This is a genomic window from Acinetobacter rudis (assembly GCF_000829675.1).
Taxonomy (GTDB): Bacteria; Pseudomonadota; Gammaproteobacteria; order Pseudomonadales; family Moraxellaceae; genus Acinetobacter; species Acinetobacter rudis.
The window spans coordinates 1-57,671 of sequence record NZ_BBRX01000022.1 but is presented as its reverse complement, the minus strand read 5'-3'; the positions used below and the strand labels follow the sequence as shown (position 1 = coordinate 57,671).

54 protein-coding genes and 2 pseudogenes (1 of these 56 running past the window's edge) are annotated in these 57,671 nt (G+C 41.2%); 38 read left to right on the top strand and 18 right to left on the bottom strand.

From position 1 onward, the window contains the following. Positions 1-195, top strand: partial view of a fimbrial adhesin EcpD family protein gene (locus Aru01_RS05795; protein ID WP_016657467.1) — the 3' end only. It extends 1,449 nt beyond the left edge of the window; the window shows 195 of its 1,644 coding nt (coding positions 1,450-1,644); its start codon lies beyond the left edge, outside the window; the stop codon is at positions 193-195. A gap of 36 nt (positions 196-231) precedes the next feature. Continuing rightward, positions 232-945 (top strand): EcpB family pilus assembly chaperone, encoded by a 714-nt coding sequence (locus Aru01_RS05790; protein WP_016657466.1) that lies wholly within the window; start codon positions 232-234, stop codon positions 943-945. Positions 946-1,015: 70 nt separating this feature from the next. Here Aru01_RS05790 and Aru01_RS05785 read toward each other — a convergent pair whose 3' ends face one another. Continuing rightward, positions 1,016-1,750 carry a siderophore-interacting protein gene (locus Aru01_RS05785; RefSeq protein ID WP_016657465.1) on the bottom strand — a complete coding sequence of 245 codons (735 nt, stop codon included), beginning with the start codon at positions 1,748-1,750 and terminating at the stop codon, positions 1,016-1,018. Positions 1,751-1,837: 87 nt separating this feature from the next. Here Aru01_RS05785 and Aru01_RS05780 point away from each other — a divergent pair, with 87 nt between their 5' ends. After that, the gene (locus Aru01_RS05780) at positions 1,838-2,749 is read left to right on the top strand and encodes a LysR family transcriptional regulator (protein WP_016657464.1); all 912 of its coding nucleotides are present in this window, start codon (positions 1,838-1,840) and stop codon (positions 2,747-2,749) included. Between the two features lie 219 nt (positions 2,750-2,968). Here the strand turns inward: Aru01_RS05780 and Aru01_RS05775 are convergent, their stop codons facing one another. The 6 genes and pseudogenes from Aru01_RS05775 to Aru01_RS05755 all read right to left on the bottom strand — a co-directional run bounded on the left by Aru01_RS05775 (position 2,969) and on the right by Aru01_RS05755 (position 9,871). Next, entirely contained in the window at positions 2,969-4,669 is a 1,701-nt protein-coding gene (locus Aru01_RS05775; protein ID WP_016657463.1) for an ABC transporter ATP-binding protein, read from the bottom strand. A gap of 10 nt (positions 4,670-4,679) precedes the next feature. Continuing rightward, positions 4,680-5,447, bottom strand: a pseudogene (locus Aru01_RS05770) (ABC transporter permease); the annotation flags it as partial. 72 nt (positions 5,448-5,519) lie between these two features. Beyond that, positions 5,520-5,744: pseudogene (locus Aru01_RS18840) on the bottom strand (ABC transporter permease); the annotation flags it as partial. A 10-nt stretch (positions 5,745-5,754) separates the two neighbouring features. Next, a complete protein-coding gene (locus Aru01_RS05765; RefSeq protein WP_016657461.1) occupies positions 5,755-6,693 on the bottom strand; it encodes an ABC transporter permease in 939 nt (312 codons plus the stop codon). A gap of 66 nt (positions 6,694-6,759) precedes the next feature. Beyond that, positions 6,760-8,547 (bottom strand): ABC transporter substrate-binding protein, encoded by a 1,788-nt coding sequence (locus Aru01_RS05760; RefSeq protein WP_040331437.1) that lies wholly within the window; start codon positions 8,545-8,547, stop codon positions 6,760-6,762. Positions 8,548-8,983: 436 nt separating this feature from the next. Next, on the bottom strand, positions 8,984-9,871 hold the full coding sequence (locus tag Aru01_RS05755) for a LysR family transcriptional regulator (RefSeq protein WP_016657459.1): 888 nt from the start codon (positions 9,869-9,871) through the stop codon (positions 8,984-8,986). A 226-nt stretch (positions 9,872-10,097) separates the two neighbouring features. On the opposite strand from Aru01_RS05755, the gene Aru01_RS05750 reads away from it, so the two are divergent. The 7 genes from Aru01_RS05750 to Aru01_RS05720 all read left to right on the top strand — a co-directional run bounded on the left by Aru01_RS05750 (position 10,098) and on the right by Aru01_RS05720 (position 18,872). Further along, a complete protein-coding gene (locus tag Aru01_RS05750) occupies positions 10,098-11,627 on the top strand; it encodes a CoA-acylating methylmalonate-semialdehyde dehydrogenase (RefSeq protein ID WP_016657458.1) in 1,530 nt (509 codons plus the stop codon). Positions 11,628-11,638: 11 nt separating this feature from the next. Further along, positions 11,639-12,535 (top strand): 3-hydroxyisobutyrate dehydrogenase, encoded by an 897-nt coding sequence (gene mmsB / locus Aru01_RS05745; RefSeq protein ID WP_016657457.1) that lies wholly within the window; start codon positions 11,639-11,641, stop codon positions 12,533-12,535. Between the two features lie 106 nt (positions 12,536-12,641). Next, complete coding sequence (locus Aru01_RS05740) at positions 12,642-14,297, top strand: AMP-binding protein (protein ID WP_016657456.1); 1,656 nt, start codon at positions 12,642-12,644, stop codon at positions 14,295-14,297. 199 nt (positions 14,298-14,496) lie between these two features. Then, positions 14,497-15,624 (top strand): acyl-CoA dehydrogenase family protein, encoded by a 1,128-nt coding sequence (locus Aru01_RS05735; RefSeq protein WP_016657455.1) that lies wholly within the window; start codon positions 14,497-14,499, stop codon positions 15,622-15,624. Positions 15,625-15,685: 61 nt separating this feature from the next. Continuing rightward, a complete protein-coding gene (locus Aru01_RS05730; protein WP_016657454.1) occupies positions 15,686-16,456 on the top strand; it encodes an enoyl-CoA hydratase-related protein in 771 nt (256 codons plus the stop codon). Between the two features lie 13 nt (positions 16,457-16,469). Continuing rightward, positions 16,470-17,510 (top strand): enoyl-CoA hydratase/isomerase family protein, encoded by a 1,041-nt coding sequence (locus Aru01_RS05725; RefSeq protein WP_016657453.1) that lies wholly within the window; start codon positions 16,470-16,472, stop codon positions 17,508-17,510. Between the two features lie 441 nt (positions 17,511-17,951). Continuing rightward, positions 17,952-18,872 carry an AraC family transcriptional regulator gene (locus Aru01_RS05720; protein WP_162183600.1) on the top strand — a complete coding sequence of 307 codons (921 nt, stop codon included), beginning with the start codon at positions 17,952-17,954 and terminating at the stop codon, positions 18,870-18,872. Positions 18,873-18,959: 87 nt separating this feature from the next. Here Aru01_RS05720 and Aru01_RS05715 read toward each other — a convergent pair whose 3' ends face one another. After that, complete coding sequence (locus Aru01_RS05715) at positions 18,960-19,538, bottom strand: common pilus major fimbrillin subunit EcpA (protein ID WP_016657451.1); 579 nt, start codon at positions 19,536-19,538, stop codon at positions 18,960-18,962. Positions 19,539-19,929: 391 nt separating this feature from the next. On the opposite strand from Aru01_RS05715, the gene chrA reads away from it, so the two are divergent. After that, on the top strand, positions 19,930-21,141 hold the full coding sequence (chrA, locus tag Aru01_RS05710) for a chromate efflux transporter (protein ID WP_016657450.1): 1,212 nt from the start codon (positions 19,930-19,932) through the stop codon (positions 21,139-21,141). A gap of 84 nt (positions 21,142-21,225) precedes the next feature. On the opposite strand, the gene Aru01_RS05705 is transcribed toward chrA, so the two are convergent. Beyond that, a complete protein-coding gene (locus Aru01_RS05705; RefSeq protein WP_016657449.1) occupies positions 21,226-22,437 on the bottom strand; it encodes an MFS transporter in 1,212 nt (403 codons plus the stop codon). A 20-nt stretch (positions 22,438-22,457) separates the two neighbouring features. After that, on the bottom strand, positions 22,458-22,889 hold the full coding sequence (locus Aru01_RS05700; RefSeq protein WP_016657448.1) for a RidA family protein: 432 nt from the start codon (positions 22,887-22,889) through the stop codon (positions 22,458-22,460). Positions 22,890-22,956: 67 nt separating this feature from the next. Between Aru01_RS05700 and soxR the strand changes: the two genes are divergently transcribed. After that, complete coding sequence (gene soxR, locus Aru01_RS05695) at positions 22,957-23,460, top strand: redox-sensitive transcriptional activator SoxR (protein ID WP_016657447.1); 504 nt, start codon at positions 22,957-22,959, stop codon at positions 23,458-23,460. Here soxR and Aru01_RS05690 read toward each other — a convergent pair. Both Aru01_RS05690 and Aru01_RS05685 read right to left on the bottom strand, forming a co-directional pair. Beyond that, positions 23,440-24,318, bottom strand: a complete 879-nt coding sequence (locus Aru01_RS05690; protein ID WP_016657446.1) for a S66 peptidase family protein — start codon at positions 24,316-24,318, stop codon at positions 23,440-23,442. The two genes, soxR and Aru01_RS05690, sit on opposite strands and share 21 nt — an antisense overlap. A 12-nt stretch (positions 24,319-24,330) precedes the next feature. Further along, positions 24,331-25,257 (bottom strand): DMT family transporter, encoded by a 927-nt coding sequence (locus Aru01_RS05685; protein ID WP_040331436.1) that lies wholly within the window; start codon positions 25,255-25,257, stop codon positions 24,331-24,333. 855 nt (positions 25,258-26,112) lie between these two features. Between Aru01_RS05685 and Aru01_RS05680 the strand changes: the two genes are divergently transcribed. From Aru01_RS05680 to Aru01_RS05665, 4 genes are all read left to right on the top strand, one after another. Beyond that, positions 26,113-27,240: a Re/Si-specific NAD(P)(+) transhydrogenase subunit alpha gene (locus tag Aru01_RS05680; protein ID WP_016657444.1), complete on the top strand. Its 1,128-nt coding sequence runs from the start codon at positions 26,113-26,115 to the stop codon at positions 27,238-27,240. 11 nt (positions 27,241-27,251) lie between these two features. Further along, the gene (locus Aru01_RS05675) at positions 27,252-27,566 is read left to right on the top strand and encodes a proton-translocating transhydrogenase family protein (RefSeq protein WP_016657443.1); all 315 of its coding nucleotides are present in this window, start codon (positions 27,252-27,254) and stop codon (positions 27,564-27,566) included. Positions 27,567-27,578: 12 nt separating this feature from the next. Further along, positions 27,579-29,039 carry an NAD(P)(+) transhydrogenase (Re/Si-specific) subunit beta gene (locus tag Aru01_RS05670; RefSeq protein WP_016657442.1) on the top strand — a complete coding sequence of 487 codons (1,461 nt, stop codon included), beginning with the start codon at positions 27,579-27,581 and terminating at the stop codon, positions 29,037-29,039. 269 nt (positions 29,040-29,308) lie between these two features. Beyond that, positions 29,309-30,556, top strand: coding sequence for an ammonium transporter (locus Aru01_RS05665; protein ID WP_081407216.1), 1,248 nt, complete (start codon positions 29,309-29,311; stop codon positions 30,554-30,556). Positions 30,557-30,626: 70 nt separating this feature from the next. On the opposite strand, the gene rsfS is transcribed toward Aru01_RS05665, so the two are convergent. The 5 genes from rsfS to Aru01_RS05640 all read right to left on the bottom strand — a co-directional run bounded on the left by rsfS (position 30,627) and on the right by Aru01_RS05640 (position 36,671). Beyond that, positions 30,627-31,028: a ribosome silencing factor gene (gene rsfS, locus Aru01_RS05660; RefSeq protein WP_016657440.1), complete on the bottom strand. Its 402-nt coding sequence runs from the start codon at positions 31,026-31,028 to the stop codon at positions 30,627-30,629. A 125-nt stretch (positions 31,029-31,153) separates the two neighbouring features. Further along, a complete protein-coding gene (locus tag Aru01_RS05655; protein WP_016657439.1) occupies positions 31,154-31,930 on the bottom strand; it encodes a hydroxypyruvate isomerase family protein in 777 nt (258 codons plus the stop codon). A gap of 91 nt (positions 31,931-32,021) precedes the next feature. Then, entirely contained in the window at positions 32,022-32,900 is an 879-nt protein-coding gene (locus Aru01_RS05650; RefSeq protein WP_016657438.1) for an NAD(P)-dependent oxidoreductase, read from the bottom strand. A gap of 45 nt (positions 32,901-32,945) precedes the next feature. Next, complete coding sequence (locus tag Aru01_RS05645) at positions 32,946-33,734, bottom strand: crotonase/enoyl-CoA hydratase family protein (protein ID WP_016657437.1); 789 nt, start codon at positions 33,732-33,734, stop codon at positions 32,946-32,948. Between the two features lie 111 nt (positions 33,735-33,845). Next, positions 33,846-36,671, bottom strand: a complete 2,826-nt coding sequence (locus tag Aru01_RS05640; protein WP_016657436.1) for a GacS-like sensor histidine kinase — start codon at positions 36,669-36,671, stop codon at positions 33,846-33,848. 152 nt (positions 36,672-36,823) lie between these two features. Between Aru01_RS05640 and cysM the strand changes: the two genes are divergently transcribed. The 13 genes from cysM (at position 36,824) to yjgA (ending at position 49,255) form a co-directional block, all read left to right on the top strand. Then, the gene (gene cysM, locus Aru01_RS05635; RefSeq protein WP_016657435.1) at positions 36,824-37,747 is read left to right on the top strand and encodes a cysteine synthase CysM; all 924 of its coding nucleotides are present in this window, start codon (positions 36,824-36,826) and stop codon (positions 37,745-37,747) included. 57 nt (positions 37,748-37,804) lie between these two features. Beyond that, positions 37,805-38,626: a 3'-5' exonuclease gene (locus Aru01_RS05630; RefSeq protein ID WP_016657434.1), complete on the top strand. Its 822-nt coding sequence runs from the start codon at positions 37,805-37,807 to the stop codon at positions 38,624-38,626. 9 nt (positions 38,627-38,635) lie between these two features. Then, positions 38,636-40,033, top strand: coding sequence for a 23S rRNA (uracil(1939)-C(5))-methyltransferase RlmD (rlmD, locus tag Aru01_RS05625; RefSeq protein WP_016657433.1), 1,398 nt, complete (start codon positions 38,636-38,638; stop codon positions 40,031-40,033). Positions 40,034-40,071: 38 nt separating this feature from the next. Continuing rightward, positions 40,072-42,387 carry a RelA/SpoT family protein gene (locus tag Aru01_RS05620; protein ID WP_016657432.1) on the top strand — a complete coding sequence of 772 codons (2,316 nt, stop codon included), beginning with the start codon at positions 40,072-40,074 and terminating at the stop codon, positions 42,385-42,387. Positions 42,388-42,512: 125 nt separating this feature from the next. Further along, positions 42,513-43,280 carry a nucleoside triphosphate pyrophosphohydrolase gene (gene mazG, locus Aru01_RS05615; protein ID WP_040331435.1) on the top strand — a complete coding sequence of 256 codons (768 nt, stop codon included), beginning with the start codon at positions 42,513-42,515 and terminating at the stop codon, positions 43,278-43,280. A 29-nt stretch (positions 43,281-43,309) separates the two neighbouring features. Beyond that, positions 43,310-43,753, top strand: coding sequence for a ComEA family DNA-binding protein (locus Aru01_RS05610; RefSeq protein ID WP_016657430.1), 444 nt, complete (start codon positions 43,310-43,312; stop codon positions 43,751-43,753). A 147-nt stretch (positions 43,754-43,900) separates the two neighbouring features. Further along, positions 43,901-45,388 carry a polynucleotide adenylyltransferase PcnB gene (gene pcnB, locus Aru01_RS05605; protein WP_016657429.1) on the top strand — a complete coding sequence of 496 codons (1,488 nt, stop codon included), beginning with the start codon at positions 43,901-43,903 and terminating at the stop codon, positions 45,386-45,388. Next, a complete protein-coding gene (gene folK, locus Aru01_RS05600; protein WP_016657428.1) occupies positions 45,388-45,885 on the top strand; it encodes a 2-amino-4-hydroxy-6-hydroxymethyldihydropteridine diphosphokinase in 498 nt (165 codons plus the stop codon). Before pcnB ends, folK begins: the two co-directional genes overlap by 1 nt. Positions 45,886-45,917: 32 nt before the next feature. Next, entirely contained in the window at positions 45,918-46,727 is an 810-nt protein-coding gene (panB, locus tag Aru01_RS05595; RefSeq protein ID WP_016657427.1) for a 3-methyl-2-oxobutanoate hydroxymethyltransferase, read from the top strand. 2 nt (positions 46,728-46,729) lie between these two features. After that, on the top strand, positions 46,730-47,584 hold the full coding sequence (gene panC, locus Aru01_RS05590) for a pantoate--beta-alanine ligase (protein ID WP_016657426.1): 855 nt from the start codon (positions 46,730-46,732) through the stop codon (positions 47,582-47,584). A gap of 11 nt (positions 47,585-47,595) precedes the next feature. Further along, on the top strand, positions 47,596-48,447 hold the full coding sequence (gene rapZ, locus Aru01_RS05585; protein ID WP_016657425.1) for an RNase adapter RapZ: 852 nt from the start codon (positions 47,596-47,598) through the stop codon (positions 48,445-48,447). Continuing rightward, positions 48,444-48,713 (top strand): HPr family phosphocarrier protein, encoded by a 270-nt coding sequence (locus tag Aru01_RS05580; RefSeq protein WP_016657424.1) that lies wholly within the window; start codon positions 48,444-48,446, stop codon positions 48,711-48,713. The genes rapZ and Aru01_RS05580 overlap by 4 nt, the downstream gene beginning before the upstream one ends. A gap of 2 nt (positions 48,714-48,715) precedes the next feature. Further along, entirely contained in the window at positions 48,716-49,255 is a 540-nt protein-coding gene (yjgA, locus tag Aru01_RS05575; RefSeq protein WP_016657423.1) for a ribosome biogenesis factor YjgA, read from the top strand. A 63-nt stretch (positions 49,256-49,318) separates the two neighbouring features. On the opposite strand, the gene Aru01_RS05570 is transcribed toward yjgA, so the two are convergent. Next, positions 49,319-50,962 carry an acyl-CoA synthetase gene (locus Aru01_RS05570; RefSeq protein WP_016657422.1) on the bottom strand — a complete coding sequence of 548 codons (1,644 nt, stop codon included), beginning with the start codon at positions 50,960-50,962 and terminating at the stop codon, positions 49,319-49,321. Positions 50,963-51,241: 279 nt separating this feature from the next. Between Aru01_RS05570 and Aru01_RS05565 the strand changes: the two genes are divergently transcribed. The 9 genes from Aru01_RS05565 to Aru01_RS05525 form a co-directional block, all read left to right on the top strand. Then, complete coding sequence (locus Aru01_RS05565) at positions 51,242-51,892, top strand: hypothetical protein (RefSeq protein WP_016657421.1); 651 nt, start codon at positions 51,242-51,244, stop codon at positions 51,890-51,892. Positions 51,893-52,209: 317 nt separating this feature from the next. Then, a complete protein-coding gene (thrS, locus tag Aru01_RS05560) occupies positions 52,210-54,132 on the top strand; it encodes a threonine--tRNA ligase (RefSeq protein WP_016657420.1) in 1,923 nt (640 codons plus the stop codon). A 5-nt stretch (positions 54,133-54,137) separates the two neighbouring features. After that, complete coding sequence (gene infC, locus Aru01_RS05555) at positions 54,138-54,689, top strand: translation initiation factor IF-3 (RefSeq protein WP_042111204.1); 552 nt, start codon at positions 54,138-54,140, stop codon at positions 54,687-54,689. Between the two features lie 95 nt (positions 54,690-54,784). Then, positions 54,785-55,108 (top strand): DUF7709 family protein, encoded by a 324-nt coding sequence (locus tag Aru01_RS05550; RefSeq protein WP_016657418.1) that lies wholly within the window; start codon positions 54,785-54,787, stop codon positions 55,106-55,108. 117 nt (positions 55,109-55,225) lie between these two features. Continuing rightward, on the top strand, positions 55,226-55,843 hold the full coding sequence (locus Aru01_RS05545; RefSeq protein WP_016657417.1) for a glutathione S-transferase N-terminal domain-containing protein: 618 nt from the start codon (positions 55,226-55,228) through the stop codon (positions 55,841-55,843). 20 nt (positions 55,844-55,863) lie between these two features. Further along, positions 55,864-56,289, top strand: a complete 426-nt coding sequence (locus Aru01_RS05540; RefSeq protein WP_016657416.1) for a YqaA family protein — start codon at positions 55,864-55,866, stop codon at positions 56,287-56,289. Positions 56,290-56,470: 181 nt separating this feature from the next. Further along, entirely contained in the window at positions 56,471-56,665 is a 195-nt protein-coding gene (gene rpmI / locus Aru01_RS05535) for a 50S ribosomal protein L35 (protein ID WP_001096359.1), read from the top strand. Between the two features lie 11 nt (positions 56,666-56,676). Then, on the top strand, positions 56,677-57,036 hold the full coding sequence (gene rplT / locus Aru01_RS05530) for a 50S ribosomal protein L20 (protein ID WP_016657415.1): 360 nt from the start codon (positions 56,677-56,679) through the stop codon (positions 57,034-57,036). Positions 57,037-57,154: 118 nt separating this feature from the next. Then, the coding region (locus tag Aru01_RS05525) for a P-loop NTPase family protein (protein WP_042111201.1) at positions 57,155-57,671 on the top strand (517 nt) is incomplete at its 3' end.

Genomic DNA, 57,671 nt, shown 5'->3' with positions numbered 1-57,671 from the left:
AATGCAATGTGGTCGGTCGTGCCTTGGGATAGCTTTGGTTCAGGCTATTTTTACTCGACCAACTTAAAGTTACTTTTCCCTATGGATGACTCTATTTCTAATTTGTCAACTGATGGCTTGGATTGGATGGGTAAAGTCCGTGCAGAAGGTGAGATTCGAGTGAGAGCAAAATGGATTGGTGTAACTTTTCCATAGTGCTAAGCATATAGGTTAATTCAGGCTGAGCGTGATATGAGTAAACAATTTTTAAATAAGATTTGTTTGATGCTGATGCTATTTGGCACGGCAAATATGGCCTCAGCTGTTTATTTTTCTTCTTATATTTATGAGATGGGATCGGATGAAAGCTTTATCTCTAAACCTGTAAAGAACGATACCAGCGTATTAAATCTCTATACAGTACAGTCTTTTAAAATAGATCAGCCAGGGGATAAAGGGGAAAATATAATTTATGCGAAAGATCGGGAAATTATATATACGCCAGTTAAACTGCAAATTGCCGCAAATAGTACCGACTTCTTTAAGCTGTTATATATCGGTCCAAAAGATGATCAAGAGCGTTATTATCGGGTGGTCTTCACTGAAATACCTTTAGCTGCATTTGCTGAACAAGAACATGGCAAAGCAACCTCCTTTATGCCTACCGTTTCGATGAGTACCATTATGGTGGTACGTCCACGTAAACAAAAACTACAGTACGTTATCGATGAAAAACAAGGCATTATTAAAAATACAGGCAATACATTTTTCCGTGTCATTATTCATCAGCGTTGTAAGCTCAATGATGAGAGTTCAACACAGTTTTATATGTTGCCAGGTGAAGAATATAAAAATGATGTCGTCAAACAAAAAAATCAAAAATTCATTGTGGCCAATAAGCGATATATTGCTGTAGGTGATCAATGTCCAGAGCAAGTCTTGGATGAGGAGGAAGGTCCCGCATAAGGAAAACCCGCATTAGAATAAATGCGTTATGCTGATTTTCCTTAAGGGATTGGCTGAAAAGTCGGATGGATTAATCACGATAATCGATTTCTCCAAGTTTCCAATAGCCCTTGCTGCTGACTTTGTTGGCAGCTAATTGCTTTTGAGTGAGCCAATATTGTTTCCAGCTCTGTGTCCAGCGGGCTTCACCTGCGATCCAAACTTGACCATTGCCTTTTAAGGTATCTATATCTTTGATAAGCACATTACGGTCAGCCAAGAGATCTGGTCGCACGGCTAAAGTGCGCCAACGCGTACGTAGTTTGCACTGATTGTGAATCTCTTGTTGATCTTCTAATGAGTCAACAATGAACAAACCTGCAACTTGAATATGTGCGGGCAAAGATTCAATAATGCGAATTGCAGCAGGGAGTGCCGTTAAATCAGCGCCAATCCAGAGCCAATCGGTATCTTCTGCTAATTGAAAACCACCATTGCGAGGCCCAGCTATTTGTACAGCATCACCTGCTTGGCAGTATTTGGCCCATGCCGATACAGAGTGAGTATCTTCTGATTGATCATGCCCATGCATAACAAAATCAAGGGTAATGGTTGAGCGATCTAAATCGATTTCACGAATCGTATATGCACGACCTTTAATCCCTTCTGGAAAAACTTTGACCCACGCAGCTGGAGTATGTACTTCTGGAGTGGCAAGCCAAGCATTTATTTCTGGCCCACCCAGTACTAGACGACGCATGTGCGGCGTAATTAATGTGGCAGAAAGTACATGACAATGTACAGCCGTATGAGTTTTCTTCAGCATATTCATTCTCGGTGATCAAAATTTGTTTTCATTATCAATTAAATATAGTATTGCATAAATATACATAGTGCTAATAAATAGTTGCGTATGATGCAATCCTTGGATTTAAACTTACTGGTAGCACTAGATGCATTACTCACAGAGGGTAGTGTAACAGGTGCTGCGCAGCGGCTCGATATCAGTGTACCAGCCATGAGTCGGACGCTGAATCGTCTGCGTATTATGTTAGATGATCCACTATTTGTCCGTGCAGGTCGAGGTTTAGTGACAACACCGCGTGCGGAACAATTGCGTGAACCCGTTCGATTATTATTACAACAAGCACAGCAGTTATTGCATAAACCACAATCACTTGATTTAACAACATTACGCCGTGTTTTTACTATTCGAGCGGATGATGGCACTGTGGCTTTATTGGCTACGGCACTGCTTCAAAAAATGTCGCAACTGGCACCTAAAGTCACTTTACGTTTTATTGCACAAGGGCAGCAAGATGTCGATGCACTTCGCGAAGGTCGTGTTGATTTAGATATTGGGGTAATCGATGATTTGGGTCCTGAGATTGTACGCCAAACCTTATTTCGGGATCATTATATTGTTGTTTTGGGACATAACCATCCTTTGGCACAACAAGCAGAACTCGCTGCGGCAACATTTGCCGCAGCACGCCATGTGAGTGTTTCAAGACGAGGTTTATTGAGTGGGCCAGTCGATGTTGCTTTGGCGAAACAGGGTTTGTCTAGACATGTTGCAGCAGTCACACATACTTTTGCTGAAGCTGTATTGATTGTACGAGAAACCGATTTGATCGCTACAGTGCCTGCTTTACTGACTCAGCCAATGCATCAGGGTCTATGTTGTAGGGCATTACCGTTTAAAACAGCTCCGATAAGTATTTCACATGCTTGGCATCCACGTTATCAGGCTGATCCTGAACATCAATTTTTAAGGCAATTGGTATATGAACATTGTCAGGAGTTGATGTTGAGTGAGAAATAAGCGTACCGTCGGTTGCGGATTTTTGTCATGATCCCAAAGAAGACTTTCCAATTTTTATGAATAGCGTTCAGCCATATTTAATCAATGCCAAGAATAAACAGCGCCTTAAACCAGCACTCAAAAACCTAAAACATTTAAACTGGTTGTAAGTAGTGCGGTGAAAAAGCCATGCCCCATTTTGCCCTTAAACAACAAGATGGGGGAACAAGTTAAATGGAGTTAATGATGTAAAGTGCTTGGAATCGCGCTGAGCAGTTGTTGGGTATAGGGATGCTTTGGATGTTGATAGAGCTGATCTGCATTGGCAACTTCTACGATTTGTCCATGTTGCATCACCATGACTTGGTCTGAGATATATTTAATTACCGCGAGATCATGCGAGATAAAGATATAACTTAAGCCAAACTCATCTTGAAGTTCTTGCAATAAATTAAGTACTTGAGCCTGTACAGAAACATCAAGTGCTGATACAGACTCATCACAAATAATAATCTCAGGTTGTAGTGCTAAACAACGTGCAATAGCAATTCTTTGTCGTTGCCCACCTGAAAACTCGTGTGGGTATAAATCATAAGCTGAGGCAGCTAAGCCTACACGTTCCAGCAGATTTATCGCACGAGATTTATGCTGTTCTCGTTGTCCTATGGCATGTATACGCATCGGCTCTGTGATGATTTCGCCAATACTCAAGCGTGGGTTGAGCGAGGCATAAGGGTTTTGGAAAATGATTTGAATACGGGTTTGATAGGCTGCAAATTGTTTTGCATTCAGGGTTAATATATCTTGGCCATCAATGAGTACTTCTCCACCATCGGCAGGTTGTAGCCGCATCAGTAACATACCAATCGTGGTTTTGCCTGAACCAGATTCTCCCACTAAACCTAAGGTTTTACCCTTGGCCAGTTTAAAGGAGGCATCTTGAACAGCAATGTTTTCTTCTTTGTGCCATAGTCCTGTTCTGCTATAAAAACTTTTTTTTAGATGTTTGGCTTCAAGGATAATTGCTTCTTGACCAGTGAGACCTCTTTGGCGTTGTTTGGATGAAAAAATGCAATTATTTTGTTGGATTGCTTGACCATTGTGGTCAATAAAATCACTGATGACAGGTAAACGCATTGGGCGGCAATCTATCCTAGGACGACAATATAACAAGGCCTGAGTATAGTGATCTTGAGGATCATGTAGAATTTGTCTAAGTTGACCTTGCTCACGAATTTTTCCATGACGCATGACGATGACACGGTCAGCAACCTCTGCAACCAATGCTAAATCATGCGTGATAAAGATCATCGACATTTTACGGCGTTCACAGAGTTGTGTTAACAAAGAGATGATCTGTTTTTGAATAGTGACATCTAATGCAGTTGTTGGTTCATCTGCGATCAAAAGCTTAGGCTCACAGGCCAGTGCAATAGCAATCATGACGCGTTGTTGTTGACCACCAGATAACTCTGAGGGATAGGCATAATATCGATGTTCAGCTGAGCTAATTCCCACTTCTTGCAAAAGCTCAATCACACGTGCTTTTAACTTTGCAGCTGAAAGTTTGTGTTGTAAACGAAGAGCCTCTGCAATCTGGCTCCCCACGGTAAAAACTGGATTGAGTGATGACATCGGCTCTTGGAAAATCATCGCTAAGTCATGTCCGCAATGTTGTCTACGGGCATGCAAGGAGAGGGTTAATAGATTTTCCCCCTCAAACTCAAGTTTACTTTTAGTGCTGACTTGGCTGTTGGGGGTCGGGAGTAAACCCATGATTGCAAGGGCGCTGACAGATTTTCCGCTACCAGATTCACCCACGATTGCTACAGTTTGTTGGGCTGCAATATCAAAGGAAAGATCTTGAACAACATTGACCCAAACTTGTTGTTGATTTTTAAAGCGAACCGTTAGGTTTTTCACAGACAATAAGGTCTCCATGCTGAAACTCCTAAGTATTGATTTTGGGGTCGAGCGCATCTCGTAGCGCATCAGTAAAGGTCGAAAATGCGGTGACTAAAATCGTCATCGCAAGGGTAGCAGCCAGCAGTTGCCACCATTTACCCAGCAAAAATTCACCTTGCGCATCATTGAGCATGCTGCCCCAAGATGCAGTTCCAACAGGCACACCAAACCCTAAAAAACTTAAGATGACTTCTGATTTGATAAAACCCACCAATAAGATTGAGGCTTGTACTAAGGTGACATGACTAACATTGGGGAAAATATGTTTAATGAGGCGATCAAAATGACTGACCCCAATGGCCTGAGCAGCAAGGACGTATTCACGATTTTTGTGTTTTATATATTCGGCGCGAATCAAGCGATAAGTTCCAGTCCATCCTGTGAGTCCTAAGATTAAGATGATGGATAGAATTCCCTTTTGTTGTAATACCGCAGCGACAGCAAGGATGAGTAACATATAGGGAATAGAGGTAAATATATTGTACAACCAGTTAAATAGATCATCGATCCAGCCACCAAAATAACCAGAAATTGCGCCTATGGAAGTACCTAAACCTACAGCAAGTAACGAGGCCAATATACCAACCAATATAGAGGTTTCACCCGCTTTAATGGTTTTGGCAATAATATCTTGTCCCCATCGATCAGCACCGAAAGCTAATGTCTGCGCTAAGTCAGTTTGAGCATGCGGGTCATGTTGAAGCTCTATTTGTATGGCATACATATCACGCGCCAAAGGATCGGTAATACCATAATCTTGTGTGGGTGTTGTACTTGCCAGATCTGTACTTTGTACAGGAGCACTCTGCTGCATTACAGATGATGTAGCTTGTATGAAACTTGGTGTGGCATAACTGATTGCGACTTCTTTGTTCCAATCCTTCACGATGACACCTGTGAGAGATAAAACCAGAAGAATAAAATACACAGCAACAATGCCTAAAGAGAACATGGCTGAGCGATTACGTTTGAGTCGTCTCCAAGCCAAATGCCATAAACCAACTGACTGATCCATCGGAGGAGCTTGAGTATTTGAGGATATATTTTGCATGATTTTCCCCTTATTTTAATTCTAGACGTGGATCAAGAGCCTTATAAATGATATCGGCCAACAGGTTGAAGATCATGGTCAGGGCGGCAATATAGACGGTGACAGCTTTAATTACGGGGAAGTCACTACGTTCTACCGATAAAATGACTTCCCGACCAATTCCTGGGATACCAAAAAAACGCTCAATGAGAAAAGCACCAATCAGTAGTGCAGGTAGATTCGACATAATATCGGTTACGATTGGAATAGCTGCATTACGTAATACATGTACAAAAAGCACCCGAGTTTCACTGACACCTTTAGCTCGCGCAGTACGAACATAGTCTTGATGGATTTCATCTAAAATAAAGCTGCGATAGAGTCGAACGGTGGGTGCAACACTGACGGCGAGCATAATGATAATTGGGAGTAGCGCATAGGATATTAAGTTGATCCAAGCGTGATCACTCCAACCTTGTACGGGAAACCAGTCGAGTTTATAGGCAAGAAAATATTGAAATACGATAATGTAAACCAAAATGCTGATTGACATTGCGAAAGTACAGAACATCATTAATGCACGATCAATCCAGCGCCCATGAAATAGCCCAATCACTAAGGCTAAACTTACTGCAATAATAGTTTGTAAAATAATGAGTGGAATTAATAAGGTGAGGCTAGGACCTAAACGTGAGATTACGATATGACCAACACTTTCACCTGTACTCCAACTATTACCGAAGTTAAAACTGAGAACCTGTTTAATAAAAATCCAAAGCTGTACATAGATCGGTTGATCAATACCGAGTTGTTGGCGTATCGCCTGAATTTGTTCTGGGCGTGATATTTTTCCTGACAAGATATAAGCGGGATCGCCACCCACCCAGTTGAAGATAAGAAAGACCAAGATGATGACACCCAGTAGGGTCGGGATCATTTGCCATAGTCTTCGTAAGATATAAGCAGACATATTGTGATCCTTTTATTGTTTTTTATATCCAATGTTACTTAGTGTTTTGAATGAGAGGTAACGTGATTATTTTTTGATATCTATATAAAGCCAGTAGGGCAAGGTCATCGGGTGGGTCTTATATCCGATGATCCAAGGCTGCACTAGAACGTTACTACTGCGGATGACTAACGGAGTAACGTAAGCATAATTGTCTAAGATCCGCGCCATTTGTTGATAAAGTGCTTGACGCTGTGGCCCGTTAGGAAGCTGCTGTGTTTTTAAATATCGCCAATCAAAGGCGTGAATACGAGAACAGCCGAGTTCGGAGGGTTTCGTGCTGCCATTGAATAGCATAAAAAAATTATCGGCATCAGGATAATCCGCGACCCAGTTGTAGATGCTCATTTGAACTTTGCAGAGTTTCATGGCTTTAAGATAATCAGGAAACATCATGGTTTTGGTTTTAAAGCGGATATGAATCTTGTCAAAGCTACGTTTCCAAAACTCTGCAATCGCCTGATCAACACCACGTGGAATAACCACATATTCAATTGTTAGAGCGTGTCCGTTAGGAAGGCTGCGATAACCATCTGCTCTGATTTTATAGTGGTAACGATCAAGCAAGAGATTGGCTGCAGCAACTGAGTATGGGAGTGGACTTTTGTAGTGCTCATCATATCCTGTAACTGAGGCTGCAACGGGAAAGGGATTGATGAGTGCTGTCCCTCTATAGATGACCTTATTGTAGTTGTCTTTTGAAAAAGCCATCCAAATTGCACGTCTTAGAGCAATCTTGTCTGCAGTGATGCCGCCAACGGTGGGGTCTTGCATATTAAAGAAAGCATATTGCATCTCCGGTAATGGTATTTTCGATAAATAAATACCTTCGTTGAGCAATTCTGGAATTAATTGACCTTCTTGAACAGCGATATCGGCCATCGGTCCACTGGAGAGATCAAGATAGTCTAATTGTTTTTGTTTAAATGCCAGCCATTGGCTTTGCGTATCTTCGATAATTTGTATTTCTACAGTGCCGATTTGTGGCATCTGTTTCCCTTGCAGTGCTGCAACAATTTTAAGATCGATAGGATCATTGCCTGCTTTAAAGTTCCAAATATAGCCACGATAATCAGGATTGGCCGTGAGTTTGATTCTGGACCCTGGAATCCAATTGGCCAAGCGATATGCTCCAGTACCAACAGGATGTGCCATGACGACACCTCGACCGTCTTTATATTTCTCAATGACTTCTCGTGCTACAGCAACAGAAGGAGTATGTGCAAGCATTAATGGGAGGTTGTAATCGGTATGATTGAGTTTAAGGACTAAGGTGTAGCGGTCTGGTGTTTGAATGCCTTCTACAGGGGCATCATAGTCAAAATGTTTATTCTTTTGAGCTGTTGCAATGAGTTGGTCCATGCCTTTGAGTTTGCCCATGAGTAGCCAAGCATTTGGTGAAACCAGTTGCGGGTCAAGTAAACGTTTGAGTGAATAGGCATAGTCATATGCAGTTAGTTCTCTTTTTTTTCCTTGAAATACTGGATCATCTTGAAAGTAGATACCTTTTTTTATATGTATCGTATAGGTTTTACCGTCAGCACTCACGTGAGGAAGGGCTTTGGCTGTTTGTGGGATCAGTTGCGGCGGACGTGCGATATAATCATAGGTGTATAAAGATTCAAAGATGGAGGCATTGACATAGGCTGAATATAAGTCTGAGGTTGCAACAGGATCAAACCCTGTTTCTGCTGCAGCAAAAGAAATACGTAATACTTTATTGGGATCTGCTGCATGAGCTGGTGTATTTACGCTGATTAAGCAAAATAAAATAAATATGATTGTCCAAGGTCGTTGCAGTTGTAATGAAGCCAAGTTGTGTTCATTGTGGAGTGAATTAAGCCGTCGGTATAGCTTGAGAAGCTGTAATAAATACATAAAAGTCTCTCTATTATTAAGTTATTATCGTAATTTAAATGCTGTATTTTTAATCAAAATTTCGATGCAAAATGATGTGCTAAGTGATTGCGTTGATTTAGTTTTTCTAGTGTAAAACTTCAGGATGTTGATCTTTCGGAGCTCACCTCCTTTTATATTGTGTATTACTCAGTGTTGTAACGAGCAATAGGCGAAGTGAATATATTGCGCTGCTTGGTTGTTATTTGATCGTGCATCTTTGTTCTTGTCGTGTACCTGATCTGTTATTTATGGGCATATTTATGTGAATTAGCTTGGATGAGCCTTTGAGCGTGACTCATCTAAAGACAAATCTCCCTTGCCGTAGGTTTTGTGCAAGGGAGATTAAAAATGACTATTCATGATCCAACAGAAGTGTTTGCTGGGCTTCTGCTTGTTGTCTTAAAAAATCCCAGACCAGTTTAATCCGTGGTTCATGTTGTAGATCGACCAAAGTTAGCATCCAAAAGGTGTGCATAAAGCTGACTTCATCGGCCAGAACTTGCTTTAATTCGGCTTTGTTTTGTGCCAAAAATTTAGGCAAGATCGCAAGGCCTGCGCCTGCACTGACTGCTATCTGCTGTGCCAAAATACTGCTACTACGAAAGTGAGCGTTGAGTTGTAACGGGATGCGTTCTAGACAATAAAGCTCAGGGCTATAAATCAAGTCATCGATATAGTTAACAAACCGATGTGCAGTGAGATCACCAAGTTGTTGAATGGGGGGGTGCGCTGCCAGATAATCTTGGCTGCCATAGATTTTTAAGCAGTAATCTGTCAGTCGGGTAATGATATAAGGTCCAGTTTTTGGACGTTCGATAGAAATGACGATATCCGCTTCACGATGTGAGAGTTTGATCATTTTGGGTACAGGTATGAGATCAATACTGATTTGCGGGTATTGTTTAGAGAATTCAGCTAAGAGTGCAGCTAAAAAAGCAGTACCAAAGCCTTCAGGTGCGCCTATACGGACATGTCCTTGGACTGGATTATGTGATTTTTCAATTTGTAAAAAGGCACGCTCCATCTGCTCAACCCGAGGTACCAGTGCAGCACCTTCAATCGTGAGTTCATAACCCGTTGCTTCACGTTTAAACAGCTGAGTACCCAAGCTTTGTTCAAGCGCCTGAATACGCCGTGCAACAGTGCTGTGCTCGACACCAATTAAGCGTGCTGCATTGGTCAGTGTTTTGGCACGAGCTAAAACTAAAAAGAAGCGCAGGTGGTTCCAATCCATACTCATTGACGCTCAAGTCCCTGTGAAAATTTGCACAGTCATCGTGCATTAATTTCCATTGGTGGTCAAAGTTTTCTTTGTTAGTCTGGACTTATAACGTATCAGGATGATACGTATTCCATGGAAGAATACAGTGAGGGCTTGAGGACTTTGTTTAAGCATTTCAGCAAGACAGATCAAGCCTAATAAACATAAGTGCAAACGCACAACAATGGACAGCGATGGAGAGAGCATGAACGCAATTCAACAAGCAGGGCAAAAAGGACAAGTAGCCAGCGTAAAATTACTAATTAACGGTGAGTGGGTCGAATCTAAAACAGATCACTGGCAAGACATTATCAACCCTGCAACTCAAGAAGTTTTAGGACGTGTACCTTTTGCCACAACAGAAGAAGTCAATGCAGCCATCGACGCAGCTCAGCAAGCCTTTGCCAGCTGGCGTCAAACTCCAATTCAAGCGCGTATGCGCATCATGCTAAAACTACAAGAGTTAATTCGTGCGAAAGCCAAAGACATCGCTAAAGTACTGACTGCTGAACAAGGCAAAACTTTAAGTGATGCAGAAGGTGATATTCAACGTGGTTTAGAAGTTGTTGAACATGCATGCTCTGTAGGTACTTTACAGATGGGTGAATATGTTGAGGGTGTAGCGCGTGGCGTAGACTCTTATACAGTGATTCAACCCTTGGGTGTTTGTGCTGGTATTACGCCATTTAACTTTCCAGCTATGATTCCGCTTTGGATGTTCCCAATGGCGATTGTATGCGGTAACACCTTTGTACTTAAGCCATCTGAGCAAGATCCACTTTCAACGATGATGTTGGTTGAACTTGCAATCGAAGCTGGTATTCCAGCAGGTGTGCTCAACGTGGTACATGGTGGTAAGGAAGTGGTTGATTTACTTTGTACACACCAACATATCAAAGCAATCTCATTTGTAGGTTCAACCGCTGTTGGTACACATGTTTATAATCTTGCTGGTCAACATGGTAAACGTGCACAGTCAATGATGGGCGCTAAAAACCATGCAGTGGTCATGCCTGATGCGAATAAACAACAAAGTCTCAATGCCTTAGTTGGTGCAGCATTTGGTGCAGCAGGGCAGCGTTGTATGGCACTTTCAGTTGCGATTATGGTGGGTGAAGCTAAGAATTGGATCGATGAATTGGTTGAAAAAACCAAAACTTTGAAAGTAAATGCAGGGCATGAGCCAGATACAGATATTGGTCCTGTAATTTCTACTCGTGCAAAAGCTCGTGTTATGGACCTCATCGACAGTGGTGTGGCTGAAGGGGCGAAGTTACATCTAGACGGTCGTCAAGTTAAAGTACCTGGCTATGAGCAAGGCAACTTTGTTGGCGCTACGATTTTTAGTGATGTACGCACGGATATGCGCATTTATAAGGAAGAAATCTTTGGCCCAGTTCTGGCAATTATCTGTGTTGATACATTGCAAGAAGCGATTGATCTTATCAATGCCAACCCATTTGGTAATGGTGTAGGTTTATTCACACAAAATGGAGCGACTGCACGTACATTCCAAAATCAGATTGATATTGGTCAAGTCGGTATTAACATTCCAATCCCAGTTCCTGTACCTTTCTTTAGTTTTACTGGTTCACGTGGATCAAAACTAGGTGATTTGGGTCCTTATGGTAAGCAAGTCGTGCAGTTCTATACTCAAACCAAAACGATCACTAGTCGTTGGTTTGAAGATCAGCACGATGCTGGTGGCGTAAACACTACGATTAGCTTACGTTAAGGAGATTGCCGATGAAAATTGCTTTTATTGGACTAGGCAATATGGGGGGTGCGATGGCGCACAACCTCCTTAAAGCTGGACAAACGGTTTATGGTTTTGATTTAAGTGAAAAAGCATTAAAACATTTTGCCGATGCAGGCGGAGTGGTGTGCAGTAGCCCTCAACAAGCAGCTACAGAAGCTGATATTGTGATTAGCATGTTACCTGCTGCAAAGCATGTACGTGAGGTGTACTTAGGTGAAACTGGACTTTTATCAGTGATGAAGGCAGGAAGTCTTTGCATTGATAGCAGTACCATTGACCCACAAAGCGTAAAAGATGTTGCCGCGGCTGCGGCACAAAAGGGCATTGCAATGTGTGATGCTCCTGTTTCAGGAGGAACAATTGGTGCCCAAGCTGGAACATTGACCTTTATGGTGGGCGCAGATGCGCAAACCTTAGAGCGTGCTAAACAGGTTTTAGTCCACATGGGCAAAAACATTGTGCACTGCGGTGATGTTGGTACAGGCCAAGTTGCCAAAATCTGTAATAACTTGATTTTGGGTATATCTATGGCAGCTGTTGCAGAAGGTATGGCACTGGGTGCGAAACTGGGTATTGATCCTGAAGCACTGGCAGGTGTGATCAATAGTTCGAGTGGTCGTTGCTGGAGCTCTGAAGTTTGTAACCCTTGGCCAAATATTAGCCCTAATGCACCGGCTGCACGTGGTTACCAAGATGGTTTTGCAACTCAGCTGATGCTTAAAGACTTAGGCTTGGCGATTGAGGCTGCAGGACAAGCCAAGCAACCGATTTTACTGGGTGGCTTAGTGCAGCAACTTTATCAACAAATGTGCTTGCAAGGTAATGCAACACTCGATTTTTCAAGTATTATTCAACAATATCTACCTCAGCAAGCCCAAGGATAGGGGCCGCTGCTGAGGCAATGAAAATATAAGCAATTGGACTGCGGCAATTTTCTGAGACAGAAATTACCGGTCAAGTATTAGAACAGATATAGACTGAGGTTATGCCATGTTGAACTATCAAGAAGCGGCTCAAAAATTTGATTTAAATCACGCCGCTGAGCAAATTTTATCGGGGTCGATCGATGCCCTAAATGCCTGTTATGAATGTTGTGATCGTCATGCAGATGGCGATAAAGTCGCGTTGTATTGGCAAGGTAAAGACGGTCGCCAAGAACAGTACACTTTCGCTGAGTTAAAACAACGCTCTAGTCAGTTTGCTAACTTTTTAAAATCACATGGCGTGGGTAAAGGCGATCGTATTTCAGGTTTGTTACCACGTACAGCAGAGTTGATTATTACTATTTTAGCTGCTTGGCGTATTGGGGCAGTGTATCAACCTCTTTTTACAGCATTTGGACCAAAGGCGATTGAACATCGCTTAAAGTTGGCACAAAGCAAATTTGTGGTGACCGACGTAGGTAATCGTTATAAATTAAATGATGTTATTGATTGTCCAAGTATTATTACTGTTGCAGCAGGAGATGGTTCTGGCTTGCAGGATGGCGATATCGACTTTTGGCCTGCAGTGAAAGCGCAGTCTGAGCAGTGTGAACTCACCATGCTCAGTATCAATGATCCATTTTTATTGATGTTTACCTCAGGAACAACAGGACCTGCAAAACCACTGTATGTGCCACTCAAAGCGTTAATCGCTTTTGGGCGCTATATGCATGATGCTATTCAATTATTGCCTGATGATAAGTTCTGGAATATTGCTGATCCGGGCTGGGCATATGGTCTGTATTATGGCATTACTGGGCCGTTGTTATTGGGTCATGCAACCTTGTTCTATGAAGGTGGTTTTAGCAGCGATAGCTTGTGTCAAATTGTTAAAGACTATCAAATTAACAACTTGGCAGGAGCACCAACTGCATATCGTATGATGATGGCTGCTGATCAAGAAGAAATGGCTAAGCTGCGTGGACGTTTCCGTGTAGTGAGTAGTGCAGGTGAGCCGCTTAACCCTGAAGTCATTCGTTGGTTTAAAACAGTCGTTGATGCACCGATTTATGATCATTATGGACAAACTGAAGTTGGCATGGTGGTATGTAATCATCATGGTCTAGCACATTCAGTACAACCTGGGGCCGCTGGTTTTGCAAGTCCAGGCTATCGGATTGCAACTTTAGATGATCAAGGCAATGAATTACCCGCAGATACGCCAGGGATTCTAGCTGTTGATATCGAGCAATCACCAATGATGTGGTTCGGTGGTTATCATGAGACGCGTAAATCACCTTTTGTGAAGCAGTACTATTTAACGGGTGATACCGCGGAAATTCATGCTGATGGCAGCATGAGTTTTGTTGGTCGAAGTGATGATGTGATCACGACTTCGGGATATCGTATTGGGCCTTTTGATGTAGAAAGTGCTTTACTTGAACATGATGCAGTGGTTGAGGCTGCGGTTGTCGGTGTACCTGACCCTGAGCGTACTGAACTGGTTAAAGCGTTTGTAATTTTAGCTGAAGGTATGCAGGCAACAGATCAGCTGGCTGAAGAACTTGGACAGTTTGTGAAAAAGCGTTTATCTGCACATGCGTATCCACGTTTAGTTGAGTTTGTTGATGAACTGCCTAAAACACCAAGTGGAAAAATTCAACGTTTCTTGCTTCGTAATCAGGAGATTGAGAAGCAAAAAGTAAATAGTGCTGCCAGTTAAGCACGGCATGATATTGTGCTTAGAGTCTAAGCGGTGGCTAAATTTAGTTAACGACTTAGACTTTAAAGGAATATCTGTTAAATCACTAGCCAAAAAACGTTAGATTAACGCTAGATTTGGAAAAAATGTAACACTGTAAAATAGCCAAATCATGTGAAAAGAACACAGGGTTAAAGCAATAGATCAAAGGAACGACATTATGCAATTCACCGAAGAACAACAATTAATTCGTGATATGGCGCAGAGTTTTGCTCAAGAGCAAATCAAACCTTTTGCGAGCGAATGGGATGAAAAGGGTCAATATCCGGCAGAAGCATTGGCACAAATGGGTGAATTGGGCTTTTTAGGGATGTTGGTTCCAGAACAATACGGCGGTTCAGAAACAGGTAACTTAGCTTATGTACTTGCACTTGAAGAAGTTGCAGCCGCGGATGGAGCGACCTCTGCAATTATGAGTGTGCATAACTCAGTGGGCTGTGTGCCGATTTTAAAATTTGGTACAGAAGAGCAAAAGCAAAAGTACCTTATGCCGCTAGCACGTGGCGAAATGATCGGAGCATTTGCATTGACTGAACCTCATACTGGTTCTGATGCAGCAGCGATTAAAACGCGTGCAGTTAAAGATGGCGATCATTATGTGATTAATGGTGCGAAGCAATTTATTACCTCAGGTCACAATGCTGGTGTAATTATTGTATTTGCAGTAACTGACCCTAGTGCAGGTAAAAAGGGGATCAGTGCATTTTTAGTACCACGTCATACACCAGGGTATGAAGTCATTCGAGTAGAAGAAAAACTGGGTTTACATGCTTCTGATACCTGCCAAATTGCTTTGACGGATATGCGTATCCATGAAAGTTTACGTCTAGGTGCAGAAGGCGATGGTCTAAAAATTGCCTTGGCAAATTTAGAGGGTGGGCGTATTGGTATTGCTGCACAGTCTGTAGGTCTAGCACGTGCAGCCCTTGAAGAAGCAACACATTATGCACACGAACGCACCACTTTTGGTAAACCAATTTTTGAGCATCAAGCAATTTCGTTTCGTCTAGCAAGTATGGCAACCGAAGTTGAGGCAGCGCGTCAACTGGTACACTATGCTGCACGTTTAAAAGAAGCAGGCCAACCCTGTTTAACAGAAGCATCGATGGCAAAACTGTTTGCATCTGAAATGGCGGAACGTGTGTGTTCAAATGCTTTACAAGTCTTTGGTGGCTATGGTTATTTAAAAGACTTCCCGATTGAGCGTATTTACCGTGATGCACGTATCTGCCAAATTTATGAAGGCACAAGTGATATCCAACGTTTAGTGATTGCTCGCAGTCTTTAATTGATCAAGTGATCAACAAACGTAAATAAAAGTTGAAAAGCAGTTATTAGGAATATAGATCATGCAATGGAACACGATTGAGTTAAGTATAAATAAGGGTGTTGGGCTAATTACATTAAATCGCCCTAAGGCATTAAACGCACTAAATAGTGAACTCATTAATGAAGTCAATCTAGCACTCGATCAACTTGAAAAAGATCATAGTATTGGTTGTATTGTCATTGCAGGTTCAGAAAAAGCTTTTGCTGCGGGTGCTGATATTAAAGAAATGGCTGACTTGAGTTTTCCAAATATTTATTTGGATGATTTCTTTCATTTGGCCGATCGTATCGCTATGCGCCGTAAACCGCTTATTGCTGCGGTAAGTGGATATGCGCTAGGCGGTGGATGTGAGCTCGCGTTGATGTGTGACTTTATTTACTGTGCAGACAACGCTAAATTTGCTTTACCTGAAGTGACTTTGGGGGTGTTGCCTGGGATTGGTGGAACACAGCGCCTAACACTTGCTGTAGGCAAAGCCAAAGCTATGGAAATGTGCTTAACAGCACGACAAATGGGTGCGGCAGAAGCTGAGCAAAGTGGTTTAGTCGCGCAGGTATTTGCTAAAGAAGAGTTATTAGAACAAACCTTAGCCGCAGCTGAAAAAATTGCAGAAAAGTCACTGACCGCAGTAATGATGATCAAAGAGTCGATTAACCGTGCCTTTGAAGTTAGCTTAGCAGAAGGCTTGCGTTTTGAACGTCGCTTATTTCACTCCGTATTTGCTTGTAGTGATCAAAAAGAAGGTATGCAAGCTTTTGTGGAAAAACGCCCAGCCAAATTTACCCAATAAGCGGGAGAACAGTATGAGCGAAAATAACTTACTGATTAGCCGTCAGGGGGCAGTGGGCGTGATTAGTTTAGATCGCCCAGCCAACTTAAATGCACTTTCCGTCGCTATGACACAGGGCATTATTGAGCAATTGCAAGCGTGGCGAAATGACCCACAAATTCAAGCAGTATTGATTAACTCGACCAGTCCTAAAGCATTTTCTGCAGGCGGTGATGTGCGTTATTTATACGATACTTTTAAAGCGGGTAGTACCGAATACCAAGACTACTTTGCAACTGAATATCGTATGTTAAATATCATCCGCCAATATCCTAAAACTGTAATTGCCTTGATCGATGGTTATGCTTTCGGTGGTGGGATGGGCTTGGTACAAGCATGTCATATCCGTGTCAGCAGTGAGAAATCCCGATTTGCGATGCCAGAAACTGGGATTGGGTTTTTCCCAGATGTCGGCGGAACATATTTCTTGTCTCGTCTGCAAGATGCAGGAGTCTATTTGGCCTTAACTGGTGAGCAATTCAGCGCAAGTGATGCCTTATATTTAAACTTAGTGGATGCGGTCGTGGACAGTGGCAATTTGGAAAGTCTAGAAGCGGCTTTGCTGACATCAACTGAGCTTGACCAACAAAGCATTGAGCAATTGATTGCAGATTTTAGTGTTGAAGCACAAACAAGCGCAATCCAAGCATTGATGCCTGCAATTCAACAGCATTTTTCACATACAGATTTAGCGCAAATTGAGCAAAGTCTTGCAACTGAGACACGAGAAGATCGACAAGCATGGGCTGAAAAAACCAATACGACTTTACAACAACGCTCATTATTGGCAAAACAGCTAAGCTTGCGTTTACAACATGTCGGTCGTGAACTGAGTTTAACGCAGTGTTTACAACTAGAGCGTGATCTACAAGACATCTGGTTTGACCACGGTGATTTTATTGAAGGTGTTCGTGCTTTATTGGTCGATAAAGACAAGCAGCCACAATGGCAAAAACATAATGTTGTTTTAGAAGATATTTTATCTAAAATATTTTCTAAAGCATTAGCTGCATAATATGTAACTTAAAAGTATGTTATTAAAAATAGGTCTTTATGGCCTATTTTTTTATTTTTAAAATTTTAATCAATAATAAATTTTTCATTATATAGATCTAAGTTTTGATAAGTGGATTAAATGATAAATTTAAATATTGTTTAAGTCTGATTGATAGTGGTTTATATTTTTAAATAAAGTGATATATTTGATATCAAGTGACCGATATTTTATCGGGCTTGTTTTCTATGTGTTTTATAATTTAAAAAATAAATATTAATTTAATAATATATTTCTCATTATATTTCTGGATAGTTTAATCAATAGGATGTGGGTTAAAAAGGAGTATAAATCTTGAAATCATCAATGGTATGCAAAGGTGTTGGCAATGGTTTAGTTCATATGGTTAATCGCTTTTGCCAGAAAATAAATATTAGCTCGCCCATTCGGAAACAATACACTTTGAATGAACGTATCCCTTTAGAGGAATGGTTTAGAATTTTGGGTTATTTAAACAAGCATTATCATGAAAATGATTTGGCTATACAGCTTGGTGAGTTAAGTGAGCTTGAGAGTATGGGGCTAATCACCTATCTCAGCATGTATTGTAAAAGCGTACGGGAAGTATTTCAGATATATGCACGTTACCAAAAGGTTTGGTATGACATTGTTAACTTTAACAGAGTCGAAAATAAAGATGAGTTTGTGATTTACTGGAACAACCCTGCATATATTGAGGCTGGGTTATATATGAAAGAAATGCGCATTGCACTGATGGTTGGGCTATGTGTGTTGATGAAATATATGTCTGATCTGGCGCTATCTGCAAAGTTTAAAGTTGAAAAAATCGAATTGCGTTTAGCCAATGTTTCTTTAGCAGAAACAAAACGCTCTATCGAACATTTTTCATGTCCAGTCGTATTTAAGGCCGAATCAAATCGTATTTGTTTCAGACGAGAAATGTTGGAGTTAGAAATATCGACACCCAATCAAGATGAATATTTAAGACGAATACTAACCCACAGTGCGGATGTTCAATTAGAAAGATATTCACATAACACTAATTTTAAGGAATTGATTTATAGCAGTATTGTTACAGCACTCCAAGAAAATCGTACTGATATACAATATGTTGCTGAAAAAATTGGCTTAAAACCCCGCGTAATTCAAAATCGTTTGAAACAATATAATTGTAGTTATTCTGAGCAACTGGCTGAAGTTCGAAAAATGCTTGCTTTTCATTATCTTGAAAATGAAGATTTAACTATTGGTGAAATTTCAATTTTGCTTGGCTATCAGGAACAAGCCTCTTTTCATCATACGTTTAAGCTTTGGACAGGTAAATCACCACGTAGATGGCGCTTAGAAAGAGGAGCAGCCTAAGCACGCACTGGTTTGTGGTATGTGTTATATAAGTTAAAACGTATGCTTGGGAGAAGTCATACGTTTTAATTGTCTATAGATTATAGATTAAGGTTTGGCCCATGTTGCAGTGAACTGTACTGCAACTTCACCATTCCAAGTGCCATCTTTGAGTTGAGTAAAGTCGGTATTCTGCCCCGTGGTATTCATCGCATTTTTGATACTGAAACCAAAATCAGCTTGGGCACTATCACGACCGTGACCAGCATAAACCTCTTTTTGAGCTAAGGGGGTTAAACCTGCGTGCACACCATCTCCAGTACTGATTAAGACAGTTTCTTGTGTCTTACTGAGCTCCTGACCATGCCATTGAATTGCAACTTTGAGTTTTGAAGGGTCATCAAATCGTACCAGTTCATCTGAGATTACTTTAGATGTTAATTTAAAATCTGTTGAACCAATCAAACCCATGAGCGTGATATTAAACTTGCCATACTCCTTGCTAAAAGAATTACTGCCTTCAGCATATTGGAAGTTTAGTGAACTTAATGGAGTAATCACAAGTGTGCTTGAAGTATCTTTAAAAGCACTCGTTTGCCATTTAGCAGTAGCAGAACTTGTTATGTTTTCTGCAAAAATATTAATACTAACAAAGCAAGCGATAATGAATAAACTATATTTTTTCATGAGGACTCCTAATTAAGAACTTGGATTGAGTGTTGCGTTGTTTAATCAGTCCTTAAATTTTATTGTTAAATGAAGTATGGGTCTTGTGATAATAAGCTGTGTTTTATGTCTGATTAATCTGACTATTTTTGTTGGTTAATATTTTTTGATTTTATATTAATGAACTTGTTAATTTATTTTGTGTGTGTTCTTTGCTTAATATAATTTTCATAAAAAATATATAAATAATAATTAAATATTTTTTTGATTATTTATTAATGAACTTAACTGCTTTGTCATCTGTCTATGTCATGATCCTTTAAATTACTGTATGGGTAAATCAACCACATAACAGGTTCAACGAATTGTGAACTTTAACTGTGATGACATTAATATTTAATAAGAACTGGGTATGACCACATCTGTTGTAGTAAAGACTTCAATCTGGCAAATTTTTTTTATATTTTTTAAATTAGGGCTCACTTCATTTGGTGGTCCAATTGCTCATCTTGGCTATTTTCATCAAGAATTTGTCGTTAAGCGTGGTTGGTTAAGTCAACAAGAATATGCTGATTTAATTGCACTGTGCCAGTTTTTACCTGGCCCAACCAGCAGTCAAGTGGGGATGGCTCTTGGCTATCGCCAAGGGCACTATTATGGAGCAGGTGCTGCTTGGCTTGGTTTTAGCCTACCTTCTGTGGTGATTTTGCTCTTTTGTGCTTTGGCTTTATCCCATTTGGGGCAAGCTGTATCGACTGGACTTATTCACGGCTTAAAGATTGTGGCTGTAGCTGTGGTTGCTCAAGCAATTTGGATGATGGCAAAACAACTTTGCCCAGACCCAATACGCGTGAGTTTTATGCTTTTTTCCTGCTGTAGCGTATTACTTTTTCCTGCACTTTGGATGCAAGTTGCAATTATGATCATTAGCGCACTTTTAGGCATGTACATATTTGCGTCCAAGATTGATCGCTCAGACAGTACCATTGAGGCGAACGTGCAATTGCATTTCCGATCTTTAATCAATCAAAGTGCTTTTTGCTTGCTACTGTTTGTATTGTTGCTGATTGGTTTACCCATAGTGCTACAGTTTTATCCCAATTCAGATTTGGCTTTGTTCGATGCTTTTTATCGCAGTGGTGCATTGGTCTTTGGTGGGGGACATGTGGTTTTGCCTTTATTACAGACTGAGGTTGTACAAAGTGGTTGGTTAGATGCAGATCAGTTTTTTGCAGGTTATGCATTGGCTCAAGCTATGCCAGGCCCGTTATTTAGTTTTGCGGCCTTTGTCGGGGCTGCGATGCCTGTTGATTTACCTGTAATTGCAGCTTGTATTGCGGTGCTGGCGATATTTTTACCTTCTTTTTTATTACTTTTTAGTGTGCTGCCTTTTTGGCAGGTATTGAGTCAAATGATCTGGGTACGATCTGCATTGCTGGCAGTCAATGCGGCTGTTGTTGGTATATTACTGGCTGCGCTGTATCAACCTATGTGGACAAGCAGTATTTTAACCCCCTTGGACTTTTGTTTGGCTTTACTGTTTTGGGTTGCATTAATGTTTTGGAAAACACCTGTATGGTTGATCGTTTGTGTCGGTGCTGGGATTGGTTTTAGTTTTTTATAATTTTAAGAGGTTTGCTCAGCGACACGATGAAATCAAGCCGTGATAGCTGAGCTGTTAAGTGTGAAAGATACAGAGAAAAATGATTTAGTTGGATGAAATTTGTTGTTCAGACTCGGTCTGACGGCGTACATGCAGTAGATCAAGTGCAGCAAAAAATGCAGCTGCTGCAACCAGCATTAAGCCAATCATACAGGCCATACTCCAGCCACCATGATGCCAGCCATAGACCCCGAGTGCAGAACCACAAGCGCCACCAATAAAGTAATTGGTCATATATACCGAATTGACGCGTCCTTTGGCATCCGGACGTAAACGGAAAATAATATTTTGATTCGAGGTATGCACCAATACTAGTCCCAGATTAATCACGCCAAAGCCAATGATATAGCTCACTAAGTATTGCCCACCGAAATATAAAAATATCCAGCTGATTGCTAAAACGACGATACCAGACCAAGTGAGGAGTTTGGTGTGGCCTCGATCTGCAATACGACCTAAGAACGTGGTTGATAGTGCACCAAATACACCGACCAAGGTGACCACACCAACCATAACATCTGATAATTCAAAGGGTTTTGAAGTGAGTAATACTGCTATGGTTGAAAATAAGATACTCATTGCAGCAAAGGCACACCCGCCAAGTAATGAGCGATAAACCAAACGACGTTCAGTAGCAATCAACTGTCCCATTGAATGGAAAATCTGAAGATAGCTCATCTTAACGGTTTTGACCGCAGGCAGTTTTAACATCAGAAGCGCTGCTAAAATAAGCATGCAGATCCCACTTAAGAGATAAATCAATTGCCAATTAAACAGGTTTGAGAGCAGTCCAGCCATACTGGTTGAGATGAGTAGGCCAACCAATAAGCCGCTCATCAAAAAGCCAACAACTTGTCCTGTGCGGTCTGGTCGAGTGGCAATAGCTGCAAGTGGGATCAGCACTTGTGCTGCTACAGAGAACATCCCCACGATAATCGTGCCAATCCAAAGCATATTTAAGTTGGTCGAAAAAGCACAAATAAATAAACCGACTGCTGCAAAGAACATGAGGAGTGGAATAAATTTGGTTTTATTGACTATATCCCCTACAGGTACGATGAGTAGTAGCCCCAATGCATAAGAAACCTGAGCAAAAGTCACGGTGAGAGAAGCTTGTGCTGCTGTGACTGAAAAGTACTGCTGAATAGAGTGAATTAGGGGTTGGCAGTAATAGTTTGCGCCTGCGCAGAGACCACAAGCGACTGCCATTAGCCAAAGTAGTGATTTATTTTGACTAATATCGAGTTGAGGGGACATCATATTTCCTTGGGTGACGGCTAGAGTGTATAAGCCGTAGCTTCGATTTCAATTTGCATACCTGAGAGTGCTAAACAAGGCACAGGTATCAGCGTACATGCAGGAAATTCAAGACCCTGCCAAAGTTGTTGCATGATTTCAATCAACAGTTGGTGCTTCTTTGTATTGTGATCTACGATATAGATTTTCAATACTGCAATATCGGCAAGTGTAGCAGCACGATCTTGTAAGATGTATTGAATGTTATCAAAGCATTGCTGTAGTTGAGTACTAAAATCTGCAGAAAGTTGTCCATGAATATTTTGTCCGCCCTGACCTGAAACATGCAAGGTGCGATTGAAATGGCGAACTTCAGCGACATGACTAAAGGCAAACGCTTTGGGATTGAAAAGCTGACTTGGGTTATACAGGTTAAATGCTTGGATATTTTGAGACAGTGTTTTAGAACGCATAATAATCAGTAAATGCTGGAATGACTGTGCTAGTCTAGAAGCTAAAGTTAAGTTGAGGTCAAGCGAAATGACAGAGAAAAATGCACATCAGTGGATTAGTATTGGTGAACTGGCCAAACGTAGTGGTGTAAGCGTCTCTGCAGTTCGTTTTTATGAAGAAAAACAATTGATTTGGAGTGTACGCACCGATGGTAATCAGCGACGTTATCAACGTGCGATGTTGAGACGAGTTGCGATCATTAAAGTCGCACAATTGGTGGGCGTTAGCTTAGAACAAGTTAAGTCCGCATTAGATATATTGCCTAAAGATCGCGTACCGAGCAGTGAAGATTGGCAACAGATGTCACAACAATGGCAAGCCGATTTGGATCAGCAAATCATGGGCTTGCTCAAGTTGCGTTTGCAGTTGGATAAATGCATTGGTTGTGGCTGCTTATCTGTAAAGCAATGCCCACTACGCAATCCAGATGACCAATGTGGTGAGCAAATTACAGGACAACAATATCAAGACACTTTAAATGTGTTACTGAAGCAGGAATTGTTGAGTAGTTTACAGGTACACCAATTCTGAGTTTTGGATTTTTGCTGTTTTACCGATCCAGAGCGGCTTGTTAGCAAGGCCATGTCCGAATTGGGAAGTTTGATATAACGCCACACCCAAACCATCGAGATGTTCTGAAAAAATTTGCGCCAGACTATCGGGCACATTTTTTTGTGGACATTGATAAAAATCTCCCAGTACAACAGCACGTAACTGTGAGGTATCGGTACTTTGTAACAGTTGAGTCAGGCAGCGTTCTAAGTGGTAGTAGGCTTCACCGACATCTTCAAGCAGTAAGATACTAGGCTGCTTAAACGCCAATGCCGCAGCCGTACCTTGGATGCTGCACAGTACTGTAAGATTACCGCCTAATACATTTGCTTGTAGTGTTGGGTTATTTTGTGCGATAGCATTCATGGGTTCAAGCGTTAGATGCATAGGGCTTGTGGGATCACCCATGATCTGTACTGCGGCCATTGCATCATCAGAGAGGGCTTGCTCTGGGTGAGTTAGGTTTTTTATGGCAGTTTCTTGAAAGACGGGGCCATGTAATGCTTGACCACCACGCTGAGCAATGAGGTTCAGTAGGACGGTACTATCAGAGTAACCAATCAGTGGTTTATTTAATATCCAGTCATCTATATAAGGCACAAGCTGTGCTGCACCAACTCCACCACGACCACACCAAATGACGTCGATATCTGGATCTAAAAAAGCATGTTTAAGATCATCAACTCGTTGTATTGCTGTGCCCGCCAAATAACGGTGCTGTGCTTTAATATGTTCAGCTAAACTGACTTGATGACCGAGTGCTTGCAGGTGACTTTGTGCCAGTTGGATATGTTCAAAGTCAATACAACTACTTGGAGTAACGATATGAAAATGCATAAAAAGTCCAAACTAGTGACTGAGTTTCTTTTTAGATAAGGTAATCATCATGACACCAATGATGTTGAGTAAGCAACCAAACCATTGTATGGCATTGAGCTGCTCACCTAAAAATATGACTGCCAGTACAATGGTGAGAATTGGGCCGATTGATGCAATCATGGCTGACTGTGAAGCACCTAATCGTTGAATACCTTGCATTAAGAAAATACTTGGCAGTACCGTGACGAAGATCCCTAAAGCGATACCATACCAGATGACACTGGTGGGGAGTTGTTGAATTTGTGCAAAAGGTTCAGGGGTAGCCAGTACAAAATGAATTAAGGTTGCAATACAGGCTACACTCAGTGCAAGACCCGTAAAGTTCCAAGACCCGAAACGTTGAATGAGACGCGGCGTGAGTAATAGATAAGCAGCAAAGGCAATAGCACTCGCAAATACCAAACTTGCACCAAAGAAAAACTGGTCTTGCAAAGCATTTTGACTCTGTTCTTGTAGCATAACAATAACAGTACCACCGTAGCTTAGAACAATGGCAAATATAGTTTGTAAACTGAGTTTTTGCCTATAGATGGCAGCAGAAGCTAATACGGTCAGCGTTGGATAGAGGAATAAAATAATACGCTCAAGCGATGCGCTAATGAACATCAAACCATAAAAGTCTAACCAACTTGCCAGATAATAACCGATAACACCTGCAACAATTAGCAATCCCCAATCTGTGAGTGATACGTTACGGCTTTGTCGCCTGCAGTACCAACACAACAGCAGAAAAAAAGGCAGGGCACTGGCCATACGTAGTGCCATCAATAAAGTGGCATTAATATTTGGTGCAACAGCATAGGCCTGCTTAATAAAAATGGCCTTACTGCTAAATAAGAACGCTGCTGCAATTGAATAGATCGAACCCACAAGGATGGGGTTTTGGTTCAGTTTGATCAAAATATGCTTCCATTGCCATGACGAGATGGATAACCCTGTTTGAAATAGAACATGGTTGATGTTCGAGTTTATTACAAAAAGCGCAGACATACGGCAAAAAAAGTGGCTTTTGACAATTTTGACAAAAACGTGAAATAAAAAAGTCAGTCTGTCTATGTAAATAAAATCAAGACTTAGCTGGTGACGAGTGCCTCAGTCACTTCGAGAATGTCTCAAAATGGTGCGTTTTTACAATAAAATTCCTTTAATATCAATTTTCAAAATGATTGACGCATAAGTTTAAAAAAAATTTAAATTATTTTTTTGCCAGAATCGACTTTAAAAAACATCATCAACAAGCCTTCAGTAGCTTGGACTAATATGCCGTTTTGACACAAAAGAAAAAATAACTCTTACTGATTTCGTAGAAGTTTTTAGTTGATGAATCTATTGCTGCTGAGTGTCATTTAGGCACTTGTTGGCACAGGCTCAGCTCAAATTTAATCCTATTGAGCGCTTGTTGTTATTGGTTAATTAAACTGCAGTGCGTGCATTTTTGAGTATGAATAGTAGAAATTTACGTTGGGATTAGAAGGGAACAAAAGCGGTTCTGAAAAATTTTAATGCGGGTAGATTGAACGATAGATTCACTATCTAATGAATGTAGCTAAATTTTTTAAAAAACCGTGCATCTTAATTTAAATGAAAAGATAGTTGAACTTTAAAATAAAAATATGGTCATTTATTAAAAAAATAGTAGGTAGCAATTTAAAATAGTTCAATTAGAATCCAAAAATTCAGTACAACGCATCGTTGAGGGAAGCATTACAGTTTGTGATGCTGTCTTAGAGAAAATTAGCTTGAGGGACGCTCATGCAAATAGGAATTCCAACAGAAACTGTCGCCAATGAAAATCGAGTTGCTGCGACACCAGAAACCGTAAAAAAGCTGGTCCAAGCAGGTCATCAGGTGGTGATTGAGCGTGGTGCAGGACTTAAGGCGGCTTATATTGATAGCGCTTATGAGCAAGCAGGTGCTGTGATTAGTGCTGATGCCTACAATGGTAGTCAGATTATTTTAAAAGTTCGTGCACCTGTCGGTGACGAAATTAAAAAACTACCAGCACAAAGCATCGTAGTGGCTATGTTCGATCCACATCGTAATCCTGACCTTGATCAGTTCGCGGCTCAGCAAGTTTCTGCATTTGCATTGGAGTTGTTACCTCGTACACTTTCACGTGCACAGAATATGGATGTTCTTTCATCGCAAGCCAACCTTGCTGGTTATAAATCCGTACTTCTAGCTGCGGCAGAATATCAGCGTATGTTCCCAATGTTAATGACCGCAGCAGGTACAGTGAAGCCAGCACGAGTCGTCATTATGGGCGTTGGTGTTGCAGGTTTACAGGCGATTGCGACAGCGAAACGTTTAGGTGCAGTTGTTGAAGCGACCGATCTACGTCCAACAGCGCGTGATCAGGTGGAGTCATTGGGGGGTAAGTGGCTTGATGTCCCAATGTCAGAAGAAGAAAAACAGCGTGCAGCTGATGCCGCAAAAAATGGTTATGGATGGACTCCAGGTGAGCAGTATATCCAAGACCAAGCCGCGATCGTGGATAAAGCAGTATCAAATGCTGATATCGTGATTACGACTGCTTTATTGCCAGGACGTGCCGCACCACGATTGATTAAAGCAAGTACTGTGGCAAAGATGAAGCCAGGCTCAATTATCCTCGACATGGCTGTTGAAAGTGGCGGTAACGTGGAAGGTTCTCGTAACGGTGAAAATGTTATGACGGACAATGGCGTTAAGATCCTTGGGATTCCTAATATTCCATCGACATTGTCTACTGAGGCTTCAGCGCTTTATTCACGTAACGTGTTTAACTTCATCGAAACACTTTTTGATTCAGAAAAGAAACTTGCATTGAATCTTGATGAAGAAATTCAAAAAGCCTTGTTAATTACCCATAACGGCCAAGTGCTGTTGAAACGTGGATAAGGAGTGGCCTCATGGTTGAAACAATTACGATTTTCGTTTTAGCAATTTTTGTTGGCTATTATGTCGTTTGGGGCGTTACTCCAGCACTACATACGCCATTGATGGCGGTAACGAATGCGTTGTCATCGATTATTGTGGTCGGTGCAATGTTGCAGACGGTGGCATTACCTGTGATGGGTGTGCAGCCGATGGTGGAATTTCAAAGCATAAATATCATCAGTATCTTGGGTGCTGTAGCAGTATTTTTAGCCAGTATTAATATTTTTGGTGGTTTTGCAGTGACTGCACGCATGCTGGAAATGTTTAAACCAAAGCAAAAGAAATAAGGAGAAGTTGCCATGGAATTTATACAACAGCATGCAAATTGGCTTTATCTCGTTGGCGCCATCTTATTTATTTTGACTTTGCGTGGGCTTTCTGGACCTAAAACTGCAATTCAAGGTAACCGTTACGGCATGATCGCAATGGGAATTGCGGTTGTAACGACATTTTTTATTGCGGAACAACCTGTCGTCTGGATGATCGTGGGGGCAATGGTACTTGGTGCAATTGTGGGTATTGCTCGTGCACGTACTGTACCAATGACACAAATGCCAGAAACAGTCGCATTGATGCACTCTTTGGTGGGTTTGGCTGCGGTATTAATTGCAATCGCTGCAATCTTACATAACAACCAGTTGATCAGCCTATATGCTCAAGACGCAGCAGCAATGAGTGCTGCAGGTGTAGCTCCGTCACACATGAACCAAGTTCACTTGTTTGAATTGTTTGTGGGTTGCTTTGTGGGTGCGATTACCTTTACTGCCTCTGTATTCGCTTATGGTAAATTGGCTGCGAAAAAATGGGCAAAAACAATTGCTGGTGCTTGGGTGAAACCCGTACAGGCGCTAATCTTTATCGCTATGCTTGCTTGTGGTGTGTACTTCTTTACCACAGGGAACATGTCAGCATTCTGGGCAATGACTGCTTTGGCTTTAGTCTTTGGCTGGGTATGGATTGCACCAGTTGGCGGTGGTGATATGCCAGTTGTTGTGTCACTCCTGAACTCATTCTCAGGATGGGCAGCAGCAGGTATTGGTTTTACACTTGAAAACAACATGCTGATTGTTGCAGGTTCTTTGGTTGGTTCATCTGGTGCGATTTTATCTTACATTATGTGTAAGGCGATGAACCGAAATATCATCAACGTTCTGTTTGGTGGTGCAATGGGCGGTGCAGCAACAGCAGCAAACAACGCTGATGCAGGCGAGAAAGTTCAGCGTAATTATCGTTCAGGTTCAGCAGATGATGCAGGCTTCTTAATGTCAAATGCAGATAGCGTTGTGATTGTACCTGGTTATGGTATGGCGCAAGGTCGTGCACAAAATGCAGTCAAAGAGTTGTCTGAGCTATTGAAAGAACAAGGGGTAACAGTACGTTTTGCGATTCATCCTGTGGCGGGTCGTATGCCTGGACATATGAACGTATTGTTGGCTGAGGCAGATGTTCCTTATGATGATATCTTGGAAATGGATGAGATTAACTCAGACTTTCCTGCTACAGATGTAGTTTTGGTGATTGGTGCGAACGATGTAGTCAATCCTGCAGCAAAAGATGATACTAGTTCACCAATCTATGGTATGCCAATTTTGGAAGCTCATAAGGCTCGTACAATTATGGTAATCAAGCGTTCTATGGCAACAGGTTATGCGGGCTTAGATAATGATCTGTTCTATAACGAAAAAACCATGATGGTCTTTGGTGATGCGAAAAAAGTAGTCGAAGATATGACAAAAGCGATCAACGGTACAGGACATTAATCCAATTTACTAAAGCTGAGTTGCATGAGTAACTTAGTCAAGTTTAGGCGAATGTGAGCTTCCATAGAGAATGCTGCATTCGCCTTATTATTTGCTGTTAACTTATTGCTTTAGGGCTATTTTCTGAATTGAATGACGGCAGTTGTTGAATAAGTATAAATACTTTCTTAAACTTACTTATGGTTATTTCATAAATTTTTAGTAATTATTTTTGTCCGTTTATTTTTAGAGCTGTACATAACGAAGAAATAATTTTTAAGTGGTTTTGGATGGATCGTGTACTTATGGGGATATACCGTTATATTCCGATCATCTGGTTAGCTATTTTTTCGTGTTCAACGCATGCAGCTGCTTTCCCTTTGATTCAGGATGTTTATTTTGCACCGCACTATCTCTTGTTGCTTTTGGGTGGCTTGTTTGTGTTGCTCATGCAATCGGGTTTGGCCGTGGTGGAAGGGGGGTATGATCCTGAAACTCGTGTCGGTTTGGTTTATGCGATTAATTTTCTTGCCGCGTTCTTCGGCTGTATCATCTATTTGTTGCTGAGCAATTGGATGATGTCCAACAAAATCGAGTTTGCTCTGTATTGGGAGTTACTTACATTTGATTGGCATTGGAACTTATTGTTTTTTTATATGTTAATGGCGACGACCATCAATATGGTGGTGAGTCGAATTATGCCCAAAAATATTTCGATTTGGCAGTATTGGTGGATCGCTCTAGCACTTAGCTCAATTGTATTTTCGATCAATAGCCAATTGATTTCTGGTGGCTTTTCAGAAAATGAAGGTTTTTTACAGCATCTTGGTTTTATTGATTTTGCAGGTGCAACGATTGTTCACTCCACTGCAGCTTGGATTACTTTGGCTGGATATTGGGTTTTTGGAAAAGATCAACAAGACCAGATGCAGCGCCGTGATTTAGGTTCAGATGATGGGCGTTTGCTGGCAATGGCCTTGGGTGCATTTATCTTGTGGTTGGCATGGTCTGGTTTAAACGCAAGTTATATCTCTACGATACCTGTCAATATTCAAGTGATTGTGGTGAATACCCTGACCACGATTATTGGTGCAATGCTGTCAATCAAAGCCTTGGGGCTACTTTTTGCTCGAAGCATATCTTTTGAGCAGTTGATTAAGGCTGCATTGGGTGGTTTGGTTGCCATTACCGCCAGTTGTGGTTTAGTTTCTGCGATCAGTGCTATGGGAATTGGCATGGTTGCAGGGGCGCTGGTGTTCTGGTTACCCAATTTAATACGAGAGAAAATTGCAGCAAAAAATATTGCAGATGTTTTGGTTATTCATGGTGTATGTGGGGTATGGGGAACATTGGCAGTAGTGTTTTCAAATCACCCAGTCATTTTAGTGAGTGGTAATATTAGTTTGTGGGTACAGTTGCTTGGTGTGGTTGTTAATTTTATCTGGAGTTTTTCAGCAGCTTGGCTGCTTTTTAGTATATTGACTTGGTATCGTAAGAAATTTAAAAAAGAAAAGTTAACGCCAGTGTCAGAGTCTTAGGCGATTAAACGTAAGATTGGGTGAAGGGTGTGCATCAGTTGTTATCGTGAACAACTGATGCGATATTCTTTTACGCTACTGATTCAGCGCCACTGCGCCATAGGCTTTCTAAGTCGTAGAATTTGCGTGCTGTAGGCAGCATAACATGAACGACAACAAAGCCTAGATCGATCAGGATCCATTCAGCATCACGTTCACCTTCAATCCCAATTGGGCGGAAACCAGCTTTACGTGCTTCGTCAGCAACATTATCTGCAAGCGCTTTAACATGACGGGTAGATGTACCGCTTGCAATCACAATCGCGTCTGCAACATTACTAATGCTGCTAATGTCCATTTCAACGATGTCTTTTGCTTTGACGTCTTGCAAAGCTTCATTGACAACGCTTAGACATGCTTGAACGTCTTGAGATTGTGCTGTGTTTAGTGCTTGAGAAGAATTAGAAGTGCTGGGCGATGGTTCTAAATTCATTTGAAGTATATTTTCCTGAAAATTACTCATTGGTGAATATAACGCTTTTGCGGTCAAATTTCAATTCAATCCTGTCGAGTCCATCCGTAATTTAAGCTGGATTGACTCAACATGAATATTACCTGCTATCCAAAATACTTATTTTTCCATGCTAGAGAATCAAGGGTATGCTGTGTTGGAATATATTCGGCTGCAACAAACCCTTCATACTGGCTTTGCTGGATACTGTGGAAGAAATCGGTAAATGCTAGCGTTGCGCTATCAGGCTCATGACGACCGGGGTAGTCAGCAAATTGGATATGTGCAATATGTTCAATATTTTGCATAAAGCACTGCACAATATCTTCACCCATCATCGCCATATGATAGCAATCGTATTGAAGTTTTAAGTTGGCTTGATTGACTTGGGTTAGTAAGTCCACACCTTGCTGCATGTTTTGAATGATAAAGTTTGGCATATTTATACCATTGATCATCTCGACAAGCACTTGAATCTTGTGTTCTGCAAAGCGAGGACAGGCCCAAATCAGGTTGTCTGTGAGCGTTTGGATACATGCTGCATGTGAACAGTCTGAGGGTTGGCGACCAGCTAAAACGTTGACCCGGGGAACATGCAGTGCTGTCGCATATTCGATGGCAAGTTCAACTGCCTGTTGAAATAGCACCTCACATCCGGGGATCGCAGCTAGACCATGACCGCCTTGCATAAGATCACCTGCAGGCACATTAATTAAACATAGACTGAGCTGATGTTGCTCAAGCTGCTGTTGAAGATCTTTGATGCTGAGTTCATATGGAAATTGGATTTCAACATGTTTAAAACCTTGGGCAGCAGCCAAGGCAAAACGTTCAAGGAGTGGGACTTCTGTAAATAAAGTCGAAAGGTTAGCAGCAAGCTTCATGTGGGCAGGCATCCATGCAGTATTTTCTGTGTTTTAAGAGGACATTAATAGATTTCAGCGCAGTGTATTCAAAGCGCTGAGATGTTTTATTTTAAACAGATTTAGCTTGTTCGAGCTGGCGTATTAAGCTAGATAAATCAGCTTCTGCAAAACCTTTAGATTGGTGTTGATTAAGTTGATCTAAGGCTTGAGTGGCTACAGGAAGCTTTAAATTACAGTCTTTGGCAAGTTGTACTGCATTGTTGAGATCTTTGGCTAAGGTTTTTACTTTCCACTGCACTGGTTCAAATTGGTGTGTGGCCATACGAGGACTTAAGATCTGAAAAGGCTTTGAGTCTGCAAATCCACCTGCTAAAGCAGGAGCGAGTAAAGTTGTGTCTACGCCTGCTTGATTTGCAAGTGCTGTTGCCTCTGCAATCAAAGCACTATTGGCTGCTACGATGAGTTGATTACAGATTTTAGTGGCTTGTCCTGTTCCAACAGCTCCCATGCATGTAACGCGTTGAGAAATATGGCGGTAGAGATAATCCAGTTGTTTAATCTGATCGGCATCTCCACCAGCAAAGACCACAAGGCTACCTTGTTCTGCGCCAATTACGCCACCTGAGACTGGAGAGTCAATCCATGTGACTTGGGCAGATGCAGCCTGTGTGGCCAACTGCTGTGTGCAATGTACTGAAAGGCTTGAAAAATCAATAATCACTTGCTGTGCTTTTAGGTATGGAGAAAACTGCGCATAAACCTGTTGTACTGCTGCGTCATCGGAGAGGCAGGTTAAGATTAAGGGATATTGTGCAATTTTTTCTAATGCTAAGGGGGTGGCGCCTAAGTCCAGTAACGCTTGGCAGGCTGTTGCAGTACGGTTCCAAACCGCGACTTCAAAGCCAGCATTGAGTAAGCGTGTTGCCATACGGCTACCCATGAGCCCCATTCCTAAAAAGGCAATTTTTGTGTGCTGTTGATTTGACATATTGTTCCTTCAATTACATGTGTTAGCAGCGTATGTTGAAATAGGCTACTTAAACTGTCGTGATAAAAATTCTGTTGTAGGCGCTTTGTCCTTACGACGTGCGAGCTTACTATTTTTGCCTAAAAGTAATTTGAGCTGCCAGATTTTTTCTAAGCGTAATGATTTGCTTGGTTGGTGTTGCATTGCATCCAGTACACGTTTGACTGCTAGTAAAGCATCTGGTGAGCGCTGCTGCATCTCTTGAGCTAGACTGATGGCTTTATCAAGTGGCTGTTCGTCCACATGGGTGACGAGGCCAATTTGATGTGCATAAGTTGCATCGAAAACACGTGCGGTGAGCGTTAACTCTTTAGCTAAATCAATCGGGATGAGTCCTTTTAGTGATTGTGATAACCCCATATCAGGGACTAAGCCCCAGCGGCTTTCCATAATCGACATTTGTGTTTTAGGGTGAGCAATGCGTATGTCTGCGGCCAATGCGAGTTGCATGCCAGCACCAAAGCAAAATCCCTCTATAGCTGCGATCACAGGAACAGGAAGCTCTTGCCAAATTAAAAAAGCTTTTTGAAATAGGCTTTGACCCGGTTTGATCAGTTCCCAAGCTGCGTATGCCATATTTTTAGGATCATTTAAGTCTTTTAAATCGATTCCTGCACTAAAGACCTGCGCCTCACCCGTTAAGATCACACATCGAATTGAGCGATCTTTCTTGATTTTTTGTGCAACATGAATGAGCTCTTGCAGTAGGGCAAAACTCATTGCATTGCGCTTTTCTGGACGGTTTAAACGCACGATTGCTAGACCGTTATCTTTTTCAAATTGTATTAGTGCCATGATCATTGTCTCGAGTTATTTTGTTTTGCAGCATAGCATGTGGCTTTAGACTCAACATGACAGTACAGTCACACTACACTGCTTGCTTTTCGCAAGCAGCATGGTTTGAGTTCATTCATCTAGGTTTAACATTTTCTTTGCCGCTGCTGTTACATCATCTATTGCATGTTCAAGTTCAGTTAAACGACGTAGCACCTCTTGGATAAACTGTTCATCTGCTTTGCGTCGTTCTTTACGTAAGGTCGAAACGAATTGTTCAAATTGCCCACTAATATTCTGTAAGCGTGGCGTGCCGACATAACGTGTTGCACCATAGAGTCGATGTAATACATGCTCAAGTTGTGGGAAGTCTTCGAGTTCAACTAATTGTTGCATTTCAGCAAGTTCATTTGGAAAGCTTTTTACCAGCATTTTGAGTAAGTCTTGTGCCAGCTCCTCTTTATTGGCAGCCAACTGTAAACTCATTTTCCAATCTAAAATCTGCGGATCCACACTTTCAATAAATACAGTCTTTTCATTTTTACTTACTGAGGAGGTAGATGACGCAAATTTATCACTGGTCCATTGCGTCAGAATTTGAATGATCTGTTCAATCTGAATTGGCTTAGTGACATAGTCATCCATACCCACCTTAAGTAGTTTTTGTTTTTCATCAGCAAGTGCATGCGCGGTTAAAGCGATAATTGGCATACGCATACCATCCAAAGTCGATTCAAGTGATCGAATGGCACGTGTGGTGTCAATACCAGACATCACAGGCATTTGAATATCCATGAAAATCAAATCAAATGGACTAATTCCTTGTTCAATACGTTGTTGAATAATTTGTAAGGCTTCTTGACCACTCATTGCTTTGATGGCTTCAACCTTGAGCTCACCTAAAAGTGCTTCAAGAACAATCAAGTTAGGTAGATGGTCATCAACAATTAACACCTGTAAACCACAGCCTTCAAACTTGGTGTGCGACTCTGCTTCAAATAGGGGTTTATTTTCGAGCAAATTAACCAGTGCAGTACGACTAATTGGTTGATAAAGTGCACGGGCTTTAAATTGATGCAGCATATTCGGATCAAGCATCATTTGGTAGCCATACACAGCTAAGTTACCTTGGTAACGACCACGAATCTCTTTTAACATGGCTTCCGTGTCACCACTATGGTCTACAATCAGCCAAGTATTGTCCGAAGTATTTTTCAGTCCATTTAATCTGCTGAACAAGTCTAAGATGGACAGCGTCTCTGTATGTTGAACTTGATAGTTTTCTAAATAATGACGTAACACCGTTGCCGTCGCAGGGTGTGCAACATAGGACACAACATGCATCTCAGGGAATGCTGGATGTTCTAAGCTATGATGTGCAGGGCATTCAAAATTCGCAGTGAACCAGAATGTTGAACCTTTGTCTGTTGGTGCTCGTTCTTGGTTATCTTCAAAACCAATTTGACCTTGCATTAAACTGACCAGTTGTTTTGAAATGGCCAAACCAAGCCCAGTACCACCGAACTGACGAGTGACTGATGCATCACCTTGAGAAAAGGACTCAAATAGACGTTTACGATCTGTCCCACTGAGACCGATGCCACTGTCTTGTACGCTAAAGTGCAGTAAATAATGCTGTTTCTGATCTTGTTCAACTCGAACACGAACAATGATTTCACCATCTGGAGTAAACTTGATCGCATTAGAAATTAGGTTGGTCAAAATCTGCTTAACACGTAACGCATCACCAATCACATGTCGTGGCACATTGTCAGCATAGTAAAAGGCCATATCAATTTGTTTTTGAGCAGCCAGTGGTGACAGCATATCCATCACATCAAAAACAGCTTCTTCTAAATCAAAAGGTGCGGTTTCTAGTTCAAGCTTACCTGCATCAATTTTGGAAAAATCGAGAACATCATTGATGAGTGCCAAAAGGTGAGCTGACGATTTGCGAATCGTTTGTAAATATAAGCTTTGGTCGTGGGTTAAATTGTCTTGTCGCAACATTAGATGGATAAAGCCATCAATACTGTTCAGCGGTGTACGTAATTCGTGACTGATATTGGCCAAAAAGACCGATTTGGCTTGGTTCGATGAAATCGCTTGGTCACGTGCTTGTTTATAAGTAATGTTTTGCACTTCAAGCGTGTCAAGGGTGCGGCGTAAATCGTCTTCGGTTTGTTCAGTATGTTCTTTGAGTTCAAGGAAACTAAAATGCAGGCGTTTGACCACATTGGCAATATCGCGTTGCAGCAAGCGCAGTTCACCTGTACTGTTGACCAATACATGCTGGTCAAGTGTGTCGGCACTTAGGCGCTGCAGTTGCATGCGAATTTCATACATCGGTGCGATCCAACGACGCGAATAGAAATTTAAACATAGCACCAAGAGCAATAGGGTCAGTAGCCCCGTTGTAATGAGAACAATGAAGACACGGTAACGTGAAAGCTGTAACGGTTGGTTGTCTAACTCAATGACTAACCATAGATGGCGAGGCGCTTGAGGCACTTTGAGTTCAATGCCATAAATGGAATTGCCTTGATCACTGATTGGGCCAAAACTTTCAATGTTGGTGGGGATCTTGGGCCACTGATCTGCTTTGCGAAAACCAATATTGCTCAGGTTTTGATTGTTGGAATCGATAATCGCAACACTAACCAGAGACTTTTCTTGCAACATGTTTTGTAATGAGTTTTTTGTTACTTGTTGGCTGAGAATAGTGTTTTCTACAAATTGTTGTTGCAATAAGACTTCAGCGATGTGTTGGTAGCGACTTAAAATGGCAACAGCTGCATATTGTTGTTGTGCTTTTGCAGAGTGCGAAGTTTCGTGAAGTACCAGCAATGCACCGACACAGGCCAACACCATAATCGGCACAAAAATCAGTGCGATAAGTTGTCCGTAGGCATGGTTGAGTTTTAAGCGTTTGTACAGTGTTTTGTTGATGTTCTGCATGACTTGAGTCACTTTTTCCCTTGCAACGAATATTAGCATGCTTTGACATAAATGGCGGCAGTTTAAGCATATTGATGAAAAAGCTATGGAAATGGGTGCAGTGGGGGGCAATATTTCATACAATAGCCGCCAGCGCGTTATAGGTTTAACCCATGCTTTATTCTCAATCTGATTTTTCTGCTGACGAATTTACACTTGATCATTTTGTCGGTAATACTCCTTTAGTCCGTCTACAACGTATGGCAAGTCATACTCAAGCCACTGTATTGGCTAAACTAGAGGGTAATAATCCTGCTGGTTCGGTAAAAGACCGTCCAGCTTATAACATGATTATGCAAGCAGAAAGGCGTGGTGAGATTCGTCCAGGTGATACACTCATTGAGGCGACGAGCGGTAATACAGGTATTGCTTTGGCAATGGTTGCCGCCATGCGTGGCTATAAAATTAAATTGATTATGCCAGACAACATGAGTCAGGAACGTAAGGACGCGATGCGTGCTTATGGGGCTGAGTTGATCGAAGTGACCAAACAGCAAGGCATGGAAGGTGCTCGTGATTTGGCTCTAGAGATGCAACAACAAGGTCAAGGTTTGGTGTTGAACCAGTTTGGTAATCCAGACAATGTACAAGCACACTATTTAACGACTGGTCCAGAAATTTGGCAACAAACAGCTGGGAAAATCACCCACTTTGTTAGCTCTATGGGAACTACGGGTACGATTATGGGGGTTTCAAAATACCTCAAAGAACAAAACCCTGACATTCAAGTGGTGGGTTTACAGCCTGAGGATGGCTCAAGTATTGCCGGTATTCGTCGTTGGCCTGAGGCATATTTACCGAGTATCTTTGATCGTAGTCGTGTTGATCAGATTATCGATATTCCGCAAATTGAAGCTGAAAAAACCATGCGTAAGATGGCCCGTGAAGAAGGTATTTTCGCTGGAACTTCATCAGGTGGTGCAGTATGGGCATCGATCTTGCTCGCAGAGCAAAACCCTGGTGCTGTGATTGCTTGTATTGTTTGTGACCGTGGTGATCGTTATTTATCTACTGGTTTATATTCTGTAGAAGACTGATGTACTGGGCTACACTTGGCGTGTGGCAAACAACAAAGATAGACATGGTGTAGCAGTATGCGTTTACCGATTTTGGTTTTTGATATTGAAACCTTAACTGACCTGAAAGTGGGTGCACATTTATATGGGCTTGATTTAGAACAAGCTGATTTAGAGCAAGCACTTGCTAAGCTACGTCGACAAGAGTCAGGTATGGATTTTCAGCGTATACCGCTGCATGAGATTGTCTGTATTTCTGGTCTTTGGATTGATGAAAACGGTACAATGCGATTGTTTTCCTTTAGCCAAGAGCACTATAGTGAAGCAGAAATCCTGAGTAAGTTCTTATCTATTTTTGATAAACGTGAACCAACTTTAGTGAGCTGGAACGGATCACAGTTTGATTTACCTGTGATTTTATTCCGTGCTATGTATCATGGTTTGAGTGCAACCAGCCTGTTCGATCAGGGTGAGAGTAATCAACAAAAACGTTATAATAACTACCAAAATCGTTATCACCAGCGTCATGTGGATCTGATGGATGTGATGGCGATGTTTAATGGCCGTAACTTTCAGAAACTTGATGATATTGCGCAAATGCTCGGTTATCCAGGCAAACGTGCAGAGTCTGGTTATTTTGTACCCGAGTATGTCAAACAGCAACAGTGGCAACAATTAACCAGTTACTGTGAGGGTGATGTACTCAATACTTGGTTAATTTATTTACGTTGGTTATTGCTCAAAGGGCAAATCCTCGTTACTGAACATCAAGCTTGGGTACAAGCCACAATTCAATATTTACACACACAACCACAGCAACAAACGTTCTTAGAGGTGTGGCGTGAAACTGCTCAACGAACAGCATTTAGCGCTGCTGATTTTCCCATTCAATCCAGTTAGGTTATTCCTTTGAAAGGTCGAGTTAAAACTCAAGCAACACAACTACCGAGCTATATATTTCAGGTTGAACGTTTGTCCCATGAGGGGCGAGGCATTGCTCGATATACAGAAAAATTTGAGCATCCAACTGAAAAGCATGGCAAAAATGTATTTATCACTCAAGCCTTACCCGGAGAAATGGTACGGGCGCAGTTGACACATCAAAGTAAAAAGTTAGATGAAGCACATTTGATTGAGTTACTCGGACCTGCAAGCCCTCAGCGAGTAGAACCCGTTTGCCCACATTTTGGTAAATGTGGTGGGTGTAATATGCAGCATATGTCAAGTGACATGCAAATTGAGCTAAAGCAGCAAACCTTACAGTCACATTTGCAGCATTTTGCTCAGTTGGCTCCTGAAGCTTGGTTGCCTGCACTACGTTCTCCTCGACTTGATTATCGTCATAAAGCTCGAATAGGCGTGCGCTATTTAGCTAAGCAACAACAACTGGTTATGGGTTTTCGTGAAGCACAAAGTAATCGTCTGACATCAATTAAGACCTGTAAAGTACTTGATCAAGAGCTTGATCAGGCTTTACCTGATTTACATCAGTTGTTAAAACAATTGTGTGGGCGTGCAGATATTGGTCATATCGAGTTGAGCAAAGGCGCAACTGAGGTTGCTTTACTGATTAGACATACAGCTGATTTGGTTGCAGCAGACATTCAAGCGTTACAGGACTTTGTAAAATCACGTCACTGGCAGTTGTATTTACAGCGTCACGATGCAGAGAGTGTCAAACGGGTGGATCAGCCACAGGCTGAAAGTCGTTTACACTATCGTTTGGGAGAGCAAGAACAGCAATTGGAGCTGGCTTTTCATCCCACAGATTTTATTCAGGTTAATCCTGCTGTAAATCAGAAAATGGTGAAGTTGGCATGTGAGTTGCTTGATTTAAAAGCAGGTGAATCTGTGCTGGATTTATTTTGTGGTTTAGGAAACTTTTCTTTACCGTTAGCACAGGCTGTAGGTGAGCATGGTCATGTTGTTGCCGTTGAAGGAAGTGAGGCGATGGTGCTACGTGGTGCTGAAAATGCAAAACGTAATAAAATCGGTAACTTAAAGTTTTATACACAAGATTTAACAAAAGACTTTTCTAAATTTTCTTGGGTAAATCAAGGGTTTGATGCATTATTGATTGACCCGCCTCGATCAGGTGCGGAGTTGGTGATGCATTACCTCCACCATTTCAATGCGAAACGAATCGTATATGTGTCGTGCAATCCTGCGACTTTAGCACGCGATGCTGGTATTTTAGTTAAGCACGGATATCAATTAAAAAAAGCAGGTGTGATTGATATGTTTACCCATACTGGTCATGTTGAATCAATTACTTTATTTGAAAAATTAACAACGCAGCCTGTATGAGGCGCGTTACATTGAGATTGGGTTGATAGGAGAAAGGGATGGTCACAGTACGTGAACTTTTACCTGCGCAACTGAGTGAGTTGGCAGAAGAAACGACTGTAGAACATGCCGTCGAAGCACAACAAGGCTTAATATCTTGGTTAGGTCGTGTTTGTGAAATTTTAGGCGAAAGTGAATTAAAGCAGTTGGCTGCGGCAGGTCAACTATTACTTGATAAAGAGCTGATGTCAGCACATCAGACCAATCGCAATCATCCTAATACCTTTGCTACTGGTTTAGGAATGGCCGATATTTTAGCCCACCTCCATGTTGATGAAACAACTTTAACCGCCGCAATTCTTTATCGTAGCGTCCGTGAAGAAATTATTTCTATGGATGAGATCTTAGAGAAATTTGGTGAGCAAGTTGCAAATCTGGTCAAAGGCACTTTGGCCATGGGTAAATTATCTGAACTGATCGAAAATAATAAGCGCCTTGAAGACCATTTTAATAATAACCAACGCGAACATTTGAGTGGCATTTATAAAATGCTCATTTCGGTGACCGAAGATGTGCGTGTGGTACTGATTAAACTGGCAGAACGTACTTATTCATTGCGTGAGCTGGCCAAATCACCGCGCGAACGTCAAGAACGTGTTGCGCGAGAAATCTTAACCATCTACTCACCACTGGCACATCGTCTTGGTATTGCCCAGTTAAAGTGGGAGCTTGAAGATTTAGCTTTTCGCTTTTTAGCCCCAGATCGTTATAAAGAAATTGCGTCTTTACTGAATGAAAAGCGTTTAGAGCGTGAACATTACATTCAATTTGTGGTGGATGAACTCAAAAATGAGTTAGCCAAGCATGGTATTGAAGCTGAGATCTCAGGACGAGTAAAACATATTTACTCGATCTATCGAAAAATGAAGAGTAAAAATCTGAGTTTTGATCAGCTTTATGATATTCGTGCTGTGCGTGTTTTGGTGAAAAGTGTACCTGAGTGTTATCACGCCTTGGGGATCGTACATCAGATCTGGCGACATATTCCGCATCAGTTTGACGACTATATTACTAACCCAAAACCGAATGGTTATCGCTCGTTACATACCGCGGTGATTGCTGAAAATAAGTCTTTAGAAATTCAAATTCGTACCCACGAAATGCACGAAGAAGCAGAGCTTGGTGTGTGTTCGCACTTTAACTATAAAGAAGGTGCGAAGAATACCGACTACTCATTCAATCATCGTTTGCACTCATTGCGTTCAGTGCTTGAGCATTATCAAGAGCGTAATGAAACCAGTGCTCATCCGAATGAGGATGAAACCGAAGATTTTGATCGTCTGCAAGATTTTGCTGGGTTTGAAAAGATTTATGTCTTTAGCCGTGATGGTGATATCAAGGAGTTGCCGCAAGGTTCAACGGTACTCGATTTTGCTTATCATGTGCATACTCAAGTGGGTAACAAATGCTACGCAGCACGTGTGAATCAGCGTTATGTTCCGCTGACCTATACTTTAAAAACAGGTGAGCAGGTCGAGATTTTAACCAAGAAAGATCGTGAACCTAACCGTGACTGGTTGGTGAACTCTTTGGGTTATATTAAAACACCGCGTGCACGTGACAAGTTACGTCATTGGTTTAGACAGCAAGACCGAAGTAAAAACCTTGAAGTTGGTCGTGAAATACTGACTAAAGAGTTAGCCCGTTTAGCAATTCATCCGAAGAGTATTGATTTAGGTGACTATTGTAGTCATTTTAATGTCAAAACTGGTGACGATATTTTGGTTGCACTGGTCAGTGGTGATATCAGTCTACATGCACTGATTAATCAAGTTAACCGTCATATGCATCCTGACTTGGATGAGCCTGAGTTGGTGTTAAAACCAACACTGAATCCGCGTGCAAGTCACACTTTATCTGCTCATGGTATTTTGATTGATGGGCTAGATAACGTAGAGTTGCATATTGCACAGTGTTGTCAGCCTGTTCATGGTGAACCAATCGCTGGATATATCACATTAAATCGTGGTGTGAGTATTCATAAGGTGGTTTGTTCTGATTATATTCGTATGATTGGACTAGAGCCTGAGCGTGCTGTTGAAGCAGATTGGGAAATGCAGCCGACTCGTGGTCAAAGTGTGCAGATTGTGGTGGAGGCTTATGACCGTCGCGGTTTACTCAAAGATTTAACACAGGTTATTTTTTCTGATCAGATTAATATTCGCCAAGTCAATACGATTTCAGAGTCTGACGGCATTGCCAATATGAAACTGCTGATTGAAGTTAAAGGTCTAGCACAGCTTTCTCGCTTATTGGCTCGTTTAGAGCAGCAACCGGGTATTATTTCTGCGCGTCGTTTAGTCCAAGGCGGCTAAGTCGAGTTAGATGGAAAAGGGCATCAGTTAATGATGCCTTTTTTTATGATTTTGGTTGAGATACTGATCATCAACGTTCAGGTTGAAATTTCCCCCATTGAAAAAATGAGAGTGTAAAAATGGCGATTGAACAACTACTTAAAATCATGCAGCAATTACGTGAACAATGTCCGTGGGATCAAGCACAAAATCCGCTAAGTTTGACACCTTATGCGATTGAAGAAGCCTATGAAGTAGAGCAGGCAATCCGTTCGGGTGATTTGGCTGCTATCCGTGAAGAGCTGGGTGATTTGCTGTTACAAGTCGTGTTTCAGTCACAGATGTATGCAGAGCAAGGTGCTTTTGATTTTAATGATGTGGTGCAGACTTTATCTGATAAGTTGATTCGCCGTCATCCGCATGTTTTTCAAGCAGAGCAGTTTAACTCGCTTACAGCAGCGCAAGTGAGTGAGCTATGGCAAAAAATTAAAGCAGAAGAAAAACAAGGCAAAGTTAGTTTGAGTCTTGATCAGGTCAAGTCTGGCCCAGCAATATTACAAGCAACTGAGATTCAAAAAGTAGCAGCCAAAGTTGGATTTGATTTTGCAGATGCGCAGCAGGCTTATGGAAAACTAGAAGAAGAGCTAGCAGAGTTGCAGGAGGCCATTGCTTTAGGTGATTCCGATGAGATACACAATGAATTGGGTGACTGTCTATTTTCATTGGTCAATGTTGGTCGTAAACTTAATCAATCGAGTGAGTCTGCATTACTTGCTACAGTCGCAAAGTTTAGACAACGTTATGCGTATATCGAGATTGAGGCACTAAAACAAAATAAAACCATTGAGCAACTCAGCCTAGAAGAAATGGAGCAGTTTTGGCAGCAAGCAAAGCAAGTTGAACTGCGCAGTTAACATATATATTTAAAGGGCAGATGCCTGCGATGACAACGGATCACTTGTTATACCTGTGCTTTTGGTGCTTCAGATCAATTTTTAGTGTGATCACATTTAGCTTTACATCATCTGTTTTTGCACAACAATTCGATCAGCAATACTTGATATGGAAACAACAGCAAAATGCGCACGATCTACGTTTAGAAAGTACTTTGACCCATCAGTCCGCAGAGGCAGTCATTAGCAAAAAGCTAGAGCCAAAACAGGCTCTGGCCACAACAGGTTTAAGTACAGCTTCGGAGAGGGTCAATATAAATCAAGCCAATGTCCAACAACTGCAAAAACTTAAAGGTGTGGGAGAGAAAAAAGCGCTTGCTATTATTGAGTATCGTCAACAGTATGGGTCCTTTAAACACATCGAGCAGTTAAAACAGGTGAAAGGCATTGGGGAAAGTATCTTTTTAAAGAATCAAACACAACTGGCACTTTAAGTGAACTTTCGAGCAAATTATAAAAGCTCAGCATGCTCTATCTTATTATTTTAGGTTCGGTTAAAGATTCAAATTGCCGTTTGATTGTGTAAGCGATATGATTGGCATAATTATTTTTTTACGTCCCGACGTGGGAGACAATGTCTTTTGCAAACTTTGCGTGCGTCAAAGTGTGGATTATCCACCGCTCAATTACCTTCTTCAATTTTAGATGTTATAGAAAGTTTAACTAAAGCAGGCTACGAAGCATATATTGTGGGTGGTGGCGTGCGTGATTCTATGTTGGGGTTAAAGCCAAAAGATTTTGATGCTGTCACCAATGCAACACCGTCACAAGTGAAAGAAGTTTTTGGTCGTCGTTGCCGTATTATTGGCCGTCGATTTGAACTCGCACATGTGTATGCTGGTCGAGAATTGATTGAGGTTGCTACTTTTCGTGCACCACCTAAAAAAGCAGTGACTTCTGCTTCGGGTATGATTTTACGTGACAATAATTGGGGAACGATTGAGCAAGATTTTGCTCGTCGAGATTTTTCAATCAATGCGATGTATTACCAACCACATAAAGGCATCGTACTTGATTTCTGTAATGCAGTTGACGATATAAAAAATAAAACGTTGCGTCTACTAGGTGATCCATTACTACGTTTCGAGGAAGATCCAGTACGTATGTTGCGTACTTTGCGTTTTGCGGCAAAATTGAATTTTAGTATTGCACCTGAGATTTTACAGGTGTTTCAGCCTGATCTGGCACGCTTACTTGGCGATGTATCACCGCACCGTCTTTACGATGAATCTCAAAAGTTGTTTACGATGGGGCATCTAGAACGTGTATTAGATATGCTGATTGAGTTTGGGGTGTGGAAACAGTTATTTGCTGATATTCCAGCACAACTTAGCCCATTTATGCGTCGTGCTGCAAAAAATACAGATCAACGTATTCAAATAGGTAAAACTATTAATCCTGCATTTTTCTATGCAGTGATGTTGTGGGAACCGTTCTTACAGCGTTGTGAGTTTTATCAGGGCCGAGGTATTAATCCGACTGAAGCACGTGCGCAAGCGGGCTTAGATGTGTTGAAACGTCAAGCAACCAGAACGATCATTCCTCGTTTTGCAGAGACGTTTATTCGTGAAGTTTGGGAAATGCAAAGTCGTTTGTTAAATCCTAAACCACAGCAAATTGAAGCCTTAGCTGGACATGCTCGCTTCCGTGCTGGATTTGACTTTATGTTGCTACGTGAAAAGTCAGGTGATGAGACAACTCAAGGCATGGCTGTTTGGTGGGATGCTTACCAAAACATGAGTATGGACGAAAAAGAAAGAGCGATTAGTGCTTATAATCGTCAACGTGCTAAATCTCGCCGTAAAGCAGCAGCTGAGGTCGAGCAAGATAAATCACCGTCTACGCAGATTGAGCCTCTGGTAAAAGAAACAGAAAGCAATGGGCGTCGTAGTCGTAAGCCTCGTGACTCTCAGAGTCGTAACCGGACACCAGATCGTACGCGTGGTGCACATTCGCAATCGAATCCAGATTTTGCAGATAAAAATGCAGTCAATACGGATCATCCAATTTTAAAGCGTAAACGTGTACAGCGTGATTTAAGCCAAGTGATTTTTGGGCCGACACAGTAATGAAGCAACAAACTTTTATTGGGTTGGGCAGTAACCTTGGAGATTCGCAACAGATCTTAAGTGATGCTGTACATAAGTTGGCAACATTGGGTGAAGTACGTGTATCTAAACTTTATCACAGCGCACCTATGGGGCCACAAGATCAGCCGCATTATCATAATGCAGTGGCTGAGCTTTATACCGAGCTTGAGCCCTTACAACTACTCGATCAATTACAAGCCTTTGAACAGCAATCTGGTCGTGTTCGTCTGCGTCATTGGGGCGAACGGACTTTGGATTTAGACCTGTTACTCTATGCAGATCAAGAAATTGAACATGAGCGTTTAGTCGTGCCACATGTCGGACTGATGTTGCGTGACTTCGTTTTGATGCCTTTACTTGATTTAGCGCCCAAGATGGTATTAAACGGTCAGCTTTTAGCGACGCTACCTGTTGTGAAGGCTTCTGAGTTAGAAGTCCTTGCAGATCAATCTTGGGTACAAGAGCCAACGGTGTAATACACAACATAGACCATTAGAGGGAAAATGTGATGATTAGTCTCAGCGATTTAAGACAATTCAAACAGCAAGGTCGAAAGTTTTCTTGTTTAACTTGCTATGATGCCAGTATGGCTCAAGTCATGGAACGCGCTGAAATTGATAGTATTTTAGTCGGTGACTCCTTGGGCATGGTGATCCAAGGGCATGATTCAACCCTACCTGTTACTGTTGCGGACATGGTTTATCACACTGCTGCGGTACGTCGTGGAAACCGTCATGCATTTTTAATGACGGATTTACCGTTTTTAAGTTATGCCAATGTTAATGACACCGTTGCCAATGCTAGAGCTGTGATGCAAGCAGGGGCACAGATGGTTAAGATTGAGGGCGGTGCTTGGTTGGCTGAATCAATTGAAGTATTAACACGTAATGGTGTACCTGTTTGTGTGCATTTAGGTCTTACTCCGCAGTCTGTACACGTATTTGGTGGTTATAAAGTTCAAGGTAAAACTCGCGCAGCTGCTGACCAATTGATTGCAGACTGTCAGGCAGTGGTTGCCGCTGGGGCAGCTATATTATTGTTAGAGTGCGTACCTGCTAAACTCGGTAAAGAAATTGCTGAAATGTTTAGCGATATTCCTGTCATTGGTATTGGTGCAGGTGCAGATACTGATGGTCAGGTCTTGGTCGTACAAGATATGTTGGGCCTAAATTTGGGTCATGTTGCTCGTTTTGTTCGAAACTTTATGCAAGAGCAGTCAGGTGCAAACGCGATTCATGACGCATTTAAAGCCTATCATCAAGCGGTACAAACAGCTGAGTTTCCAGCGATTGAACATACTTTTCAGGTTGAGCTTTAAACATGAAAACTGAAACCAGCATACAAGGTCTTTCTGCATCATTACAAACAGCACGTGCTGCACGTAAAGTGATTGGTTTTGTTGCAACAATGGGTAATTTACACGAAGGGCATATTAATTTAGTCCGTGAAGCACGTCGATTATGTGATGTCGTCGTGGTGAGTATCTTTGTCAATCCAACTCAATTTGGTCCAAATGAGGACTTTGACAATTATCCTCGTACCTTAGAGCAAGATAGTCATCTTTTGGCTGAGGCTGAATGTGATATATTATTTGCCCCTTCAGTTGAACAGATGTATGGCAGCCGACCACGTTTAACCAATATTCGTGTAGAAAAAATTACAGAAGATCTTTGTGGTTTACAGCGCCCAGGTCACTTTGATGGCGTCGCTTTAGTTGTAACTAAGTTGTTGAATATTGTGCAGCCAACTTATGCATTTTTTGGTGAAAAAGATTATCAACAATTGGCTGTGATCAGACAATTTGTCCAAGATTTAAGTATCCCTGTTGATATCATTGGTGTGCCGATTACGCGTGCAGCAGATGGTTTAGCTTTAAGTTCTCGTAACGGCTATTTGTCTGAGGAACAACGTAATACTGCGCCAATCATTTATCAGTTGTTGCAACAGGCTAAGGCTAAATTGCTACAAGGCGTAGCGCTGGATGTGGTCTTAAATGATGTGAAGCAAGGTCTTGATCAGGCTGGTTTCGTTGTTGACTATGTTGAAGCTCGAGCCACAAATTTATTGCATGTTGAAACTTTTGAGCAAGATGTTGTATTGTTTGTGGCGGCCAAACTCGGTAATACGCGTTTGATCGATAATTTGATGGTTAAATACTCAAAGTCAATTGGTTAGGATAATCTGCCATGAAGCGTATACTTATCGTTACAGGACAATCTGGTTCAGGAAAATCTTCTGCATTGCAGGTATTAGAAGATTTGGGTTATTACTGTATTGATAATTTACCTTTAGCATTGCTTCCCGAAATTGTTGGAAAACTTGATAAAGAAAACAATCTTGAGCAACTTGCTCTGGGAGTAGATGTCCGAAGTACTCAGGAAGATCTACAAGGTTTTGAGCAGGTTTTTCAGCAATTACAAAAACATGGTGCAGTGGATGTGATTTACTTGAGCACGCAAGATCAAGGTTTGATTTCGCGTTTTAGTGCTTCAAGACGACCGCATCCATTGTCGATGCGTTATCAGAGTCTCAATGAGTGTATTCAAGCAGAAAAAAATCTTTTGATGCCAATACAACTTAAAGCGACAGTACAGATTGATACTACAGACAAGTCAGTACATGATCTTAAGGATACTTTATTGACCAAGTTAGGGCAGTCAGATCGTTTGATTGTAATCCTACAGTCTTTTGGTTATAAGTACGGCATCCCTTTGGATGCTGATTTTGTGTTTGATGTGCGACATTTACCGAACCCACATTGGGATCTAGAGTTACGTAAATTTTCTGGTCTAGATCAACCTGTGGTTGAGTTTCTCTCTATGAGTGAAATTGCCAATGAAATGTTCGATGATATTTATCAGTTGTTGTTAAAGTGGTTGCCAACTTTTGCAGAGGGTCATCGTCACTATCTTACAGTGTCGATCGGCTGTACTGGTGGGCAGCACCGTTCAGTATATATGGTTGATCGGTTGACCAAAGCGCTTGCAAAAGATTGGCCGATCCAAGTTTTACATAGAGAAATGAAGCACTGGTCATGATTGACACTCAGATTGATGTAATAAATAAACTCGGTTTACATGCACGCGCATCTGGTCGTTTGATTGAAATCACCACCAAATTTCGTTCAACCATCCAAATTGGTAAAGGTGATAAATTGGTTGATGCCAAAAATATTCTTTCTTTATTGATGCTGGGGGCGGGCAAAGGGTCTACCTTGCGATTAGTCATCGAGGGTGTGGACGAAGAGCAAGCATTGCAAGAAGTACAAGCATTGTTTGCAGCAAAATTTTATGAGGCAGATTAATCGTGGCACGACGTCCGCAACAACGTTTTTCAGAAGATGATTATGAATCTTTGGAAGGACGTGCAAGTAAAACAGAACAAAAGAAGGCCGTACAGCGTATGGCAGCATTGGGTGAGCAATTAGCGAACTTATCTAAAAAGCAGATTCAGCAACTTCCAGTGGAAGAGCGTTTGATTGATGCGTTATTAGATGTTCAATTAATTACTTCTCATGAAGCGCGTCGTCGCCAATTTCAACGTATCGGTAAGTTATTACGTAATGAAGATGAAACTGTAATTTTATCTTATTTGACCCCGCAGCAAGGTTTAAAGAAAACTGCTCAATTGCAGCGCTGGGTTGATCGTATTATTGCACAAGGCGATCCGGTGATTAACGAATTTGCCAAGATGTACAATGCTACAGAGCGTCATACGTTACGCCAGCACTTGTTGCGTGTACATCGTGATATGAGTCAGCAGGCAGATGAAGAGCAAATTGCAGCGTCTAAGTTGAAGTTATTTAACTATGTACAGCAAGTGGCTTTGATTTCAGATAACACTTAATCAAAGTCATAGTGATCACAAAAAATCCGGCATTGCCGGATTTTTTTGTTATTCAAACTGATCTTACTGCGCTGTTGCATCAAAATTACGCTGTGCCCATTCTCTTAAGATGAATTTTTGCAATTTACCCGTCGAGGTTTTGGGTATTTCAGTAATAATGACCTCTTTAGGTACTTTAAAGCGTGCTAAGTGTTTTTGACAAAACTCAATCACTTCTTCTGGTGTGGTGGTGGTTTCTGGCTTAAGCTCTATATAAGCACAAGGTACTTCTTGCCAACGTAAATCAGGTTTGGCAACTACAGCAGCAGTCATAATTGCTGGATGCGTATAGAGAACATCTTCGACCTCTAATGAGGAAATGTTTTCTCCACCTGAAATAATAATATCTTTAGAGCGGTCCATAATTTTGGCATAACCATCAGGCTGGCAAACTGCCAAGTCACCTGTGTGGAACCAACCCCCTTTAAATGCTTCGGCCGTTGCTTGTGGGTTTTTGAGATAGCCCTTCATCACGATATTGCCACGGAACATAATTTCTCCCATGGTTGTGCCATCATTAGGCACAGGCTGCATGGTCTCTGGATCGAGTACACGCATACCATCTTGTAATGGATATGGAACTCCTTGACGTGAATGCAATTGAGCTTGTTCTTGAATAGACAGTTCACTCCAGCCCGCTTGAGAAGCACAGAGTGCAGAAGGTCCATAGGTTTCAGTGAGGCCATAAACATGGTTCACTTGTATACCAATATGATGCATACCTTCAATGATTGCAGCAGGTGGCGCAGCACCAGCAACCATAACTTCAACATGATGTTTAAATCGGATTTGTTGATGTTTTGGGGTGTTGATCAGCATGGAAAGTACAATAGGAGCGCCGCAGAAATAATCAACTTTATGTAGTTCAATGAGTTGATAAACTAAAGCTGAGTCGACTTTTCTAAGGCAAATATTGGTGCCGCCATTTGCAGCAATCGTCCAAGCAAAGCACCAGCCATTGCAGTGAAAGAGTGGGAGTGTCCATAAATATTTAGCACGGGGTGTCATACCGCAAGCAATAATATTACTGGCCGCATTAATATAAGCACCACGATGATGATAAACCACCCCTTTAGGATTACCCGTGGTCCCTGAAGTATAGTTGAGGCTGATTGCATCCCATTCATCTTGGGGGAGATGCCATTCATAATTTTCGTCACCTGTAGCAATCCAGTCTTCATATTCAATTTGCCCAATGCGAGCTGTAATCGCATGATGTTCATATTCACTATCAGCCACATCAATGATATAAATTTCATGTGAAACTAGATCGACAGCTTCTTGGGCTAATGCTGCAAATTCTGGATCAACTAAAAGGACTTTGGTTTCAGCATGTTCTAGCATGAAGCCTAGCGTTTTAGCATCAAGTCGAGTGTTGAGCGTGTTGAGCACTGCACCAGCCATAGGAACTGCAAAATGTGCTTCGATCATGGCTGGAATATTGGGAAGTAATACCGATACCGTATCATTTTTACCTATACCTAATTGCTCCAGTTGATGGGCAAATTGACGACAACGTCGATAAGTATCGCGCCAGCTAATGCGGCGTGAGCCATGAATAATGGCATCTTGATCTGGGTATATATAAGCTGCACGTTCTAAATAACGTAGTGGTGAAAGTGCAACAAAATTGGCGGGATTACGTTCTAGCGCGTCATATGCACTCATTTAATTAACTCCATTTAATTATTTTTTGCTGATACTAAGATATTCAGTTCAAATCTATCTTGCATTTATGCTTTAGTCGAGTACTGATCGGATATTAATAAAAGATAATGGTAAAAATAAATAATGTAATATAACAAAAGTTATTTTTGTGTATTGAAGACAAGTTTCAATAAATCAACAAAATACTGACTTGAAAAGCTATTTATAAAATTTATAGAAGTATTATAATTCTGACTAGTTTAATAGACTTTCTTTAAGGGAGTTCAGAGGTGCAGCATTATGCTTCTTAATCAGTTACTGCAACTACCAAGTCCTGTAGGTAAGTTGGAGTTATTACATCAGTTTGCTACCTCTTTATCTCAATATCAAATTGATTTAAAAGATGTTCCTGAATTAATCGCCATCGTGACAGATGCCAAGCTGTATTATGGTAGTGACCGAGAATTTTTCTCTATGTATTATGCTCTGTATGCTTTAGGAGCACTAAAACAGGTTGAAGAGTGCCCCAAAATCGTGATGCATTTAAATCGCATGAATGCAGATGATGAATGGGTTTCAAATTATATTCGTGTATTTGAAATGATGGGTGAGCAGGTTATACCTTATTTAATCCAAGCATGTCGTCATATTAAATTAGACTTGTTGTTTGTATTGACCGAAAGTCTAGCCAAACTTGCGATTCAGTATCCAGCATACCGCGAGCAGGTTCTACAAACTTTTGATGAAATTTTATTTCGAGTAAAAAATTATATTGCTTGTGATGATTTATCTATATCTGTTGAGAGCTCAATATTAATCGGTTGGCTGGATATGAAAGCAATTGAACGAATTGAAGTGATTCGTGAAATCGTGAAAAGTCATCAAATGGGCAAGCATATTACTCTTCAAATAGATGCACTTATTAATGAGAGTCAGTTTAAAGCAATTTAATACAATGCATTAAGTTAAGAGTTCAGACGATCAAAATGAAGGCTTGCCTTCATTTTTTGTATTTAAATATGTATCTAATATAAAACAATTAAAATATGTATATTTACTTAATGAGATATAGAGATTATTGCGAAGTTTAAATTATTTTATAAATGGTGCTAGCTAAATATACATTCAAAGGTTTATTAATCGGGACGAAGCGTGTAAAATTTGGGCTTACGTTATTTCCACCGTTTTTATTTTGGGGTTAATCCTCGATCATAATCTCGCGGTGATATGCTCTTGAGTATGGGGCATCACTCCTTAAGGATTTTTTTATGCCAATTATCACATTGCCGAATGGCGACCAAAAAAGTTTCGATCAAGCTGTATCTGTATTAGATGTAGCCAAAAGTATAGGACCGGGACTTGCTAAAAACACGGTTGCTGGGCGTGTTAATGATCGTTTAGTAGACGCTTGCGAGTTGATTAGTGAAGACGCAACACTACAAATTATTACCCCGAAAGACGCTGAAGGTGTTGAAATTATTCGCCACTCTTGTGCTCACTTAGTGGGTCATGCAGTTAAGCAATTGTTTCCTGAAGCTAAAATGGTAATCGGACCTGTTATTGAAGAAGGGTTCTATTACGATATTTGGATGCCAAAACCATTTACCTTAGATGATATGGCTGCTATTGAAGCACGCATGAAGCAATTGATTGATCAAGACTACGATGTCATTAAGAAAATGACGCCTCGTGCTGAAGTGATCAAATTATTTACTGAACGTGGTGAAGACTATAAATTACGTTTGGTTGAAGATATGCCAGACGAGCAAGCGATGGGCTTGTACTTCCATCAAGAATATGTCGACATGTGCCGTGGCCCACATGTACCAAATACGAAATTTTTAAAGTCATTTAAATTGACTAAAATTTCAGGTGCATACTGGCGCGGTGATGCCAAAAATGAACAGTTGCAACGTATTTATGGTACGGCTTGGGCGGATAAAAAAGAATTAGCTGCTTATATCAAACGAATTGAAGAAGCCGAAAAACGCGATCATCGTAAGATCGGTAAAGCACTTGACTTGTTCCATATGCAAGAAGAAGCACCTGGTATGGTGTTCTGGCATGCTAATGGTTGGACGATTTATCAAGTACTTGAGCAGTATATGCGTAAAGTACAACAAGACAATGGCTACCAAGAGATCCGTACTCCACAAGTTGTTGATTTAACCTTGTGGAAAAAGTCTGGTCATGCAGAAAACTATGCAGAAAATATGTTTACAACACATTCAGAAAGTCGTGAATATGCTGTAAAACCAATGAACTGCCCATGTCATGTACAAGTCTTTAACCAAGGTTTGAAATCTTACCGTGAGTTGCCTATTCGTTTGGCAGAGTTTGGTTCTTGTCATCGTAATGAACCGTCTGGTTCTCTTCACGGAATTATGCGTGTACGTGGCTTTACTCAAGATGATGCACACATTTTCTGTACTAAAGATCAAATCGCGGAAGAAGTGGCGAAGTTCATTCAGTTAACACTCGATGTGTATCGTGACTTTGGTTTTGAAGAAGTACAAATGAAACTCTCAACACGCCCAGAAAAGCGTGTGGGCAGTGAAGATATGTGGGATACTGCTGAAAAAGCACTTGCAGATGCATTGGATGCCGCAGGTTTACCATGGGAATTACAACCAGGTGAAGGTGCATTCTATGGTCCTAAGATTGAATTCTCTCTGAAAGACTGTCTAGGTCGTGTATGGCAATGTGGTACGATCCAGTGTGATCCAAACATGCCAGAGCGTTTAGATGCTACATTTGTAACTGAAGATAATGATCGTGACTATCCTGTAATGTTGCACCGTGCAATTCTTGGAAGTTTTGAGCGTTTTATTGGTATACTTATTGAACATTACGCTGGCTTTATGCCGCCATGGTTGGCACCAGTTCAAACATGTGTCATGAATATCACCGATTCTCAGTCTGCTGCTTGTGAACAAGTGGTCGCAAAACTCAAAGAAAATGGAATTCGCGCCATTTCAGACTTGAGAAATGAGAAGATCGGCTTTAAGATTCGTGAGCGTACATTAGAGCGCATTCCTTATCTGGTTGTACTTGGTGATCGGGAAGTAGAAGAAGGTACGTTAAACGTTCGTACCCGCTCTGGAAAAAATTTAGGGACTATGTCAGTAGATGCCTTTATTGACCTAGTAAATGTCGCCGTTGCCGAACGTGGCCGGTATATTGTGGAGTAAGAAAGATTAAACAGCCTGAACGTAACCAACAACAAGGTGCGAAAAGCAATCGTCCTGCGCTTAATGATGAGATCCGTGCAAAAGAGGTACGCCTCGTTGCTGCAGATGGTGAGCAGAGAGGTATTGTTTCATTAGCTGAGGCTTTACGCGCTGCAGAAGAAGTTGATTTAGACTTGGTTGAGATTGTTGCTAATGCTGAACCACCTGTTTGTAAGATCATGGATTTTAACAAGCATTTGTTCGATTTAAAGCAAAAGCAAAAAGATGCCAAGAAGAAACAGCATCAAGTGCAAGTGAAAGAGATTAAGTTGCGCCCTGGTACTGATGTTGGGGATTACAATGTGAAGCTGCGTGCTATTCTTCGTTTCTTAGAAGAAGGCAACAAAGTCAAAATTACTCTGCGCTTCCGTGGCCGTGAAATGGCTCACCAACAGCTTGGTTTGGCTCAATTACAAAAAATTGAAGCTGATGTGGCTGAGTTTGGTGCAGTTGAACAAGCGCCAAAAATGGAAGGTCGCCAAATGGGTATGTTACTTGGACCGAAAAAGAAAAAGTAAATACCTCTATAAAAAAGCATCGCAAACGCGGTGCTTTTTTTATTGTTTAAATTTGATAAGCTGCTTAATTCGACCTACAACACATAGGAAAAATCATGACTTTTAAGAGCAATAATCCAGAGTTGGCGCAGGCAAATCAGAAAGTTGTCGCAGAAGGCGAGTATCTACCAGAGGTTCAGCTCAAAGATGGAAGTCGTGTGCAAACAGGTACGGTTGCGACGATGTTGGTGAATATTCAACGTTATAACGCAGGTGAACGCGGTGGGGTTGAACAAGAATTACAACTTGCGATTCCAACATTGGTAAAAGTCGGATTATTTGATTTGTTTCAAGTCGATGAGTGGATCTCGGGCAGTAATCTAGGTCGACGTTATGTAGGTTTATGTGCACAAGCTTATTTTCGTGATAGCGAAAAATAAATTTGTTTGTCGCTTAACAATCCAATATAAAAACACTGCGTTGCATGCGGAATGTAATGTGGCAATTTTTGAAAGAAAGATGTATATAAATAGAGCGTCTTATTATTAGGTTAAACTATGATTGATTTGTATTATTGGGGCACACCAAATGGTCGTAAAATATCAATAGCCCTTGAAGAAATGGGTTTAGAGTATCATCTTTACCCAATTAATATTATGGAAAATGATCAGTTTCAAGCTGACTTTTTAAAAATATCACCAAACAATAAAATCCCTGCCATTGTTGATCAGAATGGTCCAAATAATCAGCCAATTTCAATTTTTGAGTCAGGTGCAATACTTCAATACTTAGGCCGAAAGACAGGTTTGTTTTATCCCAATGATGAACAAGCACGGGTTGAGGTGGAGCAATGGTTAATGTGGCAAATGGGTGGTTTTGGTCCAATGCTTGGGCAAAATCATCACTTCAGTAAATTTGCTCCTGAGCGCATTGCCTATGCAACTGACCGTTATGTGAGTGAAACCAAACGATTGTATGGTGTACTCAATCAGCAGTTGATTGGGCAAGATTATGTTGCGGGTGAGTACTCAATTGCTGATATGGCAATTTTCCCTTGGATTATTACTCATCATTGGCAGCAGATTGATCTAGAGGATTACCCACAAGTCAAAGCATACTTTGAGCGTATTAAAGCTCGACCAGCTGTACTGAGAGCACTTGCAATTCAGGTATAAACGAAGAATATTACGCGCTAATGTCTTATTTAATTTTATTTAGCAGCGCATTTTTATCGGCAACATTATTACCGCTTCAATCAGAAGCGGTTTTAGTTGCACTATTGCTTCAAGAAAAGTATTGGGTAAGTTTGTTACTGCTTTCGGCTAGTGTTGGCAATATATTAGGCTCTTGCGTCAACTGGTACTTGGGAATCAAGATTGAACAATATAAAGATCGTAAGTGGTTTCCAGTTTCACAGAAAAATATGCTCAAAGCAGAGAAAATTTATCAAAAATATGGTTATTGGTCTTTACTGTTGAGTTGGCTACCTGTCATTGGTGATCCAATTACCTTGATTGCGGGTTTGTTAAAAGAAAATTTTGCTCGATTTTTATTGATCGTGAGTCTAGCTAAGGTGGGGCGTTATCTCTTCGTCTATTGGGTGGTCTTGGGTGTGATTTAATCCGCTTAAAGTTATTTAGTTAGAGGTTAGTTATAAACAAATAATAGACCAATAAAGTTTTCAGTGAAGTGAGTAAGTGCTTTTGTTTTGTTCGCATATAGATTAGAATACTGCCTCCCTTACCTGCAGGTCGTGGTTGCAATGGTGCACACGTGCCGAACAGGTGCTTAAAGAGGTTGTTATGGCAAAGTTAAAAACTCGCCGTGGTGCAGCTAAGCGTTTCAAAGCGACTGCAAACGGTTTCAAGCGTAAACAAGCGTTTAAACGCCACATTTTGACCAAAAAATCTGCTAAGCGTATCCGTCAATTGCGCGGCTGTGTAATGGTTCACGTAAGTGACGTTGCTTCAGTTCGTCGTATGTGCCCATACATCTAAGGAGATTATAAATGGCTCGTGTAAAACGTGGTGTACAGGCTCATCGCCGTCATAAAAAAATTCTTGCTCGTGCTAAAGGTTACTATGGCGCGCGTTCACGTGTTTATCGTGTAGCGTTCCAAGCGGTAATTAAAGCAGGTCAATATGCTTACCGTGACCGTCGTCAAAAGAAACGTCAATTCCGTGCTCTATGGATTGCTCGTATCAACGCTGGTGCGCGTCAAAATGGCTTATCTTATAGCCGTATGATTGCTGGCTTGAAAAAAGCTCAAGTAATCATCGACCGTCGTGTACTTGCTGATATCGCGATGCATGATTCTGTAGCATTTGCTGCTCTTGCTGAAACAGCAAAAGGCGCTTTAGCTGCTTAATCATCATTGATGATAGAAAGAAGATCGCGAAAGCGATCTTTTTTTTGTGTTGATTTTTATCGTCACGATCAGGAGAGAGTCAAAATACAGATAGGTTTAGGATAAGGAGCAAATATAATTGAAACGAATTAATGTCGTTGGAACCTCAGCTTCAGGTAAAAGTACCTTATCTAAAAAGTTAGCTGAAAAATTACAACTGACTTACATTGAATTGGACAATTTATTTTGGTTGGATGACTGGCAGGAGTGTCCTGATCATGAGTTTTTAAAAAAAATTCAGCAACATATTGATGCATCGCCTGATGGGTGGGTGATTGATGGAAACTATACGCGAAGTACATCGGTAAAATGGAAGGACGTAGACACGGTCATTTGGTTGGATTTGCCATTTCATTTAAACTTGTATCAATCTATTCATCGAACTATGGCACGTTTAATTTTTAAAAAGATACTTTGGCAAGACTCGAATAACACTGAAAAATTTTCTAAGTTGTTAAGTCGTGATTCTATCATTTGGTGGATGATCAAAACCTATCGAGAGAATCGTGGTAAATATCTTGCGATGATGCAGCATCCAGATTATGCCCATATTCAATTTATTCGTATACGTAAAAGACGAGATATAGAAAATTTAT

Bases quoted from the DNA above. Each gene is read 5' to 3' on its own strand.
- Aru01_RS05790 (WP_016657466.1), top strand. From the start codon at position 232: ATGAGTAAACAATTTTTAAATAAGATTTGTTTGATGCTGATGCTATTT.
- Aru01_RS05785 (WP_016657465.1), bottom strand. From the start codon at position 1,750: ATGCTGAAGAAAACTCATACGGCTGTACATTGTCATGTACTTTCTGCC.
- Aru01_RS05780 (WP_016657464.1), top strand. From the start codon at position 1,838: ATGATGCAATCCTTGGATTTAAACTTACTGGTAGCACTAGATGCATTA.
- Aru01_RS05775 (WP_016657463.1), bottom strand. From the start codon at position 4,669: ATGGAGACCTTATTGTCTGTGAAAAACCTAACGGTTCGCTTTAAAAAT.
- Aru01_RS05765 (WP_016657461.1), bottom strand. From the start codon at position 6,693: ATGTCTGCTTATATCTTACGAAGACTATGGCAAATGATCCCGACCCTA.
- Aru01_RS05755 (WP_016657459.1), bottom strand. From the start codon at position 9,871: ATGAGTATGGATTGGAACCACCTGCGCTTCTTTTTAGTTTTAGCTCGT.
- Aru01_RS05750 (WP_016657458.1), top strand. From the start codon at position 10,098: ATGAACGCAATTCAACAAGCAGGGCAAAAAGGACAAGTAGCCAGCGTA.
- mmsB (WP_016657457.1), top strand. From the start codon at position 11,639: ATGAAAATTGCTTTTATTGGACTAGGCAATATGGGGGGTGCGATGGCG.
- Aru01_RS05740 (WP_016657456.1), top strand. From the start codon at position 12,642: ATGTTGAACTATCAAGAAGCGGCTCAAAAATTTGATTTAAATCACGCC.
- Aru01_RS05735 (WP_016657455.1), top strand. From the start codon at position 14,497: ATGCAATTCACCGAAGAACAACAATTAATTCGTGATATGGCGCAGAGT.
- Aru01_RS05730 (WP_016657454.1), top strand. From the start codon at position 15,686: ATGCAATGGAACACGATTGAGTTAAGTATAAATAAGGGTGTTGGGCTA.
- Aru01_RS05725 (WP_016657453.1), top strand. From the start codon at position 16,470: ATGAGCGAAAATAACTTACTGATTAGCCGTCAGGGGGCAGTGGGCGTG.
- Aru01_RS05715 (WP_016657451.1), bottom strand. From the start codon at position 19,538: ATGAAAAAATATAGTTTATTCATTATCGCTTGCTTTGTTAGTATTAAT.
- chrA (WP_016657450.1), top strand. From the start codon at position 19,930: ATGACCACATCTGTTGTAGTAAAGACTTCAATCTGGCAAATTTTTTTT.
- Aru01_RS05705 (WP_016657449.1), bottom strand. From the start codon at position 22,437: ATGTCCCCTCAACTCGATATTAGTCAAAATAAATCACTACTTTGGCTA.
- Aru01_RS05700 (WP_016657448.1), bottom strand. From the start codon at position 22,889: ATGCGTTCTAAAACACTGTCTCAAAATATCCAAGCATTTAACCTGTAT.
- soxR (WP_016657447.1), top strand. From the start codon at position 22,957: ATGACAGAGAAAAATGCACATCAGTGGATTAGTATTGGTGAACTGGCC.
- Aru01_RS05690 (WP_016657446.1), bottom strand. From the start codon at position 24,318: ATGCATTTTCATATCGTTACTCCAAGTAGTTGTATTGACTTTGAACAT.
- Aru01_RS05680 (WP_016657444.1), top strand. From the start codon at position 26,113: ATGCAAATAGGAATTCCAACAGAAACTGTCGCCAATGAAAATCGAGTT.
- Aru01_RS05675 (WP_016657443.1), top strand. From the start codon at position 27,252: ATGGTTGAAACAATTACGATTTTCGTTTTAGCAATTTTTGTTGGCTAT.
- Aru01_RS05670 (WP_016657442.1), top strand. From the start codon at position 27,579: ATGGAATTTATACAACAGCATGCAAATTGGCTTTATCTCGTTGGCGCC.
- Aru01_RS05665 (WP_081407216.1), top strand. From the start codon at position 29,309: ATGGATCGTGTACTTATGGGGATATACCGTTATATTCCGATCATCTGG.
- rsfS (WP_016657440.1), bottom strand. From the start codon at position 31,028: ATGAATTTAGAACCATCGCCCAGCACTTCTAATTCTTCTCAAGCACTA.
- Aru01_RS05655 (WP_016657439.1), bottom strand. From the start codon at position 31,930: ATGAAGCTTGCTGCTAACCTTTCGACTTTATTTACAGAAGTCCCACTC.
- Aru01_RS05650 (WP_016657438.1), bottom strand. From the start codon at position 32,900: ATGTCAAATCAACAGCACACAAAAATTGCCTTTTTAGGAATGGGGCTC.
- Aru01_RS05645 (WP_016657437.1), bottom strand. From the start codon at position 33,734: ATGGCACTAATACAATTTGAAAAAGATAACGGTCTAGCAATCGTGCGT.
- Aru01_RS05640 (WP_016657436.1), bottom strand. From the start codon at position 36,671: ATGCAGAACATCAACAAAACACTGTACAAACGCTTAAAACTCAACCAT.
- cysM (WP_016657435.1), top strand. From the start codon at position 36,824: ATGCTTTATTCTCAATCTGATTTTTCTGCTGACGAATTTACACTTGAT.
- Aru01_RS05630 (WP_016657434.1), top strand. From the start codon at position 37,805: ATGCGTTTACCGATTTTGGTTTTTGATATTGAAACCTTAACTGACCTG.
- Aru01_RS05620 (WP_016657432.1), top strand. From the start codon at position 40,072: ATGGTCACAGTACGTGAACTTTTACCTGCGCAACTGAGTGAGTTGGCA.
- Aru01_RS05610 (WP_016657430.1), top strand. From the start codon at position 43,310: ATGACAACGGATCACTTGTTATACCTGTGCTTTTGGTGCTTCAGATCA.
- folK (WP_016657428.1), top strand. From the start codon at position 45,388: ATGAAGCAACAAACTTTTATTGGGTTGGGCAGTAACCTTGGAGATTCG.
- panB (WP_016657427.1), top strand. From the start codon at position 45,918: ATGATTAGTCTCAGCGATTTAAGACAATTCAAACAGCAAGGTCGAAAG.
- panC (WP_016657426.1), top strand. From the start codon at position 46,730: ATGAAAACTGAAACCAGCATACAAGGTCTTTCTGCATCATTACAAACA.
- rapZ (WP_016657425.1), top strand. From the start codon at position 47,596: ATGAAGCGTATACTTATCGTTACAGGACAATCTGGTTCAGGAAAATCT.
- Aru01_RS05580 (WP_016657424.1), top strand. From the start codon at position 48,444: ATGATTGACACTCAGATTGATGTAATAAATAAACTCGGTTTACATGCA.
- Aru01_RS05570 (WP_016657422.1), bottom strand. From the start codon at position 50,962: ATGAGTGCATATGACGCGCTAGAACGTAATCCCGCCAATTTTGTTGCA.
- Aru01_RS05565 (WP_016657421.1), top strand. From the start codon at position 51,242: ATGCTTCTTAATCAGTTACTGCAACTACCAAGTCCTGTAGGTAAGTTG.
- thrS (WP_016657420.1), top strand. From the start codon at position 52,210: ATGCCAATTATCACATTGCCGAATGGCGACCAAAAAAGTTTCGATCAA.
- Aru01_RS05550 (WP_016657418.1), top strand. From the start codon at position 54,785: ATGACTTTTAAGAGCAATAATCCAGAGTTGGCGCAGGCAAATCAGAAA.
- Aru01_RS05545 (WP_016657417.1), top strand. From the start codon at position 55,226: ATGATTGATTTGTATTATTGGGGCACACCAAATGGTCGTAAAATATCA.
- Aru01_RS05540 (WP_016657416.1), top strand. From the start codon at position 55,864: ATGTCTTATTTAATTTTATTTAGCAGCGCATTTTTATCGGCAACATTA.
- rpmI (WP_001096359.1), top strand. From the start codon at position 56,471: ATGGCAAAGTTAAAAACTCGCCGTGGTGCAGCTAAGCGTTTCAAAGCG.
- rplT (WP_016657415.1), top strand. From the start codon at position 56,677: ATGGCTCGTGTAAAACGTGGTGTACAGGCTCATCGCCGTCATAAAAAA.